Source organism: Streptomyces aurantiacus JA 4570, assembly GCF_000414115.1.
Classification (GTDB): Bacteria; Actinomycetota; Actinomycetes; order Streptomycetales; family Streptomycetaceae; genus Streptomyces; species Streptomyces aurantiacus_A.
Genome location: NZ_AOPZ01000049.1, coordinates 1 through 57,168 on the forward strand (window position 1 = coordinate 1; position 57,168 = coordinate 57,168).

Genomic DNA, 57,168 nt, shown 5'->3' on the forward strand with positions numbered 1-57,168 from the left:
GGAGATCTCCGGCTGGTGCGGGTGGACGACGGGCCGTTCGAGCCGGCGGGTACGTTCGAGCCGACGGGGCCGGGCGCGGAGCGCTGAGAAACCGGCTCGGAGGGTCGCGGTGTGGCCATCGGGGGTTCACCCGATGGCCGTTCCGCCGTGGCGGAATACGGGCGCTCGGCCGGTGAACTCGCCCCGGGGCACGGCTTGTTCACCGTCCCTCGACATTTCCGGGGCAACCGTCGACCGCGCCGCCCGCGTCTCGTCCGGCAAGGGCGTCTCGACGGCGGGGAGCACACCGGTGAAACCCGGTGACGACCGGCCGTCGCGCCCGGGAACCATCGATCCACATTGCTCAGCACTTACGCATGGGAGAAAGACATGGCTGCCTTCGAAGCGCCGGCTTCGCCTCTGGAGCACACCCTCATCGCCACCCTCTTCGACGGGAGCCAGGTCGGCGCCGCCATCGAGGAGTTGCGGCAGGCCGGCCTCGGCGACAAGCTCGACTCCTGGGTGAGCACGGGCGAGAACCTGCCCCTCACCGCCGACGAGCTCACCAAGGCCCTCGGCCCGAGCATCGAGCGGATAGCCCTCGTCATCGGCTCCAGTGCGGACGAGGTCGCGCAGAAGGTCGCCGCGGTCCTGCCGGCCACCGTGGACACGATGAGCCCGAACGGTGAACTGCCCTCCTGACGCGATCGGAACCGAAGGGCCGGGCCGCGAGTTCGTTCGCGGCCCGGCCCCTTCTCGTGTGCGCGTTCGCGGGGTGCGCTCCGGCTCTCGCCGCGCGTCAGCCGCGGGCCGCCTCCTGAAGGCTCTTCGGCCGCAGGTCGGTCCAGTTGGCCTCGACGTGGTCCAGGCAGGACTGGCGGTCGGCGGGGCCGTGGACCACGCTCCAGCCGGCCGGCACCTCGGCGAACTCGGGCCACAGGCTGTGCTGGCCCTCGTCGTTGACCAGCACGGAGAACCGGCCCTCGGGGTCGTCGAACGGGTTGCTCATCTGAGGTTGCTCCTCGGGGCTCAGGGTCAGGGGCGGCTGGTCAGGTAGCCGCCCATGGCGGTGAAGTACTCCGTGGCGGCCAACTCCCGGCCGTCCTCGGTCCGTACGCGCGTGATGGCCAGGCCGTGGTTGCGGCCGGAGCGGGCGTCGGCACCGGCGACGATCGCCACGCCCTCGCCCTCGCGGTAGAAGATGCGGCCGGGCGTGCCGCCGTAGCGGCCCTCGGACACCACCGCGGCCAGGATTTCCAGGCGCTTGCCCTTGTGGAAGGTGTACGCGCTCGGGTACGGCTCCGACTGGGCGCGGACCAGGCGTTCGAGGTCCTCCGCCGGCCAGTTCCAGTCGATGCGGCTGTCCTCGTCCGACCGCTTGTGGAAGAAGCTGGCCTGGGACCGGTCCTGCTTGGTGAACTCGGTCTTCCCGGAGGCGATGAGGTCGAGCGCGCCGATGGTCACCGGGGCGATGAGGTCGACGGTCTTGTGGAAGAGGTCGGTGGCGGTGTCCGTCGGGCCGACCGGGACCGCCTCCTGCCGCACGATGTCGCCGGCGTCGAGCTCGTCGTTCATCATGTGCGCGGTGACGCCCACTTCGGGCTCGCCGTTGATCAGCGCCCAGATCAGCGGGGAGAAGCCGGCGTACTTCGGCAGCAGCGAGTCGTGGATGTTCAGCGTGCCGCGACGCGGCAGGTTGAACAGGTGCGGCGGGATCCAGGTCCGCCAGTTGTTGGCGACGATGATGTCCGGGTCGGCGCTCTTGAGCGCCTCGAACAGCTCGTCGTCGTCGGGCCGGTTGCGCAGGAGGACGGGAATGCCGTTGTCCTCGGCGAGATCGGCGACCGAGTCGCTCCAGATCTTCTCGTAGGCGTGCTCGCTCTTGGGGTGCGTCACGACAAGCACCACGTCGTGCTCGGAATCGAGAAGGGCCTGGAGCGTGCGGTGCCCCCAGGTCTGATAGCCGAACATGACGACCCGCATGGGGTTCCTCCTCAGGGCAGGGATTGACCCGCGTCAGTAAAGCAAGGCTTACCTTAGTTTTCAAACGCGGGTCTACGGTGCCCCGGCGCCCGTCGGCCTCCATGGGCCTGGTTGCCCGCACGAAACGCCACTAGGGTTAACTTAGGCTCACCTAAACTCTGGGGTGCGCCCTTGCGTAACCGATCAAAGGGATAACGTACTTCGCCATGGGCACGACTGCAGTTGAGAGCCCCGCACCCAGGGTTGTCGAGGCCCGTCGGCGCCGGGTTGTGGGTTTGGGCACGCTGGTGGCGATCCTCGTGATCGTGGCGGTGGTGTCGTTGGCCGTCGGTGCGCGGGCGTTGAGTCCCGCCGACGTGTGGCACGGATTGTTCTCGGCGCCGGACTCCGATCAGCGGCTCACCGAGATCCGGCTCATCGTGCAGACCGTGCGGGTGCCCCGGACGGTGCTCGCGATCGTGGCGGGCGTCGCCCTGGGGGTCGGCGGGGCGCTGATCCAGGGCTACACGCGCAACCCCATCGCCGACACGGGCCTGTTGGGCGTGAACGCCGGCGCCTCGTTCGCCGTGGTGTCGGTGATCGCCGTGTTCGGACTCTCCAATCCCTTCCAGTACATCTGGTTCGGCTTCGCGGGGGCCGCGGTCACCGGTGTCGTCGTGTTCGGGCTCGCGAGCATCGGGCGGGGGGCCGGAAACCCCTTGACGCTGGCGCTGGCCGGGCAGGGGATCACGGTCTTCCTCGCCGCGATGACCACGGCGGTCGCGCTGTCGGACAAGGAGTCGCTGAACGCGCTGCGGTTCTGGAACGCCGGTTCCGTGGCGGGTGTCGGATTCGACGTCATCTGGCCGGTGACCGGGTTCATCGCCGTCGGACTCGTATTGGCCGCGTTCACGCTGCCCGCCATCAACCTGCTCAACCTGGGTGACGACGTGGCGCGGGGCCTCGGCGTGAACATCGCGCTGAGCCGGACCATCGGCATCGCCGCCATCACGCTCCTCGCGGGCGCGGCGACGGCGGCCTGCGGCCCCATCGCGTTCCTCGGGCTCATGGTGGCCCACGTGGCCCGCTATCTGACCGGCCCGGACTACCGCTGGCTGGTGCCGTACGCGGGTCTGCTCGGCGCGGTCGTCCTGCTGGTCTGCGACATCGTGGGGCGCCTGGTGGTGCGGCCGGGCGAGTTGGACGCGGGCGTCGTCGTCGCCCTCCTCGGCGCCCCGTTCTTCGCGGGACTGGTGTGGCGCGGAAAGTTCAAGAGCGCATGAGCGGGACACGGCAGCGCACGAACGGGACACAAGAGCGCATGAACGGGACAAACGTGAAGTCATCGGTGGCGCCCGGTGTGCGCCTCGGCCGGGTGTCGTTCGTCTGGCGGCCCTGGATCGTCGGCGTGACGCTGCTGCTCGCGGCGGCGGCCTTTCTGGTCTTCTGCCTGTCCATCTCCGTCGGGGACTTCCCCATCGGCCTGTCCCAGGTGATCGCCACCCTCTTCGGCCGGGGCGAGCAGGTCGACCAGTTCATCATCATGGACCTGCGCATGCCGCGCGCCATGGCCGGGCTCGTCGTGGGCGTCGCGCTCGGCGTGTCCGGGGCGATCACCCAGTCCATCGCGCGCAATCCGCTGGCCAGCCCGGACGTCCTGGGGATCACTCACGGCGCAAGCGCGGTCGCGGTGTTCCTGGTGACGGTGTCGGGCGGGGCCAGCGCGGCGATCATGGGCTCCGTGGGCCTGTCCGCGGCGGCGCTCGCGGGCGGGCTCGGCACGGGCCTCCTTGTGTACTTCCTGGCGTGGCGGCGCGGGATCGACGGCTTCCGGCTGATCCTCATCGGCATCTCGGTGAGCGCAGTGATGGAGGCGATCACCACCTGGCTGCTGGTCACGGCCGACATCAGGGATGTGGCCCGCGCCCAGGCGTGGTTGGTCGGCTCGCTCGAGGACCGGTCGTGGGACGAGGTCAAGATCGCGCTGTGGTGCACGCTCGCCCTCCTGGCCGTCGTGTCCTGCGTCGCGTTTCAGTTCAAACCGATGCATTTCGGCGACGAGGTGGCCGCGGGTCTGGGCGTCCGCTTCCAGATGGTGCGGGCGGTGCTGCTGCTCTGCGCGGTCCTGCTGGCCGGTGTGGCGGTGAGCGCGGCGGGCCCTGTCCCGTTCGTTGCGCTGGTGGCGCCGCAGGTGGCGATGCGCCTCGCGAGGTGCCCGACGCCCCCGATGATGGCCTCCGGCATGGTCGGGGCGCTGCTGCTGATCGGCTCGGACCTGGTCGCGCGCACGGCCCTGCCGATCACGCTCCCCGTCGGCGTGGTCACCGCCGCGATCGGCGGCCCCTTCCTCGTCTATCTGCTGGTACGGGCGAACCTCAGGCAAGGGACAGCCTGAGATAGCTGGTACAAAGGTGAGGCAAACCTTAATAGGCGAGGGGGGCTTGTGGTCGCTCAGCACATAACCGAGATCGAGACCGGCGTGGTCGACGACGCCGCACGGCTGGCAGCCAGGGGCGTCACCGTCGGGTACGGCGCCCGGACCGTCATCGACGATCTCGACGTGGCGATCCCGCCCGGGGTGATCACCACGATCATCGGCCCCAACGGCTGCGGGAAGTCGACTCTCCTGCGCACCCTGACGCGGCTGCTCCGGCCGACCAAGGGCACGGTCGTCCTGGACGGCGAGGACATCGTCAAGCTCAAGACCAAGGACGTGGCGAAGAAACTCGGCCTGCTGCCGCAGGCGCCGGTCGCGCCGGAGGGCCTCACCGTGGCCGACCTGGTCGCCAGGGGCCGCCACCCGCACCAGAGTTGGCTGCGCCAGTGGTCGTCGGACGACGCCGACGTCGTGGAGCGCGCCCTCGCCATGACCGGGGTGTCCGATCTCGCGGACCGGCCGGTCGACGCGCTGTCCGGCGGGCAGCGCCAGCGCGTGTGGATCTCGATGACGCTGGCCCAGGGCACCGACCTGCTGCTCCTGGACGAGCCCACGACGTATCTGGACCTGGCGCACGCGGTCGACGTGCTCGACCTCGTGGACGACCTGCACGAGTCGGGGTGCACCGTGGTCATGGTGCTGCACGACCTCAATCTGGCCACGCGCTACAGCGACAACCTCGTCGTGATGGCGGAGGGGTCGGTGCTCGCGCAGGGGCACCCGCGTGATGTGATCACCGCCGAGCTGCTGTACGAGGCGTTCGGCCTGCGCGCCAGGGTGATTGACGACCCGGTGGGCGACCGGCCGCTGATCGTGCCGATCGGCCGCACGCACGTTCAGCTCGACCTGGCTCCGGCGCCGACAAGTTGAGACTTAGGCTAGGCTAACCTCATCTTGGCGAGATAAAGTTTGCCTGCCCTAAGCAGGGGCGAAAACCGGACAGCGTGAAGGCAAGGGATCTTGGATGCGACTCCATCGAACGACGCTCATGCGGCCCTGGCGGCGGGTGGCGGCCATAGCGTCCGCCACGGCCCTCGGCGTCGGCCTCCTCGCGGGATGCGGCGGTTCGGACTCGTCGGACAAGAAGAGTGACGACGCCGCCCCGGCCGCCGCGGGCAACTTCCCGGTCACCGTGGAGCACGCGTTCGGGTCGACGAAGATATCCAAGGCCCCCAAGCGGGTCGTCACCGTCGGCTACACCGACGACCAGGCCGTCCTGGCGTTCGGCGTCAAGCCGGTCGGCATGACCGACCAGTACCCGAACCCGTCCGGGAAGAGCCCCGACATCAACACCCAGTGGCCCTGGGTGAAGGACAAGTGGGGCGACACCAAGCCCGAGGTCGTCATGAAGAACGGCGACACCGGCCCCAACTACGAGAAGATCGCCGCCCTGCGGCCGGATCTGATCATCGCGGTCTACTCCGAGATCGACAAGGGCGGCTACGAGAAGCTCTCCAAGATCGCCCCGACGGTGGGCCGCACCAAGGCCGAGAAGGAGCCCTTCAGCGCTCCGTGGCAGGACAACGCGGTGCACATCGGCAAGGCGCTCGGCCAGGAGGCCAAGGGCAAGAAGCTGGTGCAGGGCATCCAGGCCAAGCTCGACAAGGCCAAGAAGGACCACCCGGAGTTCGCCAAGCAGACCGCCGTCCCGCTGTCCTGGTACAAGGACTCGATCGCGCCGTTCACCACCACCGACGTACGCGGACGGCTCGTCACGGGCATCGGCTTCAAGGGCCAGAAGAAGATCGACGAGGTCGCGGACGGCAAGTTCTTCACCGTGCTCTCGCCCGAGCGCATCGACCTCGTCGACGTCGACCACCTCTTCGTCATCAACGACAAGGCCGACCAGGAAGCGCTGAAGAAGTTCAAGCTCTTCACCAACCTGAAGGCGGTCAAGAAGGGCAACGTGTCCTACCTGCTCGACAGCGAGGGCCCGGCGGTCGGCGCGGCGATGTCCCAGGGCACGCTGCTGTCCCTGCCGTACGCGATCGACGAGCTCGTCAAGTCGGTCGACTAGGTGTGAGCACGACGGAGACACGCCCCGCCCCGGCCAACCTGCGCACGGCGTCCGGACGCGAGGCCACCCGATGGGTCGCGGCACACTGCCGCGAGATGCCCTGGCTGACCGCGGCCACCGTGCTCAGCACGGTGGCCGGGGCGGCGCTCCAGGTCCTCCCGGTCCTCCTGCTCGGCCGCGTGGTCGACGGAGTCGTCGAGGGGGAATCCCGCTCGATCCTGGTCACCGTCGGGGTGTTGATGGCCGCCGCCGCGCTGCTCGGCGCGGCGGCCACCGCGGTGTCGACCTATCTGATCGGGCGGCTCGGCGCGGATCTGCTCGCCCAGCTGCGGGAAGCCGCCGTCCGCGCGGTGCTCGGAATGCCGAGCCAACGCATCGAACAGGTCGGCCGGGGAGACGTGCTGTCGCGCGTCGGTGACGACGTGGCCGTGCTGTCCAAGGGCATCCGCACCGCCATCCCCACGGTGTTCTCGGCGGGCGTCCTGGTCTTCATCGCCACGGTCGGCATGTTCGGCCTCGACTGGCGGCTCGGCCTCGCGGGCGCCGGCGCGCTGCCCGCGTACGCACTGGCCCTGCGCTGGTATCTGCCGAGGTCCGCCCCGCTCTACCGCAAGCAGCGGGTGGCCCAGGCCGACCGCGCGCAGGCGCTGATCAGCGGCCTCAACGGGATCGACACGGTCCGGGCCTACCGCCTGGAGGACACCTTCCGCGAGAAGGTCACCGACGAGTCCTGGCGGGTGCGCAACTACGGCATCGACGTGTTCCGGTTCTTCGGCCGGTTCGTCGGCCGGGAGAACCGCGCCGAGTTCATCGGGCTCGTCCTCATCCTCGTGGTGGGATACGCCCTGTTGGAGGCCGACGCGGCCAGCCTGGGCGAGGTGTCGGCGGCCCCGCTGATGTTCCACCGGCTGTTCACGCCCCTCGGCGCCATCATGTTCACCTTCGACGAGGCGCAGAAGTCCGGCGCGAGCCTGACCCGCCTGGTCGGCGTCCTCGGCGAGGACGCCGAGGACCGGCTCGTCGGCGACACCAAGGTCGCGCCGGCGGACTCCGCCCCGTACGCGGTGACCGTGGAGGGCCTGACCTTCAGCTACCCCGACACCGAGGAACCGGTCCTGAGGGACGTCGACTTGACGATCCCGGCGGGCGGCTCGCTCGCCCTGGTGGGCGCGACCGGAGCGGGCAAGACGACGCTGGCCGCGCTCATCGCCGGCATCGGCACCCCGCAGGCCGGATCGGTGCGCGTCGGCTCGACCGACCTCGCCGACCTGGACGAGGCCGGGGCGCGGGCCCTGGTGAGCATCCTGACGCAGGAGACCCACGTGTTCTCCGGCACGCTCGCCGAGGACCTGCGGCTCGCCGCGCCGGGAGCGAGTGACGCCGAGCTGATGGACGCGCTGCGCACGGTCCGCGCCGACGGCTGGGTCGAGGCCCTGCCCGACGGGCTGGACACCATGGTCGGCGAGGGCGGCGAACGCCTGGACGTCACCAAGGTCGCCCATATCGCCCTGGCCCGGCTCGTGTTGGGGCGGGCGCCGGTGGTGGTGCTCGACGAGTCGACCGCCGAGGCCGGCAGCGAGGGCGCCGCCGAGCTGGAGCGGGCCGTGCTCGCCGCCTGCGCGGGCCGGACCACGCTGTTCGTGGCGCACCGGCTGACACAGGCGATGGCGGCCGACCGGATCGCCGTGCTCGACGCGGGCCGCGTCGTGGAGCAAGGCACCCACGACGAGTTGGTGGCGCTCGGCGGCCGGTACGCACGACTGTGGCGAGCCTGGCGAGAAGGTAGTTAGGTAAACCTTAGTAAGGTGGGACTAACTTAGGTCCTTGGAAGGAAATGCTGAGTCTCCGATGATGGAATCGCCCGCTCGTCCCGTACTGCTCTCTCCCGCGCGCCTGGCCGACGTACGCCGGCGAGCGGGCGCCTCCTCCGGCTACTCGGACAGGACCATCACCGAAGCCTGCGCCATCGGCCTCTCGTACTGGGCGACGGGCCAGAGCCCCGACGGCATCGACCTCACCCCCGGCACGTTGTTCGCCGACGTGCTCGGGTGGGTCGACAACGGCGGTACGGGGCCGGGCGGTTGGGAGATCGGCGCGGACGACCGGAGCATCACCGTTCCCGCGGGCGTCGAGCCGGCCGACGCGCAGCTCGCCCTCGACGACCTGGCCGACTTCCCGGACCGGCCCCTCGGCACGATCGGCCCGTCCACCGTGGCGGCGAGGCTCGAGCAGCTCGCCGAGTGGAACGACACCGAGGCCGACCGGGTCCGCCCGACCATCGTGGAGATGTTCCGCGAGCAGGCCCGCACCAGGCCCGACGCCGTCGCCATCGTCGACGAGCGCCGGTCGCTGACCTACCGTCAGGCAGCGGAGCTCTCCAGCCAGTTGGCCCACCACCTGATCGCACGCGGCCTCACCGCCGAACAGGTCGTCGGCATCTCGCTCGGCCGCAGCGCCGAGATGGTCATCGGGCTGCTCGGCGTGCTCCAGGCCGGCGGCGCGTTCGTGCCGCTCGACCCGCAGTGGCCCGCCGCGCGCCGCGCCGTCGTCATCGACGACGCCCGCGTCGTGCTGCAACTCAACGACACCGGCGCGCACGACCCGAGCGAACCGGAAGCCGTCGCCGTCGACCTCGACGACTGGCAGTTCGGCGCCCTGCCGGCCGAAGGAACCGGGATCACCCCGCCCGGCGATGCCCTGGCGTACGTCATCTTCACTTCGGGTTCGACCGGGCGGCCCAAGGGCGCGATGATCCGTCACGAGGCGATCAGCGAGCGCCTGTTGTGGCAGGTCGACGAGATCCTGGGCTTCGGCCACGACGACGCGTCGCTGTTCAAGGCGCCGCTGTCCTTCGACATCTCCATCAACGAGATCTTCCTGCCGCTGGTGAGCGGCGGCCGGCTGGTGGTGCTTCGGCCCGGCGGCGAACGCGACCCGCACCACCTGCTGAGCGTGATCGCCGAACAGCGCGTCACCTTCACGTACCTGGTGTCGTCCATGCTGGACGTGCTGCTCGAAATCGCGGGCGACTCCGGGCGGTTGGACAGCCTGCGGCACGTGTGGTGCGGCGGCGAGGTGCTGACCCCGGAGCTGTACGAGCGGTTCCGCACCAAGCTCGACATCCCCATGTACCACGGCTACGGCCCCGCCGAGACGACGATCGGCGTCTCGCACGTCATCTACCGCGGCGCCGCGGAACGCCTGTCGACGTCGATCGGCAAGGCCAACCCCAACACCCAGCTGTACGTCCTCGACGACGAGCTGCGCCCGGTGCCGGTGGGCGTCGGCGGCGAGCTGTACGTGGGCGGGTTCCTGCTGGGGCGCGGGTACGTCAACGCGCCCGGACTGACGGCGTCCCGGTTTGTGGCGAATCCTTTCGCCAACGACGGCTCCCGGCTGTACCGGACCGGCGACCTCGCCCGGTTCGCCCCCGACGGATCCCTGGACTTCCTCGGCCGCGCCGACAACCAGATCAAGATCCGCGGCATGCGCCTGGAGATCGAGGACGTCGAGGCCGGTCTCGCCGAGCACCCGGACGTACGCCACACCTGTGTCGTCGCCAAGAAGAACGCGGCGGGCGGCACCTACCTCGTGGGGTACGTCATCCCGGCCGCCGGGAGCGAGGACCTCCAGGCGGACCAGGTCAAGGCGTGGGCCGCGGAGCACATGGTCGAGTACATGGTGCCCGCCCACCTCGTCGTGATGACGGAGTTCCCGCTCACCGCGAACGGCAAGCTCGACCGGAACGCCCTGCCGGAGCCCGTGATCGCCACGGGCGCGCTCGTCGCACCCGCCACCGAGAACGAGCGCGTGGTCTGCGCGACGGTCGCGGCACTCCTGCAACTCGACGAGGTCGGCGCCGACCAGGACTTCTTCCAGCTCGGCGGCGACAGCATCCTCGCGATATCCCTCCTCAGCGCGCTGCGCGACGCGGGACTGTATGTCACGGCACGCCAGATCTTCACCACCAGCGTCCTGGGAGCCCTCGCGGCCGTCGCGAGCCGCGAGGACGTCGCCACCGTGGACCACGCCGACGCCGCCACCGGCACCGTCGTCGGATCGCCCGTCGTGCAGTGGCTCGGCGAGACCACGGACGCCATCGACGGCTTCGTCCAGTCCGTCGTCCTGAACACCCCGGCGGACCTGACCGCCGACGCCCTCGACGAGATCCTCACCGCCCTGCTCGGGCGGCACGACATGCTGCGCGCCAAGCTGGTGCGCGAAGGCCGCTGGAGCTTCGACATCCCGGAGGCCCGCGAGGACGCGGCGGTGGTCTGGCAGGAGAGCGACCGGCCGCTCGACGAGTGCGTCGCGCTCGCCACCGACGGCCTCGACCCGGCGGACGGCGCGATGCTGCGCGCCGTGTGGCGCCGCGAGGCACGGCAGCTGGTCGTGGTCGCCCACCACGTGGTGATCGACGGCGTGTCCTGGCGGGTCCTGATGGACGACCTGGCCACGGCGTGGCGGCAGTTCACCGCGGGCGAGCCGATCGAGCTGCCCCCGGTGGGCACGTCGTTCCGGCGCTGGACGCAGCTCCTCGGCCGCGCGGAGTGCGACGCGGACCGCGCGTACTTCCAGCGGCCGCTGCCCGGAGCGGACCAGCCGGTGGGCAGGCGCGCCCTGTCCGAGGCCGACACCGTCGCGCACGAGCGGATACGCACCGTCTCGGTCGGCCCCGAGGTCACGGCCGCCCTGCTCGGCGAGATCCCCGCGAAGTTCCACGCGGGCGTCAACGACGTCCTCCTGACCGCTCTCGCCGTCACCCTCGCCCGGTGGCGCCGCGACCTCGGCCAGGACCAGACGTTCGCGCACATCGAGCTCGAAGGCCACGGCCGCGAGGGGCAGTTCGTGGCGGGCGCCGCCGGCTTCGAGCCGGACCTCTCCCGGACCGTGGGCTGGTTCACCACCCTGTTCCCGGTGACCGTCGACCCCGGCGCCGCGGCCGCCTTCACCGCACCCGCGTACCTGGCCGCCGCGCTCAAGGCGGTCAAGGAAGACCTCGCCCGGGTCCCGAGCAACGGCGTCTCCTACGGCGCCCTGCGCTACCTCGCCGACACCGAGTTCGACGCGCCCGCACCGCAGGTGCTCTTCAACTATCTGGGCCGCTTCGACGCGGGCTCCTCCGGTGACTGGCAACTCGCGGGCGCCACCGGGCAGTTGGGCGAGAAGCGCGACCCGAGGATGCGCCTGCCGCGTGCCCTGGAGTTCAACGCGATCGCCGAACCCGCGTCGACCGGCCCGACCGGCTCACCCGGCTCGACCGGCGGCGAGTACGAACTGGTCACCACCATCTCCTGGCCCGACGGAATGTTCACCGACGCGGACATCACGACGATCGGCGCGTACTTCCGCGAGACCCTGGCCGCGCTGGCCGCGCTCGACCAGGGCGGCCACACCCCCAGCGACTTCCCGCTCGTCCCGCTCACGCAGGCCGACGTCGACGCCCTGGACGGCCCGGCGCTGCGGGACATCCTGCCGCTGACCCCGCTGCAGGAGGGCCTGTACTTCCACTCGGTCTTCGACGACGACTCGGCGGGCGCCTACGTCGAGCAGCAACTCCTCACGCTGGACGGCGAGGTGGACGCCGAGCGGCTCGCGGCGGCGGCCACCAGGCTGCTCACGCTGTACCCGAACCTGGCCGCACGGTTCGTGGCCCTCGCCGACGGCCGCGTGGTCTCCGTCCTCGACAGCGGGGTGGAAGCGCCCTTCACCACCCTCGACCGCCCCGGCATCACCGACGCCGAGATCCGCGAGTACGCCGAGAGCGACCGGCGCGCCGGGTTCGACCTGGCCACCGGACCGCTGATGCGCTGCACCCTGATCCGCGCGGGCTCCGGCCGCGACGTCCTGGTGCAGACCGTGCACCACATCATCGCCGACGGCTGGTCGGTGCCGCCGATGCTGCGCGCCCTCCTCGCCGAGTACCACGCGCCGGGCACCGTGTATCCGATCGGCGGCTTCTCCGACTACGTACGCTGGCTCGGCGAACGCGACGACGAGGAGAGCGACCGGGTCTGGGGCGAGGAGCTCGCCGAGCTGCCCGGCTCCTCGCTGGTCGCCGAGGGACACACCCCGTCCGACCGGTTCGCCGACATCGCCGTGGAACCGGCGGACGACATCGACGCGGCCGTCCGGTCGGCCGGTGTGCCGCTGAGCGTGGCCGTGCACAGCGCCTGGGCCGTGACGCTGGGCGGCGTCCTGGGCGCCGACGACGTCGTGTTCGGCTCCACGGTGTCCGGGCGCGACGCGGAGGTGCCCGGCATCGAGGACATGGTGGGCCTTTTCATCAACACCATTCCCGTACGGGCCCGTTGGGCCGCCGACAGCACGGCGCGCGACCTGCTCGCCGCGGTGCGGGCGCACCAGAGCGCGGTCCTTCCGCACCAGCATGTCTCGCTGGCCCGCATCGGCCGCCAGACCGGCGCCGGTTCCCTGTTCGACACCCTGGTGGTGTTCGACGTCGCGACCGACGTGGCCGCGCTGCGCGGACCCGGCCACGACCTGACCATCTCCGACATCGTCAACGAGGGCGCCCCGCACTACCCGCTGACCCTCGTGGTGGAGCGCGCACTCGACGGCCGTCCTCCCCGCGGCGGAGCCGCAAATCTACGCTTCAACCTGATCTACGACGGCGAGCTGCTGCGCGAGACGAGCGCCCAGGCGATCCTGGACACGTTCGCCCAGACCCTCACCGGCCTGCTCGCCCGCCCGGACGCCCTGGTCGCCGACCTGACGCCCCGGACGGGCCGGAGCCCCGCGCGGATCGAGCCGACGACTCTGGGCGCCCTCTTCGACGCCGCCGCGCGCCGCGACCCGGCCGCCACCGCCGTCACCCAGTGCGCTCTCGACGGCGGTACCCGGTCCCTGACGTACGGCGAACTGGCGGACGCCAAGAACGAGTTGGCCTCGGCCCTGCGCGCGGCGGGCGTCGGCCCGGGCAAGCGCGTCGCCGTCGCCGCCCCGCGCTCCCTCGAACAGGTCGTCGCCCTGGTCGCCATCGTCAGCGCGGGCGGCGCGTACGTGCCCCTTGACCTGGCGTACCCCGATGAGCGCCTGGAGTACATCCTCGCCGACGCCGCCCCGCAGGTCGTCCTCGTGGACGGCGAGCAGCGCGACCGGTTCACCGAACTCCTCGCGAAGGCAGGGGTGTCGGCCCGCGTGCTGGTGCAGGGGGACGAGCTGCCGCCCGCCACCACCGCGGTCACGTCCGGGGCCGACTGGCACGACCCCGCGTACGTGATCTACACCTCCGGGTCGACCGGCCGCCCCAAGGGCGTCGTCGTCCCGCACTCCAGCGTGGTGACGCTGCTCGCCAACACCCGGCCCGACATGGACTTCGGACCCGACGACGTGTGGGTCCAGTTCCACTCGTACTCCTTCGACTTCGCGGTCTGGGAGCTGTGGGGCGCGCTGGCGCACGGCGGCGAGCTGCTGCTGCCGGAGTACGGCCTCACCCGCTCCCCGGTCGACTTCCACCGCCTGGTCCGCGAGCGCGGGGTGACCGTGCTCAACCAGACCCCGTCGGCGTTCTACCAGTTCATCGAGGCCGACCGGCACGCCGGTGAGTCGGTCACCGCGCTGCGCCGGATCATCTTCGGCGGCGAGGCGCTCGATCTCGGGCGGCTGCGCGGCTGGGTCGAGCGGCACGGCACCGGCACGCCCGAGCTCGTCAACATGTACGGCATCACCGAGACCACCGTGCACGTCACCCACCGGGTGCTGACCGACGCCGACTTCGCCTTCGGCGACGACGCCAGCCCGATCGGCGGCCCCATCCCCGGCCTGACCACCTACCTGCTCGACGACCGGCTCCGGCCGGTCCCGCCGGGCCGTGTGGGTGCCATCTACGTCGCCGGAGACCAGGTGTCGCTCGGCTACCTGGGCAGGCCCGGCCTCACCGCGGGCCGGTTCGTGGCCGACCCGTTCGCGGCCGACGGCTCCCGCATGTACCACACGGGCGACCTCGCCCGCCGGACGCTCGACGGCGAGCTGGAGTTCGCCGGGCGCGCCGACGACCAGGTCCAACTCAAGGGATTCCGGATCGAGTTGGGCGAGGTCGAGGCCGCGGTCCGGGAACTCGACGGCGTGATCGACGTGGCCGTCACGGTGGCGGACACCGGGGACCACCTCGTCGCGCATGTCGTGGGCGAGGCGCCGGACGACTTCGCAGCCCTCCTGTCCACGACGCTGCCCGTGCACATGGTGCCGGGCCGGGTGCTCCGGGCCGACGCCCTGCCCCTGACGGTCAACGGCAAACTGGACCGCAAGGCACTGGCTGCCCGTGCAGCACAGGACGACGTGCAGGCGGACCGCCTTAGGGGCGCGGGGCTGTATCGATATGCGGCTCCGCCGCGGGGCGCGACAAGCCCCCACCGGCCCGCAGGTGAATCACCGCTAGAGGCCCTCGTCGGCATCTTCGCGGACGTACTGCCCGGCGCAGCCGTGGATCCCGACACAGACTTCTTCACCGCCGGAGGCGACAGCATCGTCGCCATCACCCTCATCAACCGAGCCAGGGCCCACGGCCTGACCATCGCCCCCCGGGACGTGTTCCTCCACAGGACACCGCGCGGCCTCGCCGAGCACCTTGCCGAGCGCACCCCGCAGGCCGTGACGGCACCCGCTCCCGTCCGCCACGAGGACGGCCCGGTCACGCCGACCCCGATCATCCTGCGCCAGCGCGAACTGGGCGGCTCGCTCGCCCGGTTCGCCCAGGCCAGGACGCTGACGGCACCCGAGGGCACCGGATTCGCCGACGCCGAGCGCGCCGCGAACGCCGTCGTGGCCGCGCACCCGGCACTGCGGCTGCGGCTGCGCGTCGAGCACGGCGCCTGGGCGCTGCGCACCGAACCCGCAGGCGCGGTCACCGTCGCCCGCCCGGACGCGACGGACGCGACCGACGCGACGGCCGTGGCGAACGAGGCCGCAGGACGGCTCGACCCCGAGTCCGGGGACGTCATCGCGTTCTCGTGGCTGGAGGCGAGCCGGACCCTGGTCGTCACCGTGCACCACATCGCCGTCGACGCGGTGTCCTGGCTGGTCCTCCTCGACGACCTGACCACGGCCATGAGCGGGGCGAGCCTGGCGGCGCCGACCACGTCGTACGCCGAGTACGCCGAGGCGCTGACGCTCGACGCCGCCGAGGGCATCGACGACCTCGGGCACTGGATCACCACCCTCGAAGCCCCGGCGCTGCTGCCGGCGGCCGAGGGGCGGCGCGAGACCACCGTGGCGCTCGCACCCGACGTGAGCGACCGGGTCACCCGCACCGCGCCCGCCGCACTCGGCGTCGGCCTCACCGAATTGCTGTGCGGCGCGCTGCGCGCCGCCCTGACCCACATCCAGCCCTCGCCCACCGATCTCGCGGTCGAGCTGGAGCGGCACGGCCGGGTCCCGGCCCGTGAACACCACGACTACACCCGCACGGTCGGCTGGTTCACCTCCATCGCGCCCGTGCGGCTCACGGCGCACACCGACCCCGTCGCGGCGGCGCGCGAGATCGCCGAACGCCAGCCGGACGAGCGCGCCCACGTCGCGTACGGACAGCTCCGGTACCTCAACCCGCAGACGGCGCCGCTGCTCGGCGGCGGAGGCGTCCGCCCGCAGGTGCTGTTCAACTACCTCGGCCGGGGCAGCGAGTCCCAGGCGCCGCACCTCGCCGCCGGCGACCAGGGCAGCCCGTACGCCGTCGAGGTCAACGCGTGGGCCGACGCGGCGACCGGCAGCCTGCACGCCACCTTCACCCTGGCCGACGGCATCCCCGACGAGATCACCGAGCACTGGCTCGGCGCCCTGGAGGCCGTCGCGGACGCCTCCGCGACGGCCGAGCGCACGGCACCGGTCACCCCGCTCCAGCGCGGCCTGTTCTTCCAGGCCCAGATGGCCGGGCAGGCCGGACACTACGTCGCGCAGAGCTACTTCACCTTCGACCGGCGCCTGGACACCGACGCGCTCGCCGAGGCCATGGCGTACGTGATCACGCGGCACCCGGTCGTGGGCGCGGGCTTCGCCGGCGACGACGACGGGAACCCGGTCCAGGTCCTCAAGGCGGACCGGCGCGTCGACGTCCGCACCGTCGAACTGGCCACGGACGCCGAGGTCGAGGCGCTGCGCGTCCGGGACCGCGACGCGGGCTTCGACCCGGGCGAGCCGCCGCTGATCCGGCTGACCGTGGTGCGGCTGCCCGACGGCCGCGACGGCCTGCTGCTGAGCTACCACCTGCTGCTGTGGGACGGCTGGTCCCGCGAGATCGTGCTGCGCGACCTGTTCGACGCGTACGAGGCCGTCGTCGCGGGCGAGCCGCTCGACGCGGCCCCGGCCACGCCGAGCTTCGAGGACTACGCCCGGGCGCTCGACGCCAAGGACGCAGCCGTATCGGAACGTTTCTGGGCGGACCACCTGGCCGCGCTCCCGGGCCCGACGCTGCTCGCCGGGCCGACGCCGTCCCTCTCGGACGCGTTGCCGGAGCCGCTCGTCCAGGTGCTGTCCGCCGAACACTCGGACCTGCTGCGCGAAGCCGCCAAGGCGCACGGCGTCACCCTCAACTCGGTCCTGACCGGCGCGTTCGGCCTCCTGCTCGGCGCGCACACCGGCCGCAGCGACGCCGTGTTCGGCGTGACCGTCTCCGGCCGCGACGGCGAGGGTCTCTCCGACATCGTCGGCGTGCTCCTGAACACCGTGCCCATGTGGACGCGGGCGCGGCCGGACGACACGGTCGGCGACTACCTGTCGGCCGTGCAGGCGGCCAGGGTCGAGGCGATGGAGCACGAGCACCTCGGGCTCGGCGAGATCCAGCGGGCCAGTGGCCACGACACCCTGTTCGACAACCTGTTCGTGCTACAGAACTTCCTGGACATGGACGCGTTCGCCGAGATGAACTCCCGGCACGGCATCACCTCGGTGCGGGCCGACGACTCCACGCACTACCCGTTCACCTGGGTCGTCACCCCGGGCGAGCGGCTCACGGTCAAGCTGGAGCACCGCCACGGCGACACCGCGAGCGCCCGCGGTCTCCTCGACGACTACGTACGCGTGCTGGAGGACCTGGCCCGCTCGACCGGGCGGGTCGGCGCGCTGCCGGGCCCCGGGCGGCGGCCCGAGGCCGCCGAGCGCACGGACGTCGGCACCGACACCGTCGTCGACCGGTTCGACCAGGCGGCCGACCGCGACCCGCAGCGGGTGGCGCTCGTCGCCCACGGCGCGACGATGACCTTCGCCGAACTCCGGGACCGCAGCCGCGCGGTGGCGGGCGTGCTCGCCGGCCGCGGCATCGGCCCCGAGACCAATGTGGGTCTCGCGATCCCGCGTTCCCTCGACTCGATCGTGGCGCTGTTCGCCGTGCTGCGCGTCGGCGCCGCCTACGTACCGCTGGAACTGGACCACCCCGACGAGCGGATCGCCGCGATCGTCGCGGACGCGCGGCCGGACGTGATCCTCACCGTGAGCGCCGTGTCGCCCCGGCTGACCGGCGACCTCGTCGACACCGGAGATCTGATCGAGCTGGACCGCCCGCTGCCGGCGGCCGAGCCGTTCGTGACGTTCGCGCCGGACGATCCGGACCGCCTGCGCCACCCCGCGTACACGATCTACACCTCCGGATCGACCGGAAAGCCCAAGGGCGTGGTGACCGAATACGCCGGGCTCACCAACATGCTGATCAACCACCAGCGCCGGATCTTCGAACCGGTCCTGGCCGACCACGGCCACCGGACCTTCCGGATCGCCCACACCGTGTCGTTCGCGTTCGACATGTCGTGGGAGGAGCTGCTGTGGCTCGCCGACGGCCACGAGGTGCACATCTGCGACGAGGAGCTGCGCCGGGACGCGCCGGGCCTGGTCGCCTACTGCCTGGAGCACGGGATCGACGTCATCAACGTGACCCCGACCTACGCCCAGCAGCTGGTGGCCGAGGGCCTGCTCGACAAGCCGGAACGGCGCCCTGCCCTGGTCCTGCTCGGCGGCGAGGCCGTCACCCCGACGCTGTGGCGGCGGCTGGCCGAGACCGAGGGGACCGTCGGCTACAACCTGTACGGGCCCACCGAGTACACCATCAACACCCTGGGCGTGGGCACCTTCGAGTGCCAGGACCCGGTGGTGGGCGTGGCCATCGACAACACCGACGTGTACGTCCTCGACCCCTGGCTGCGGCCGCTGCCGGACGGTGTTCCCGGTGAGCTGTACGTGGCGGGCGTCGGCATCGCGCGCGGCTATCTCGGGCAGCCCGCGCAGACGGCGCACCGGTTCGTGGCGTGCCCGTTCGGGGCGCCCGGCGAGCGCATGTACCGCACCGGGGACCTGGTGATCCGGCGGCCCGACGGCAACCTGATGTACCTGGGCCGCACCGACCAGCAGGTCAAGATCCGCGGCCACCGGGTCGAACTCGGCGAGGTCGAGGCCGCGTTCGCGGCGCACCCCGCCGTGCGGTTCGTCGCCGCGGTCGCCCAGCCCGACCCGCAGGTCGACGGGGCGTACCGGCTCGCCGCCTACCTCGTGCTCGACGGCTCCGACCTGGCTGCCGTCGCCGCCGAAGTGGGCGCCGGACTGCCGGACTTCCTGCGCCCGACGCACTACGCCCAGGTCGACAGCATCCCGCTCACGGTGAACGGGAAGGCTGACACCAAGGCGCTGCCGGAGGCCAAGCCGCTCGGCGCGCTGACCACGGCGGGGGAGCGCGGTCCCGAGACCGAGACCGAGACCCTCGTGTGCGAGTTCTACGCCGAGGCACTGGACCTGGATGATGACGAGGTGAGCGCGGTGAGCGACTTCGTGTCCCTGGGAGGGCACTCCATGCTGGCGGTGCGGCTGATCGGGCTGCTCCGCCGGGAGTTCGGTCCCGTCATCACGATCCGTGACCTGTTCACCCTGCGAACCCCGGAAGCGATTGCCCGCCACCTCGATGAGAACTGACACGCAGCGGCCCCGACCGGGGTCCGACATCCTCCGCACCGCACTGCGGCGCAACCGCGGCGCCATGGCCTGGGGCACCGTCCTGATGGGCCTGTACCAGGCGGGCGAGACGGCGTTCCCCATCGCGCTCGGCCTGATCGTCGAGCACACGATGCGGGACGACCGGAACCTCGGCTCGCTCGCCCTGTCCATCGGCGCCCTCGCCGTGATCATCACGACCGTTTCGCTGTCGTGGCGGTTCGGGATGCGCATCCTGCAGAAGGCCAACACGACCGAGGCGCACCGCTGGCGGGTGAAGGTCGCGGGCTGCGGGCTCCAGCCGGTGGCCAGGGACGTCGACCTGAAGTCCGGCGAGGTCCTGACCATCGCCACCGAGGACGCCGACCAGACCGCCGACATCGTCGAAGTCGTGCCGATGCTGATCAGCTCGATGGTCGCGGTCGTGGTCGCGGCGGTCGCGCTCGGCCTGGCCGACCTGCGGCTCGGCGCCCTCGTGATGGTGGGAACCGTCGCGATCCTGTCGGTCCTCAGCGTGATGTCCAGGCGGATCGGCTCCAGCACCCGCGAGCAGCAGGCCCGGGTGGCACGGGCGGGCGCGAAGGTCGCCGACCTGATCACCGGCCTGCGCCCGCTGCACGGCTTCGGCGGCAACCACGCGGCGTTCGGGTCCTACCGGAAGGTCAGCGCGGAGGCGCGGCGCCAGTCGGTCACCGTCGCCAAGGTGAACGGTGTGTACGCGGGCACCGCGCTGGCCCTCAACGCGGTCCTCGCCGCCGCCGTGACCCTGACGGCGGGATGGCTGGCCTTCAACGGCCAGATCACCATCGGCGAACTCGTCATGGCCGTGGGCCTCGCGCAGTTCATCATGGAACCGCTCAAGCTGTTCTCGGAGATGCCCAAGTACGTGATGGTGGCGCGCGCGTCGGCCGAGCGGATGGCGCTGGTGCTGACCGCGCCGCCGGTGACGACCCCGGGCACGGAGCGCCCGGCGGCGGGCGGAGACCTGGACATCGACGGGGTGTCCTACGGCACCCTGCGCAAGCTGAACTTCAAGGTGCCCGCGGGCGAGTTCGTGGCGATCACGGCCTACCAGCCGCGCGCGGCGGCCGACCTCGCCTCGATCCTGGCGGCAACGGTCCCGCCGCACGCGTACGACGGCGTCGTGCGGGTCAGCGGGCAGGAGATCGGGGACCTGTCGATGGAGGCGGTCCGCGAGCACATGCTGGTGAATCCGTACGACGGGGAGATCTTCGCGGGCTCGCTGCGCACGAACATCGATCCGTCGGGCACCAGCGCGACGGTCGCCGAGGCCGTCGAGGCGTCCATGCTCACCGACGTCGTCGCCCTGCACCGCGAGGGTCTCGACTACGGCGTCCGCGACCGCGGCGCGAACCTCTCCGGCGGGCAGCGCCAACGGCTCTCCCTGGCCCGCGCCCTGGCCGCCGACACCGACGTCCTGGTCCTGCACGACCCGACGACGGCCGTGGACGCGGTCACCGAACAGCTCATCGCGCGCAACGTCGCGAAGCTGCGCCGGGGCCGCACCACCCTCGTCATCACCAGCAGCCCGGCCCTCCTGGACGCCGCGGACCGCGTCCTCGTCCTGGACGACGGCGCCGTCGTGGCCGAGGACACCCACCGGAACCTGCTGGCCGGCGACGAGGCTTACTGCCTGGCGGTGGCGCGGTGACCTGACGTGGCAGTGCCCCGCGCCCCAAAGGGGCGCGGGGCGTGTCGATTTGCGGCTCCGCCGCGTGGGCGCGACCAGCCCCCACCGGCCCGCAGGTCATTCACTGCGTACTCCCAGCGGAGCGCCCAGTGCCCAGGCGACATCCCTCAGCAGAGCCTCCCGCCACCCGGCCCGATCATGGCCGGAGGCCGACCGCGAGACCCGCACCGCCGCACCGGCCTGCTCGGCCAAAGCCTCGACCGGCTCACAGTGGGGCAGCATCCGGGGCTCGTGTGCCCCCACGTCGAACGCGACCCGAAGTCCGGACAGATCGGGGCGTTCGCCACGAAGTCGCGCGGCGATTGTCCCGCCGACCGGACCGTCCAGGAGGTCCGCCCGGTCCAGCGCGCCGGGCGCCCACCAGAACGACCCCGACTGGCAGGCGACGCGGGACACCAGCTCCGGGAACTCGAGCGCCGCGTACAGCGCGCTCAGCCCGCCGAGGCTCTGCCCGGCGACCACGAGCCGGTCCGGCTCGGCGGGGACGTCGGACTCCGCCACCAGCGGCAGGAGTTCGTCGCGGACCGCCTCCCACAGCTCGGGCCTGCACGTGAACTCGGCTTCCCTGTCCTTGGCCGGGAGGAAGACGAGGGTGACCGGGGGCATGTCACCGGCGGCGACGGCCGCGTCGAACGCGGTCATGGCCGGGTGCAGATAGAGCCAGTCGTCGCCGTCGAGCAGCAGGACGACGGGCCCGCCGCCGCCCGCCGGGTGGACCCGCACGGTGCGCCGCCCGCCGAGCCGTTCACTGGCCCAGCGGATCCGGGTACGCGGGACGGGCAGGACGTCGTCGGGGCCGACGAGGGGCCAGTGCGGCTGGGCCGGGGCGTCGGGCGTCGCCGCGATGGACCGGTCACCGCCCGCTCCGGCCGGGTTGAGCGGGTCGGCGTACGCCGCGTCGCCGGAGCGGAACTGATAGGTCACCCGCAGCTTCGCGGGCAGGCGCACCTCGGCGTACCAGCAGTCCGTTTCGTCGGCGCGACGCAGTTCGACTGGCTCCGACCAGCTCTCGAAGTCGATACTCGCCGGGGACCCGCGCCACAGGAACAGGGTCCTCCAGCCGCCGTCGCCCGCCGGTATGGACACGGGAGTGCCCGCGGTCTCCGCGGCCGCCCAGAAATCGTCGGTGCCGGGCTCGCCGGGCAGCCCGAACTCGGCGAAGCCGCTGTCCGTCAAGACCCGCATGAACGTCTCCTTTTGAGAGGGAAGGGGAAGGGGAAAGGCCGGGTTCATCAGAATGAGGCGTGCCCCATCCAACCTCGGGCTTCCTGGCTGGACTTTGAGAATTAGGTAAGGCTAGCCTAACCATGATGTTGTGTCGGGGTGACCTGGCGACGAGCCGCTCTTCGACCGCCGAACCGAGAAAGGAAAGCCTTGTTCACGGCTACGCCGCGCCCTGCCCCGCAGCAACAGGCGCACGCGCACGCGCTTCTCGCGCCGGCGGACTCAGTGTGCTCCGCCCGCCCGGGCGAAGTGCGCACCGCCCGCCCGGAGGACGCCGCGGCACTCGTCGGCCTGTCGCTCCCCTTCGTGCGCTCGGGGGCGCTGCGGGAACGACCGCTCGCGCTGTACGCCGACCACGCCGCCGACTTCCTCGTGGCACAGGCTCCCGACGGCACCCTGGAGGGCTGCGTGGGCCTGCGCGCACATCCCGCGGCCGCGGGGGAGGCCGGCGTCGTGTACAACTTCTGCGTGGCCGCGCACCGGCAGGGAGACGGACTGGGGGCGGAGCTCCTGCGCGCCGTCCTGGCCACGGCGCGCGCCCGCTCGCTCGACGCCCTGTTCACGGCGACGACCGGCAGTGGCGGCCTGTTCCTCCGGTACGGATTCGAGCTCACGACCGCGCGCCTCGCGCCGCCGTCCTGGGCGGCGTCCCTGGACCCTCGACGCAACGCGCGGATCCTCACGAGGACCGTGTAGCGGATCCTCACGGGGACTGTGCGGGGCACGAAGGCCCGGGCACCACGGTCGTGCCGGGGCTGCTCTCACCGAGGACGCCGCGCAACACCGCGTGCGGCACGCGCCCGTCGAGGACGTGCGCCCTGCGCACACCGCCGCGGACGGCCCGCAGGCAGCCCTCCATCTTCGGCAGCATCCCGCTCGCCAGCTCCGGCAGCAGCTCGTCCAGCGCGTCGGCCGTCAGGCGGTCGATCACGTCCGTGCTGTGCGGCCAATTCGCGTACAGCCCCTCGACGTCGGTGAGCATCACGAGGCGCTCGGCGTCCAGGGCCACCGCCAGGGCCGACGCCGCGAGGTCGGCGTTGACGTTGTAGACCTGCCCGTCCTCGCCGCGCGCCACGGGGGAGACCACCGGGATGTGCCCCTGCTCCAGGAGCGCGCGCACCATGCCCGGGTTCACGTCCACGATGTCCCCGACGAGACCGATGTCCACCGGCCGGCCGTCCACCCAGGCCGGCCGCCGCACGGCGGTCATCGTGTGGGCGTCCTCGCCGGTCATGCCGACGGCGAACGGCCCGTGGCTGTTGATGTGGCCGACCAACTCCCGTTGGACCGTGCCCGTCAGCACCATGCGGGCCACTTCCATGGTCTCCGGCGTGGTCACCCGCAGGCCCGCTTCGAAGCGGCTCTCCAGGCCGAGGCGGTCGAGCATCGCGCTGATCTGCGGCCCGCCGCCATGGACGACGACCGGGCGCAGGCCCGCGTGCCACAGCTCCACGACGTCCTGGGCGAACGTCCGCTGCAGGTCCGCGTCCACCATGGCGTTGCCGCCGAACTTCACGACGACCACGCTGTCCCGGAGCTCCTCCGGCCAGGGAAGAGTGAGGTGGGGTTCGCCGGATTCCTCGATCTCGCCGGATTCCCCGTTCTGGGCGGACATCCCGCTCGCGGGGAATCCCCGGGCAGCGGTCACGCTCACGAAGCCACTCCATTCATGGGCAGGCCCGCCCATGGAGGGCGGGCCGGGGGTGGAAAGGTGCCGGGTCAGCCGGATTTCCTTAGCTTAGCCTAGCCTAAGTTCCGATCCCGGCTGTGGTGGTCGTCCGCGTACCGCGCCCTTCTCGAGGGGCGTGCGGCGCCTTATGGGCGCGCCGTCAAGTACCCGCCCATCGTGCGGAAGTAGTCCGTCGCCGCGTACTCCGACCCGTCCTCGGTCCGCACCCGCTTGACCGCGAGGCCGCGGCAGCGGCCCGAGCGCGCGTCGGCGCCGGCCACGATGACGATCGCGTCGCCCTCGCGGATGAAGACGCGCCCGGGGGTGCCGCCGTAGTGGCCCGCCGACACCGTCGCCTCCAGGATCCGCAGCCGCTTGCCGCGGTGGTACGTGAAGGCGTTGGGGTACGGGTCGCACTGGGCGCGCACGAACCGGTCCAGGTCCTCCGCCGGCCAGGTCCAGTCGACACGGCTGTCCTCGATGGCGCGCTTGTGGAAGAAGCTGGCCTTCGAGCGGTCCTGGGGCGTCCACTGCGCCGTGCCCGAGTCGATCAGGTCGAGGGAGTCCCGCACGATCGGCGTGATGAGGTCGACCGTCTTGTGGAACAGGTCCTTCGCCGTGTCGGCGGGCCCGACGGCCACGGAGCGTTGGAGCAGTATGTCGCCCATGTCCAGATCGGCGTCCATGCGGTGGGCGGTGACGCCGACTTCGGGCTCGCCGTTGATGAGCGCCCAGATCAGCGGCGAGAAGCCGGCGTAGGCGGGCAGCAGCGAGTCGTGTACGTTCAGAGTCCCGTGCCGCGGAAGATCGAAGATCTCCGGGGGTAGCCAGGTGCGCCAGTTGTTGGCGACGATCAGGTCCGGCTCCGCGGACTTGAGCGCTTCGAGCAGCGCGTCGTCGCCGGGGCGGTTGCGCAGCAGCACCGGTACGCCGTGCTGTTCGGCGAGATCGGCCACCGAGTCGTTCCAGATCTTCTCGTACGCGTGGTCGCTCTTGGGGTGCGTGACGACGAGGACCACTTCGTGCCCGGAATCCAGCAGGGCCCGCAGCGTGCGGTGGCCCCACGTCTGGTAGCCGAACATGGCGACCCGCATGTGAATCCTCCTCAGACGTTGCAAGGTAAGGCTAACCTTATCTAACATGTGCCTGCTTAGGGAGGCGATGACGCGGGTGAACACTCTGCACAGCGGGCCGGATTCGACGTACGACGGCACGGAATCGACACATGAAGGGCCGGAAGTGACGTACGACGTCCTGGGGATCGGTTTCGGACCGTCCAACCTCGCTCTCGCGATCGCGGTCGAGGAACACAATGCGAAGGCCGCCGCGGGAGAGCGGATACGCGCGGGATTCCTGGAGAAGCAGTCGAGCTTCGGCTGGCACCGGGGCATGCTGATCGACGACGCCACGATGCAGGTGTCGTTCCTGAAGGACCTGGTCACGATGCGGGACCCGACCAGCAGCTACAGCTTCCTGTGCTATCTGCGGGAGCGGGACAGGCTGGTGGACTTCCTCAACCAGAAGACGCTCTTCCCGCTGCGCATCGAGTTCCACGACTACCTCGAGTGGGCCGCCGCGCGCGTGGCCGGGCTCGTCGAGTACTCCGCCGAGGTCCTCTCCGTGCAGCCGGTGACCGAGGACGGGGAGATCGTCTTCTTCGACGTGGTCAGCCGCGACCCGGCGAACCCGGAGGCGACCATCGTGCGCCGGACCCGCAGCCTGTGCGTGGCGACCGGCATGGAGCCGCGCATGCCGTCCAACGCGGTCCGCTCCGAACGGGTCTTCCACAACAGCGAGTTGATCCCGCGCGTCGCCGACGTCCTCGACAAGGGCACCCCGGTGCGCCGCGCGGTCGTGCTCGGCGCAGGCCAGAGCGCCGCCGAGAGCGTGGACTACCTCCACCGGAACTTCCCCGAGGCCGAGATCTGCTCGGTGTTCGCCAAGTACGGCTACACGCCCGCCGACGACAGCCCGTTCGCCAACCGGATCTTCGACCCGGAGGCCGTGGACATCTTCTACAAGTCGCCGCCGGAGGTGAAGCAGTCCCTGGTCGACTACCACCGCAGCACCAACTACTCGGTCGTCGACATGGACCTCATCGAGTCGCTCTCGCGGACCATGTACCAGGAGAAGGTCCAGGGGCGGCAGCGCATGCGCATGCTGAACGTCTCCCGCATCCGTGACATCGACGCGCACGACGACGGCCTGGACATCGGCATCGAGTTCCTGCCCACCGCCGAACGCGACACCCTCAGCGCCGACCTGCTGGTGTGCGCGACGGGCTACCACCCGCGCGGCATCGACGAACGCCTCGGCGAACTCGGCAAGCTGTGCCGCCGCGACGACGAGGACGCCCTCGTGGTCGGCCGCGATCACCGCGTCGCCACCCACGCGAACGTCGCCGCCGACATCTACCTCCAGGGCGGCACGGAGCACACCCACGGCCTGACGTCGACGCTGCTGTCGAACACGGCGGTACGGGCGGGGGAGATCTACGCTTCCCTGCTCGAGCGCCGACGCGGCCAGGAGGCGCTGAGCCGCTAGGCGCTGAGCCGCTACGCGCTTCGCTGGATGTTGCCGCACCCGGGCCGTCGTACGCCTGCGGGCCCGTTGTGGCTGGTCGCGCCCACGCGGCGGAGCCGCACATCTACACAGCCCCGCGCCCCTTCAGGGCGCCACCGAACCGTAGGCGACTTCACCCCCCTCTCCTCTCCGGGCGAGAGGGGGGTTTGCCGTGCGCGGTCGGCGGCTAGCGCAGCACCACGCAACCCCGTGCCCGCAGCGCCGCCAGGGTCTCCTCGCTGCCCCGGACGTCGTTCCAGCGCAGGTCCAGCTTCTCCAGGGACGGCAACTCCGCCAGCCAGGGCGGCAGTTCGCGCAACTGGTTGGCCCGCAGGTCGAGGCGCCGCAGGAGCGGCAGGCCGCGCAGCGCTTCCGGCACCTGCACGAACGCGTTGTCCCTCAGCTCCAGTTCGCGCAGCTCGACGAGGCGGTCCAGGGCGCCGGGGAGGGCCGTGAGGCGGTTGCCGCGCAGCCACAGTTCGCGCAGGGAGCGCAGGGCGCCGAGTGTGGTGGGGAGTTCGGTGAGGTCGTTGTGCTGGGCGCGCAGTTCGACGAGGGACACCATGCGGCCCAGGGTGTGCGGCAGGGCGGTCAGCTGGTTCTCGCCCACGTTCAGGTACGTGAGCTGCGTGAGGCCGCCCAGCTCTTCGGGCAGCGCGGTGAGGCGGTTGTCGTGCAGGTACAGGAAGTCGCTCAGCGCGGGCAGGGCGCCCAGCTCCGGCGGGACGGACGTGAGCTGGTTGTGGCCGAGGTCCAGCACCCGGAGGGCGGTGAGCGCGGCGACCCGCGCGGGCAGGTGCGTGAGCGCGTTGTCGGCGAGGAGCAGGACCTCCAGGCGGGGATGGCGCCAGACCTCTTCGGGTATCTCGTCGAGTCCGGCGCGCCAGTGGTCGAGTACGGTCCCGTGGGTCATCGCGAGCCTCTCCGCTCCTCGGCCCGGCGAGGTTCCCCGGCGGGTTCCCGGCGGCGCGGGCGGCGACGTGGGCGGCGGCCGGGCGACTCGGGCGCTAATGGTTGGCGCGGAACCTATCATTAGCCCCATGTCCGCGCCGCACTCCACCCACCTCGCCCTCGCCCTCGTCGCGACCATCCGCCACGACGGACACGGCGGCGTCGCCGACGATCTCGACACGCCGGACGCCCTCACCGCCTGGGTGCGCGCCCACGCCGCGGCACTGCCCGGAGGCATCGGCGCCCGGCGCTACCGGGCCGACGAGAGCGCACTCGAAGCAGTACGGGGGGTGCGCGCCGCCGTCCGTGCGCTGTTCGCGCGAGCGGTGCGTCCAGGAGCACCGAGCCCCGCCGACGCGCGGCGCCCGCTGCCCCTCGGCGAGGCCGTGGCCCGGCTCAACGCAGCCGCCGCCCGGGTGCCCACCGTGCCCGTGCTGAGCTGGCCGCGCGACGGCGACCCCGTCGTACGCGACGCACCGACCGTGCCGAGCGGACGCGCCGGCGCCGCCGCACGCGGGGAACTCCTGACCGCCGCCCTCGCCCGCGCCACGCTCGCCTTCCTCGCCGGCCCCGACCGGCAGCGCCTTCGCGCCTGCCACGCGCCGCGCTGCGTGCGCTACTTCCTGAAGGACCACCCCCGCCAGGAGTGGTGCAAACCCTCCTGCGGCAACCGCGCCCGCGTGGCCCGCCACCACGAGCGCGGCCGGAGCACGGCCTGAGCCCCGGCCGGGGCGCGACCCGGCCGCGGAGCCGAGCCGCGATGGGCGTGAACCGCACCCTCACCGGCCCTTTCGCGGTCCCGGCCCGCCCTTGTCCCGGTGCCGTCCCGCCCCTGTCCCGGCGCCGCCCCCGCGCCGGGATCACCGCGCCGGACACGTACCATGGCCGCATGTCCTTCCTCCGCCGCCGCAGCTCCGCCACACCCGCGGGCCCGGACTTCGACGTCCTGGCCATGGACCCGGGTGACTGGCCCGGCAACCTCGGTGCCGGCCTGCTGCCCGCGCCCGACGGCAGCTGCCAAGGCGTCTTCCTGCGCTACGACCTGTTCGGTGGCCGCGGCCCCGCGATGATCATCGGCAATCTGCCGGAGGGCTCCCCGGCCCGCGAGCTCGGCGACGGCGAGGCGCCCTTCGAGGTGGCCCAGCTCCTGCTCGCGCTGGAGAACGACGAGGAGGTCACCGTCGTCTCCAGCGAGGACGTGCCGGTGATGCAGGGCGACAACCTCCTGATCGTGCGCCGCCTGCGGCTGTCCGAAAGCCGCATCTCCTGCGTGCAGTTCGACCGCAGCGACAACGTCCTGGTGACCATCGCGGCCTGGGACCGTCCCATCACGGACGATCTGTACGCACTCCTCAAGCCGCTGCCCGCGGAGCTGTTCCAGCAGGGCTGACGTCGGCCCCGGCGGGGGCCTTTCCCTGAAGTCCAAGCGCCTGCCCACTCCGTCCAAGGAGTGGGTTTGTCATGTGTCTTGTCAGGCCAGTCATCGGACTTTTAACGTGGCCGCTCATGAGACGACAGTCCAGCAGACGGCAGACCGGGCGCTCGGGGATCACGCGGAGAACCACCATGCAGTCGGCTCTGGGCGCGGGCGCCGCGCTGGCCTTGGGCGGTCCGGCGCTCGACGGCCGAGCTGCCGGGCAGGGCCCCGACGGTCCTCAAGGGCCGATCGAGTCATCCGATGACCTGCGGCTCTGGTACCGGACCCCGGCCGCCGACTGGGAGCGGGAGGCGCTGCCCGTCGGCAGCGGCGCCCTCGGCGCCACGGTCTTCGGCACCCTCGCCTCCGAGCGGCTCCAGCTCAACGAGAAGACGCTGTGGACCGGCGGCCCCGGCGCCAAGGACGGCTACGACTCCGGCAACTGGCGCACGCCCCGGCCCGATGCCCTGGCCGCCGTCCAGCGGGACCTCGACGAGCACGGCCGGCTCACCCCGGACGCCGTCGCCGCCCAGCTCGGCCAGGCCCGGCGCGGCTACGGCGCCCACCAGACCCTCGGAGACCTGCGCATCGACGTGCCGGGCGCCCCGGACGCCCCCACCTCCGCGTATCGCCGCTCCCTGAACCTGCGCGACGCCGTCGCGGACGTCACGTACACCCATCAAGGCGCCCGCCACACCAGGGAGTTCTTCGCCTCCCACCCCGACGGCGTGATCGTCGGACGCCTCGGCGCCGACCGCCCCGGAGCCGTCACCTGCACGCTGCGGTACACCTCGCCCCGTGCCGACTTCACCGCCGCGGCCGACCGGGACCGCGTCACCGTACGAGGTGAACTCGCCGACAACGGCCTCAAGTTCGAGCTGCAGCTCCGCGTGCGGCACACCGGCGGGACGCTGGCCGCGCACGCCGACGGCACCCTTACCGTCACCGGCGCCGACCATGTGTGGTTCGTGCTCGCCGCCGCCACCGACTACGCCGACACCTACCCGCGCTACCGCGGCGACGACCCGCACCCCGCCGTGACACGGACCGTGGACGCCGCCCTCGCCCGCGGCCACCGGGCCCTGCGCGCGCGTCATGTGCGCGACCACCGGGCCCTGTTCGACCGCGTCGCCCTCGACCTCCGCCACCAGGCGCCGCCCGACCTCCCCACCGACCAGCTCCTCAAGACGTACGGCAGCGGCACACCCGCCGCCGACCGGGCTCTCGAAGTGCTGTTCTTCCAGTACGGCCGCTACCTCCTCGTCGCCTCCTCCCGCCCCGGATCGCTGCCCGCCAACCTCCAGGGCGTGTGGAACCACAGCACCTCCCCGCCGTGGTCCGCCGACTACCACGTCAACATCAATCTCCAGATGAACTACTGGCCGGCCGAGGCCGCGAACCTCGCCGAGACCACGGCCCCGTACGACCGGTTCGTCGAGGCGCTGCGCGCGCCCGGGCGGCGCACCGCCCGCGAGATGTTCGGCTCGCCCGGCTGGGTGGTGCACAACGAGACCAACCCCTACGGCTTCACCGGCGTCCACGACTGGTCGACCGCCTTCTGGTTCCCCGAGGCCGCCGCCTGGCTGACCGCGCAGCTCTACGAGCACTACCGCTTCGGCGGGTCCACGCACTACCTGCGGCACACCGCCTACCCGGTGCTGAAGGAGGCCGCCGAGTTCTGGCTCGGCCAACTGCGCACCGACCCGCGTGACGGCACCCTCGTCGTCACCCCCAGCTACTCACCGGAGCACGGCGACTTCACCGCGGGCGCCGCCATGTCCCAGCAGATCGTGCACGACCTGCTCACCAACACCCTGGAGGCCGCCCGCGTCCTCGGCGACGACCCCTCCTTCCGTACCCGCCTCGAGAAGACCCTGGGCCGTCTCGACCCCGGGCTGCGCGTCGGATCCTGGGGGCAGCTCCAGGAGTGGAAGGCCGACCTCGACGACCCCGGCGACGACCACCGGCACGTCTCCCACCTCTACGCCCTGCACCCGGGGCGGCAGATCGAACCCGGCAGCGAGTGGGCCGAAGCGGCCAAGGTGACCCTGAACGCGCGCGGCGACGGCGGCACCGGCTGGTCCAAGGCATGGAAGATCAACTTCTGGGCGCGGCTTCGCGACGGCGACCACGCGCACAAGATGCTCGGCGAACAGCTCAAGTCCTCCACGCTGCCCAACCTCTGGGACACCCACCCGCCGTTCCAGATCGACGGCAACTTCGGCGCCACGTCCGGCATCGTCGAGATGCTCCTGCAGAGCCAGCACGACAGCATCGACGTGCTGCCCGCCCTGCCCGCGGCCTGGCCGGACGGCTCGGTGCGGGGGTTGCGGGCGCGCGGTGGCGCCACCGTCGATGTCGACTGGGCGGGCGGCCGCGCGACCCGCGTCGTTGTGCACGCCTCCCGGGCCGGGGAACTTACGCTGCGCTGTGGGCTGTTGGAGGGTGGGGAGCGCACCTTCAATGCGGTGGCCGGGCGCCGCTATCTCTTCCGCTGAGCGTTTCGCTGCGGTGCTGAAGCTGCGGGCCGGTGGGGGCTGGTCGCGCAGTTCCCCGCGCCCCTTCGGGGCGCTGCCGAACCGCAGCCGGGATGCCGCGTACGACGCCGGGCCCGGGCCTGCCCCCACGCAGGTCCGGGCCCGGCGGTTTCCGGTGGCCCCTGACGGGGCTGTCACGGTCCGGATCGCACCACCTTCACGTCGGCGGCGCGCACGAACGCCACCCGGTGGCCGAACTGGATCTCGTAGTACACGTCCTTGCCGCGCACCACGCGATGCGGGGCGAGGTCGAACGTCGGCGCGTAGAAGTACTCGCCGGGGAGCTTGTCGCCGACCGCGTACTTCTGGCCCGCGAGCAGCTTGTACGGCAGCGGGGAGACGGCCTGCACCGGCACCCCGGCCGGGTACGCCTCCTTCTCCGGATAGGCGCGGCCGTACACCGGGACCTCCGCGGAACCGTCCTTCGGGGTCACGACCCAGCCGCGCGCGTCGACGGCCGTCGGCTGCTTCTTCGGGTTCTTGAACCATGCCTTCTGGCCGAGGTACCAGACGGCCGTCCAGTCGCCCTTGCGCTCGGCGACCGCGTACTGCTGGCCCGTCGAAAGCCGCGACCCCATGTCGTTCACACCGATCGTCGAGGGCTCACCGCCCGGGCGCAGGCCGATGTCCTTGATGAGCGGGGCGTCCTCGCGCGGCTCGGTGTAGACGCGCACCGCGCTCGAACCGTGCGGCGTGCACGTCTCGCCCGGCTTCGCGCAGCCCGTGAACACCGGCTTGTTCTCGGTGAACTTGGGCGCCACGGTCACCAGGCCGCCCGACGGGCCCGCGGTGCGGTGGAACGGCTTGCCGAGCAGCGTGAAGTAGTGCTGCCAGTCCCAGTAGGGGCCGGGGTCGGTGTGCATGCCGCGGATGGTCGCGGCCGTGGTGCCGGGCACGGTGTCGTGGCCGAGGATGTGCTGGCGGTCCAGCGGGATGTCGTACCGCTTGGCGAGGTACTTCACCAGGCGCGCCGACGAGCGGTACATCGCCTCCGTGTACCAGGTGTCGGGCGCCGTTAGGAAGCCCTCGTGCTCCAGGCCGACCGACTTGGCGTTGACGTACCAGTTGCCCGCGTGCCAGCCGACGTCCTTGGTGCGTACGTGCTGGGCGACATGGCCGTCGGAGGAGCGCAGCGTGTAGTGCCACGACACGTACGTCGGGTCCTGCACCATCTTGAGGACGCCCTCCCAGGTGCCCTCGGTGTCGTGCACGACGATGTACTTGATGCCCTGGCTCCTGGGGCGGTCGGCCTTGTCGTGGTTGCCGTAGTCGCCGTCGCCGAACTCCTCGTACGGCGCCGGGATCCACTCGCAGGCGAGCGTCTTCGGGCAGTCCGTCTCGGCTGCCCTGGCCTTGCGCAGGCCCATGGTGCGCAACTGCGCGGCGTCCGGGGCCAGTCCGGGCCGGGCGGTGAGCGCGACCTGCTGGCCGGCGTCGGTCGTGCGCCGCTGACCGTCGCGGATCACGGCGAACACGTCGTTGGCGTACGTGGCCGCGCTCGCCTGGTCGTCGGCTCCCGAGAACCGGGCGATCGCTCCGTACCAGTCGGCCGGGTCGTCGCTGAGCGGCTTGCCGAGCTGCTTCTGCGCGGCGGCGAGCAGGGCCGCGCCGCCGCGGACGTTGGCGGCCGGGTCCTCGCGGAGCCGGTCGGCGGGCAGCCCGCTGAGCGCTGCCGCGCGCTTCAACGTCTTGAAACGGGCGGGCAGTTGGGACTCGGTCGGCGGCTCGCCCTTCGGCAGCAGGGTGCGCCGCGAGGTGTCGCCGCGCGGGTCCTCCTTGCCGTGGCTGTGGTGCGGGGCGGTGGCGAGGGCGGTGCGGGCGTCGGTGAGGTGCATGGGGCCGTAGCCCCCGGTGACGCTCGGGGCGCCGCCGTGCGCGTCCCAGCGGGACTGCAGGTAGGAGACGCCGAGCAGCACGCTCTGCGGCACGTCGTACTCGGCGGCGGCCGCGGTGAAGGCGCTCTGCAGCCTTCCGGTCGACCCGGATGACCCGGACGACGGGGACGGTGCGGCGGGGGTGGACGACGACGGCGCGGCGCCGATCAGCGGGACCAGCAGGGCGGCCGACGCGAGGGCGCCCGCCACCCTCACGGTGCGTCTGCGCGCGGGCGGGGCGGGGGCGGTGACGGATCCTCGCAAGACAGCCTCCTGGGACTTCCGGGCCGGTGAAGCGTGGCGGGGCGTGCGGGGCCGGGCGTGCGTCAGTGGTACCGGCTCTCCGACGATCCGTCAATCATGCCCAGGAGAAGGGATTTCCCATGTCAACGCCGGTCTGGTGGGTTTTCGCCACGGGCGGTGTCATCGCCTGCGGCGCGTCAGTGGAGTGGACCAATGCGCGGGTACGACAGCACCCCGCGCGTTCGGGCGCGGGGTGCGGGTGACCGGGGGTGATGTGTCGACGACTACACGCCGGAGGCGGGGGTGCCGGAGGCGGCGGCGGGCTTCGTCGCGCGTACGACGGCCGAGTGCATTCCGTCGGCGACGGCGTGCGTGGGGGTGATCTCGACGCCGGTGAACCCGGCGGCTTCGAGGCCCCGCCGGTACTCGGAGAAGGAGAGCGCCCCGGCGATGCAGCCCACGTAGTCGCCGCGCTCGGCCCGCTGCGCGGGGGAGAGCGTGTCGTCGGCGACGACGTCGAGCACGCCGACGCGGCCGCCGGGGGCCAGCACGCGGAACGCCTCCGCGAACACCGCGGGCTTGTCGGTCGACAGATTGATGACGCAGTTGGAGATCACGACGTCGATCGTGGCCGCGGGCAGCGGGACGGCCTCGATGGTGCCCTTCAGGAACTCGACGTTCGTCGCACCCGCCTTCTTCTGGTTGGCCAGGGCGAGGGCGAGCATCTCGTCGGTCATGTCGAGCCCGTACGCCTTGCCGGTCGGCCCGACCCGCCGGGCCGACAGCAGGACGTCGATGCCACCGCCGGAGCCGAGGTCGAGCACGCGCTCGCCTTCACGCAGCTCCGCGACGGCCGTGGGGTTGCCGCAGCCCAGGGAGGCGGCGACGGCTTCGGCGGGGAGGGAGTCGCGGTCGGTTGCGGCGTAGAGGGCGGAGCCGAAGTTCTCGTCGATGTCGACTGCGGCAGGAGGGGCGGTGGCGCAGTCGTCGCCGCAGCAGGCGGCGGTGCCGCCTTCGGTCACCTGGATGGCCGCTGCGGCATAGCTGCGGCGGACGCTTTCGCGGAGGTCGGGGGACTGGTCGGTCATGGCTGCTGCGCTCCTGGAGGAAGGGCGGACTGTGCACCGGCATTGATCGCTGTATCGACGTCTGTCGATGTCTATCGATGCAAGAGTGCGCCTTGAATCGACGTCTGTCAACATAGAGGAATGTCGAATCAGGGTCGCGCCTACGGACTGTCGCGGCAGACGGGGGCGGCCCCGGGCGTGTTCGACTGCTGCACGGCTGACGAAGTGCGCGGGCGGCCATGCGATCATGGCGTGCCATGACCACAGGCGGGGGCTTTGCCGAGGACGATGCCGGAGCGGACGGATGGGACGACATACCTGGTGACACGGCGCTCACCATCAGGATTCCCGAGGCCGACCCGCTGGTCAGGGCCGGATTCCCCGCCCATGTGACCGTGCTCTACCCGTTCCTGCACGAGAGCCGCATCGACGCCCCGCTCGACCGCGAACTCCGCGCTCTCCTCGCCGGGCACGACGCCTTCACCCTGACGTTCGCCGAATTCGGCCGCTATCCGGGCGTGCTCTACCTCGACCCCTGGCCGCGCGAACCCGTCGAGGCGCTCACCAAGGACCTCACCCTGCGCTGGCCCGAAGTGGTGCCCTATCGGGGGATCTTCGGCGCCGGCCTCGAACCGCACCTGACCGTCGCCAACAGCGAGGGCCCCGAAACCCAAGCGGCCGCGTACGACGAGCTGGAGGCCGAACTCGCCCCCTCGCTGCCGCTGGTCTGCCGAGTGGAGGCGGTCGAGCTGATCGTGTGGGACGGCGCGGGATGGCGGGGCCGGGCCGCGTACCGGCTCGGCGGACCGGACCGCTGAGTCCGGCTCACTCCGGGGCCGGCGCGCGCCCGGTGCGCAGCATGCGCAGGACGGCTCGCTCGGCGGGGCCCCGGGTCGCCGGGATCCCGTACGTGCCCGCCGCCCCGAGGCGCGGCAGGACGGCGGCCACGGTGACGCCCTCCTCGTACAACTCGACGACTCTGGGGTTGATGTAGGAGGCGCGGCAGACTGCGGGAGTGTTGCCGAGGTACGCGGCGACCTCACGGACGGACCGGCTGATGGCGCGGCGCCGGGCGGTCTCGCTGTGTGCGACGCCCTGGGACACGGCGAGTGCCACGGCGGCCATGACCGTGGCGTGCCAGGTCCTGAAGTCCTTGGCGGTGATCTCCAGGCCGGCCAACTCCTTCAGATAGGCGTTGACGTCCGCGCCGCTGACCTCATGCCAGTCGGGACGCTCCCAGTAGACGAACAGCCGGTCCCCGCCACTGCGGCGGCGTGCCAGGGCGCTGACGCTGCGGCACGTCGGGGGATCGGCGACCGCTTGGACCTGCTCCTTGCCCTGTTTGGAGGGGTACGTGAACACCACCTCGCCGCGTTGGCACCGGGTGTGTTCGCGCAGCAGGGTGGTGAGGCCGTACGTGTCGTTGAGTTCGGCGTAGCGGTCGCTTCCGACACGGAAGAACCCCAGGTCGAGGAGGCGTACGGCGGTGGCGAGTACGCGCTGCCGGGTGAGTCCGCGGTCACCGAGGTGCGCCTCCACCGCGGTTCTCACCTTCGGCAGGCGGTCCGCGACGTCCAGCACGTGCTCGTGCTTGGCCTGCTCCTGCTCGGCGCGGAACTGCGGGTGGTACAGGTACTGGCGGCGTCCGGCGGCATCGGTGCCGACGGCCTGCAGGTGACCGTTCGCCTTGGCGCAGATCCAGACGTCCCGCCACGCCGGCGGGATCACCAGCGCCTTGACGCGGTCCAGCTCATCGGGGTCTCGCACGGGCCGGCCGTGCGGATCGAGGTAGCGGAAACCTCGCCCGTGCCGTTTGCGGAGGTAGCCCGGCTCGGTGGGACGGCTGTGGTAGAGGCGCAAGCGAACCTCCTGGACCTCGCAGGCGGGCCGTCGGCGGCGCGCCTCATCCGGCCGCGTTGTCGACGCGCAGCCGCACCTGCTCCTCCAGGCGCTGGAGGCTGGTGTCCAGCGCGGCGTCGACGGCCTCCTTGCCCGGGTCGTGGCTCGCGTCGAAGAAGGACAGGTGCACCGTCACCTCGCTGGTTCCGCCGTCCATACCGGCGACCTGGAGCCAGCCGGTGTAGCTGCCCTGGTCACGGGTGCCCCATTCGAGCCGCATCTGATCGCGCTGGGCGCGCAGCAGGGCGGAGGTGTCCTCGTCGGTGCGGTCCTCGTGCACGGTGACCGCGGGCAGGTCCCCGGCCCGCACGTGCAGGGCGTCCGGCAGCCAGGTGTCCAGTTGGTCGACGTTGGCGGCCTGGTCGAAGACGTGCTCGGGCTGTGCGGGCATCGTGCGTGAACGCTCGTACTCGGTCATGGCGATTCCGTCCTCGGGTGAGGGCTGTACGGCGGTACGAGTACCCGCCGTACCTGAACATGAGCCTCTTGGGGGACGCGCGGTGACGGGCCCGTCCCTGGGCGGCCTCAGCGGCCGAGCGCCTGCTTGAGTTCCTTCTTGTTCATCGACGAGCGGCCTTCGATGTTCTTCTTCTTGGCCTCCTCGTACAACTGGTCGCGGGTGGGTCCCTGCGCGCCGCTGTGCGAGCGTTCGCCGCCGCGCTCGTACGCCGACTTCTTGTCACGCGTCGACGTCTTGCTGGCGGTCTTGGATTCGCCCGACCGGGCGCGTTCCTTGTTGACCGTCCGGGCGGCGATTTCCTTCGCGCGCTTGGTGGACGCTCCACGGTCCTCCGCGCTTTCCTTGATGTGCTCGTACTGGCGCTCACGCTTCTTGCTGGATCCAGCGGGCATGGGGCAGAACCTCTCTTCGTGTCTCGTCTTTGTGCCTTCGGCGCGCACCGAGCGGCCGCGCGGCTCAGTCCCCGCGGCCGGGGTCGGCCGGCAGCTGCTCGTCGGGCACCACGTGCATCGCGGCCTCCTCGGCTCCCGCCGCGCCCCCGTCGATGCCCTTGTCCTCGGCGAGGAGTTCCTTGGTGGTGTCCGTGCGGGAGCCGTCGTCCGGCGCCACCAGCCGCCCGGCGCGGTCCGTGCCGGCCTCGGGATCGACGGGCTCCCCCGTGCCGCCGGCCACGTCGCCGACGCCGTCGCCCTCGGGTGGCCCGACGTCGGGATTCTCCTCGCGCAGCCGTTCGTCGAGCGTCCCGCCCGCCCGTTGCTCCGCCGCCGTGGTGCCGGTCCTGGTGACGCCCAGAGGTTTCTCCGGGGGCGAATAGCCCTCGTCGAGCATGTCGTCGTACGTACGCTCGCCCACCGCGTTCTGCAGGTCCAGGGGCGCGGCGTCCTCTTGTTCCTCGTTGTCGCCTGTGGGCTGATAGGCGTCGTCTGCCATGTTCTCTTCGCTCATGTCTCCCTCATGCTTCGGTGGTCCTCGCCCGGCTATCCCAGACCGCCGCCCCCGAAGCTGCTGCCGCGGCCTTTCCTGTGGTCGTCGGGATCCTGGGACGGGCTGAGGTGCGTGCTCGATTCGCCATAGCCCTCTTTGAGCTCATGGGGGGTGAGCCAACCGCCGTCGTGGGGTACTTCGTCCGGGTCCCGGTACTCCCGGACCTCTCTCACGGGGCCGCCCTCAGGCAGGTGCGGCTGTTCTTCCGGACGCGGCCGCCTGGCCTCACGTGCTTGAATGCGGCGGCCCCAGATAAAGGCACCGATAAGAACCCCGACCACGGCGAGGCCGGCAATCCACATCAGCAGGTGCGAGCCGGACGAGGCTGCCAGTTCCCATTCCATGGTCTTCATGTGAGTGTTGTACCCGCCCCCGTCCGAAATATGGCCGACCATTTAGTACCTCCTGTGTGACCCGGCAGGGCCCGGTGTTTTGTGCTATGCGCCTTGTGCTGTGTGCCGAGTACTAATGGGCTTCGGAATAGATATTCGTGATCGTGCGATGTTGTGGGCTGTCCGGTGGTGTCCGGGAAATCGCCGGGCAGCCCTCGGTGATTCCGGTATGGCCGTTTCACCCGAGTACCCCGCCGCATGCCTCACATGCCCGGGTGTGCCGATACCCGCACCGCGAGGATCCGTCGGCGGTCCGCCTCAGCCGAGATAGCGGGAGGCCACCCGCAGGTCGGAGACGAGGCCCGCGAATGCCTCGTCCCGGTCCTTCGCCCGGAGAACCGCCGAGGGGTGCACGGTGGCGAGCAACCGGCGGCCGTCGTCGTCGCTGTCGTGTTTTTCCTCGGCGGTGAGCGGCAGGTCCGCCCCGGGCGTCAGGGAGAGCAGGGCGCCCCGCGACTCGGTCACTTTGAAGGAACTGCCCAACAGGGATTTTCCGGCCGTCGCGCCGAGTGCGACGACCAGTTCTGGATCCACTCGTTTGATCTCGGCCGCGAGCCAGGGGCGGCAGGCAGTCAGTTCCCCGAGGCTCGGCGCCTTGTGAATACGGCGTTTACGGCCTTCGGTGACGGGCGCGAACTTGAAATGCTTGACGGCGTTGGTGAAGTACGCCTGCTCGTCCTCAATTCCGGCTTCGCCGAGTGCCGAGCGCAGCAGGCGCCCGGCCGGCCCCACGAACGGCTCGCCGGCCCGGTCCTCCTGATCGCCGGGCTGTTCCCCGACCAGCATGAGGCGCGCACGAGCGGGACCGGCGCCGAACACGGTCTGCGTGGCGTCCGCGTACAGCGGGCAGCCGCGGCAGTCGGCGGCGGCACGGCGCAGGGCCGGGAGCCCGCCCCGCGCGGGTACGTACGGAAGAGCCCCGTCGGATGACTGCTTGTCCGATCCCGGCATGGCGCCTCCTTCGCAACGGCTGCTCAGCACGCTCCGCGGTACCCGCTGAGCGGGGCGGCATGCCGGTGGACCACTCGGGCCGACACCCCGCCACGCCCGGTTGGGTCAGCCGAGTGAGTCCTCGGGGTGCGCCTGGGTCTGAAGCCGCCAGAACTCGCCCGGGCAGCCCGCCGGAAACGGCGGGAACCGGTGCCCCTTCACATCGGTGCTCCAGTGGTGCTCGCCGCCACAGTCGCATTCGTAGATCCCGCTCGATGGCACGATCTCACCGGGGTGCCACGCCGTCTTCTCCTCGCTCATGTCTCCAGGTCTACGACGACCTTCCGCACTCCGCGACCCGGGGGCACCGCCGCGCCTCAGTACCCGCTCCCCGCCACCACCCGGTCCACCTCCCGCGGCGACAGCGCGTGTTCCACCGCCAGGATGGCCGCGCCGATCGCCGCGGCGTTCTCGCCGGTGCGGCTCGGCTCGATGCGCAGGACATGGGTGGCCAGGGGGTGCGAGCGGCGGTAGACCGCCTCGCGGACGCCGGCGAGGAGCTGGTCGTGGACCGCGGCGAGCGCCCCGCCCACCACCACCGTGTCGGGGTTGAAGAAGTTCACCAGGCCCGCCAGGACCTCGCCCACCGCGCGGCCCGCCTCACGCACCATGCGGACGGCGTCGCGGTGGCCGGATTTCACCAGGCGTACGACATCGCTGCCCGACGTCGCCTCCAGGCCGAGGGCCGACAGGCGGCGGGCGAGCGCCGCGCCGCCCGCGATCGCCTCCAGGCAGCCGGAGTTGCCGCAGCGGCAGGGCTCCTCCAGGTCACCGACGCGGATGTGGCCGATGTCGCCCGCGCTGCCCTGCGCGCCCCGGTGCAGGCGGCCGTCCGCGACGATGCCGCAGCCGATGCCCGTGCCGACCTTGATGTACAGGAGATAGCGGGTGTCCGGAAACGCGCGGCGCTGCTCGGCGAGCGCCATCACGTTCACGTCGTTGTCGACCAGCGCGCGCACCCCGAAGCGGTCGGCGAAGAACTCCGGGATCGGGTACTGGTGCCACCCCGGCATGATGGGCGGGTCCACGGGTCGGCCGGTGGAGAACTCGACGGGGCCGGGCACGCCGACGCCGATCGACTGCAGCGTCGCCGGGGTGCGCCCGGACTCGTCGAGCAGCGCGTGCAGGGTGCGCTCCACGTGCCGGAGCACCGACTGCGGGCCGTCCGCGATCGACAGCGGATCCTCCCGCAGGGCCAGGGTCTCGCCGCCGATGTCCATCAGGGCGACCCGGCAGTGCGAAGCGCCCAAGTCCACGCCCGCGACGGCGTGTTCGCGGGTCCGCAGCCGCAGCTTGCGCGGCGGCCGCCCGCCCGTGGAGCTGCCGTCGGCCTCCTCCGTCACGAAGCCGTGCGCGATGAGCGCGTCCACCCGCTGCGAGACCGTCGAGCGCGCGAGCCCCGTGAGGCGCGCGAGATCCGCCCGGGTCGCCGCGGATCCCGCTCGCAGCAGGGCGAGTACGTCCCCGGGGGAGGAGGCCGCCGGCACGGGTGGCGCGTCCGCGCACGGAGCGGACGTGAACGCGGACGCGGACGGAACGGATGCGGGGTGATCCGGCGCTCCAGGCATGGCAGTCACCCTAGGGACGAGTTTCGCTGCTCACAAGGCCGATGCTGTTCGATCGTCGACGTAAGTCACCGTCAAATGCCGTGCAAACAAACGTGCTTGAGCCCTTGACAGGTCAAAGCCTTCTCACCACATTGCTCTGCAGGCCGCTGCCGAAGGAGCTGAGGGTGCAGGCGATGCATGCGAAGCAGGCGACGCACACGATGTTGGCGATGCACGGCGTGTCCAAGAGCTTCCTCGGCGTGCGCGTCCTGCACGGGGTCTCGCTCGACCTCGCCGCCGGCGAGGTGCACGCCCTGGTCGGGGAGAACGGCGCGGGCAAGTCGACGCTCATGAAGATCCTCGCGGGCGAACACGTCCCGGACGCGGGCACCATCACGCTCGACGGAAGGAACCACAGCTTCAGCCATCCCGCGCAGGCCCAGGCCGCCGGAATCGGCATCATCCACCAGGAGTTCGCCCTCCTGGAGCACCGCACGGTCGCCGAGAACGTCTTCCTCGGCCGAGAGCCCACCCGCTACGGCCTCGTCGACCGCCGCGCGATGGAGGAGCAGGCCGCCCAACTCCTCACCGAATTAGGTGAGTTGGACATCGGCCCGCGGTCGTACGTGCGTGACCTGTCCGTGGCCCGCCAGCAGACCGTCGAGATCGTCAAGGCGCTGGCCTCCGAAGTCCGCGTCCTGGTGATGGACGAGCCGACCGCGCCGCTCGCCGACCACGAGGCCGGACTGCTGCACGCACTCGTACGCCGCCTGGCCGCACGCGGCCTCGGCATCCTGTACATCTCGCACCGGCTGCGCGAGGTCTTCGAGCTGTCGCAGCGCGTCACCGTCCTCAAGGACGGCCGCCACGTGACCACGGTGCGTACGAAGGACACCAGCGCCGACGGGATCGTACGCGCCATGGTGGGCCGCGAGCTGAGCGCCTACTACCCGCCGCGCGCCCGCCCCGAGGAGGTCGGCGAGACGCGCCTGACCGTGCGCGGCGGCGGCAACGCCCGGCTGCGCGGCATCGACCTGACGCTGCGCGCGGGCGAGGTGACGGGCATCGCGGGCCTCCAGGGATCGGGGCGTACGTCCCTGGCGCGGGCCCTGTTCGGCGCCGCGCCGTTCACCACCGGCACGATGACCGTCGGCGGCGCGCCGCTGCGGCCCGGCACGCCCCGCCAGGCCATCCGCGCCGGGATCGCGCTCGTCACCGAGGACCGCAAGGCCGAGGGCCTCGCCCTGCGCCAGTCCGTGCGCGACAACACCCTCCTGGTCACGCGCGCCGTCCCGGACCGCGAACGGCCGCCCGCCGCCCGGGAGTTGACGGCGCTCCTGGGGAAGGTCCGGCTGCACGCGCGCGGCGAGGACCAGGAGGCCCGCTACCTCTCCGGCGGCAACCAGCAGAAGGTCGTCATCGCCAAGTGGCTCGCCGCCCGCCCCCGCGTCCTGCTCTTCGACGAACCGACCCGCGGCGTCGACGTCGGCGCCAAGGCCGCCATCCACACGCTGGTGCGCGACCTCGCCAAAGAAGGTCTCGCCGTGCTCATCGTCTCCTCCGAACTGCCCGAGCTCATCGGCATGAGCGACCGGATCCTCGTCATGGCCGAGGGGCGGATCGCCGGTGAGCTGCCCGCCGGGGCCTCGGAGGAGGACGTCATGCGCCTCGCGACCACGTCCGACGGGCCCGAGCCGCCACGCGGGACCGACCCGCCACCCCCGCCCGCCCCGGCGGCGCGCGAAGGCTCCGCCCCCATAGCGCAGGAAGGAGCGGCATGACCGGCGCCGCCGTCGCCCCCAAGCCCGACCGGGCCCCCGCGAAGACCCGCGCCCCGCTCCGCCGCTCCCGGCTCGCCGACCCGGCCGTCGGCGTCTGGCTCGCGGCCGCCGCCCGCCGCCGTCACCGGCATCGGCTGGATCGTGGTGGCCGCGCGCGGCGGCGACTTCCTCACGCTCACCAACGTCGTCGGCATCCTGCAGAACAGCGTGGCCCTCGGCCTCGTCGCCGTCGGCCAGACCGCCGTCATCCTCACCGGCTCCCTCGACCTGTCGGTGGCGTACCTCATCAGCCTCGGCACCCTGGTCGCGGCCACCACCATGGAGGACGGCTCCGTCGTCACCGGAGTGCTCGCGGTCCTCGCGCTGTCCGCGGCCGTCGGGCTCGCCAACGGGCTCATCGTCACCGGCCTGAAGGTCAACGCGTTCATCGCGACCCTCGGCACCGCCTTCATCCTGCGCGGCTGGATCGAGGAGAACTACACCGGCCCGGCCGGCCAGGTCCCCGCCTCCTTCCAGCACCTCGGCTACGACCGCGTCGGACCGATCCCGGTCTCCCTCTTCCTGCTCCTCGCCGTCGCCGCCGCGCTCTGGGTCGTCACCCGGCGCACCCGCTTCGGCCATCACCTGTACGCCACCGGCGGCGACGAACACGCCGCCCGCCTGTCCGGCGTCCGCACCCGCCGCACCGTGATCGCCGCGCACGTCCTGTGTTCGCTGTGCGTCGGCGCGGCCGCCCTGTTCCTCGCCTCCCGCCTGGGCGCCGGAGCGCCGTGGGCCGGCACCGAGGCCCGCTACGACCTGGAGTCCATCGCGGCCGTCGTGCTCGGCGGCACCGTCCTCGCGGGCGGGCGCGGGGGAGTGGCCGGCACCCTCGGCGGCGTCCTCGTGCTCGCCGTCCTGGACTCCGTGTTCAACCAGCTCGGCGTCGACCCCTTCTTCAAGAACGTCGTACGCGGCGTCGTCATCATCGCCGCCGTCGCCCTCTACGCCCGGCGCGGCGCCAGGAGGTCCGCATGAGCACCGGTACGGGTACGGCGACGGACGCGACGGAGAGCCGGACGGTGCCGGTGGCGGCCGCCGCGTACAAGACGATCGCCCGCAACCTGGGCGCGGGCGCGCCCGTCTACGCCCTCTTGATCGTGCTGCTCGCCGCGCTCGCCGTGACCGACCCCGGCTTCTACGAACCCGACCGCTTCCTCGCCTTCGTCAAGCGCGCGGCGCCGCTGGTGATCCTCGCCGCCGGGCAGTACCTGGTCATCGTGTGCGGCGAGTTCGACCTGTCCGTCGGCGCGATCGTCACCGCCGGGGTCGTCGCGGCCGCCGAGGTCTACGGCACCTACCCGGACGCCCCCTGGCTCCTCATGACCGCCGGACTGCTGCTCGCGGGCGCCGTGGCGGGGCTCGTGAACGGGCTGATCACCACCCGGCTCCGGGTGCCGTCGTTCATCACCACGCTCGGCATGATGCTGATCCTCGAAGGCGCCGTCTTCTACTGGACCGGCGGCTCCCCGCACGGCCAACTGCCGCAGGACTTCCGCCAGTTGGGACGCGGTACGGCGATGGGCTGGCTGCCGTGGGCCGTGCTCGCCTGCCTGGTCGCCGGTGTCCTTGTGGTGCTCCTCATGCGCTCCGACTTCGGCCGTACGCTCATCGCCACCGGAGACAGCGACCGCACCGCCCGGCTGGCCGGGGTGCGGGTGCACCGGGTGCGCGTCCTGGCGTTCGTGCTCTCCGGTGTCGCCGCCGCGCTGGCCGCCGTCCTCGTCGGCGGCTTCTCCGGGGTGTCCGCGCAGGCGGGCCGCGGCTACGAGTTCGAGGCGATCACCGCCGTCGTGCTGGGCGGCGTGGCGCTCGGCGGCGGGCGCGGCAGCGTCGTCGCGGCGATGGCGGGTGCCTTCTCGCTCCAGGCGCTGTTCACGTTCCTCAACCTCCGAGGCGTGTCGGGGGCGTTGGAGTCCACCGTCCAGGGCGTCATCGTCATCGCCGCCGTCGGGATCGGGGCCGCCGACTTCTCCCGGCTGCGCCGCCGCCGTGCTCAGCCACCGGCCACCTCATCCGGCACCTCATCGGGAGGGACACAGTCATGACCCGCACCCGCAGAACCCCGCCGCACCCCCGCCGCGCCGCCCCCGCAGCCGTCCTCGTCACCGCCCTGTTCGCCGTGCTCGCCGCCTGCTCCAGCGACGCCCCGGCCGACGGCCCCGCCGCCTCCGGGCAGAGCGCCGAGCAGAAGAACGAAAGCGGCGACAAGCCGTCCAAGTTCTTCGACAAGACCGAGTACGAACGGCAGTTGAAGCTCGGCGAGCAGACTCCGCAGGGCCCGGCCGCCAAGCCGTGGGAGCAGATGCTCCAGCCCGCGATGGCCGACACCGCCCAGTACAAGAAGAAGGGCTCCGCCGAGGACGTCCACCTGTGCTTCTCCAACGCCGGAGTCTTCAACCCCTGGCGCCAGGTCGGCCTCAAGACGATGAAGGCCGAGGTCGAACTGCACGACGAGATCGCCGACTTCACCGTCCTGGACGCCCAGGGCAAGGACGACAAGCAGATCTCCGACATCCAGGAGCTCGCGGGGAACAAGGACTGCGACGCGCTGATCGTCTCGCCCAACACCACCGCCACCCTCACGCCCGCCGTGAAGGACGCCTGCGGCAAGCTGCCCGTCATCGTCTTCGACCGGGGCGTGCAGACGGACTGCGCCGTCACGTTCATCAACCCCATCGGCGGCTACGGCTACGGCGCGGTCGCCGCCGACTTCCTCGTCGACGAGGTCGAGCCCGAGGGCAAGATCCTCGCGCTGCGCATCTCGCCCGGCGTCGACGTCCTGGAGACCCGCTGGTCCGCCGCGAAGCTCGCCTTCGACAAGAGCGAACTCGACGTCGTGGACGTGAAGTTCACCGACGGCGACCCGGCGAAGACCAAGTCCGTCGTGTCCGACGCGATCTCCCGGCACGGCTCGATCGACGGCGTGTGGATGGACTCCGGCGCCACCGCCGTGGCCGCGGTGGAGGCATTCGAGGACTCGGGCGCCGACGTGCCGCCGATCACCGGCGAGGACCAGCAGGACTTCCTCCAGGCGTGGAAGGACAAGAAACTCACCGCGATCGCGCCCACCTACCCGACCTTCCAGTGGCGCACGCCCATCATCGCCGCCCTGCGGATCCTCAAGGGCGAGCAGGTCCCCAAGGAGTGGAAGCTGCCGCAGCCCACCGTCACCGAGGCCAACCTCGACGACTACCTCCAGGACGGCATGCCGCCGCTGCACTACGCGATGTGCGGCTGCCAGAAGATGCCCGGGTTCCCCGGGAGCTGGGGAGGCAAGAAGTGACGCGGCCCATGAACCAGTCGTCGGGCGCCGGCTGGCCCCTGGGCGCCAACCCCTGGATCTGGCACTCGCCCGTCACCGCCGACGCCCTGGCCGAAGTGCTGCCACGCCTCGCCCGCTGGGGCTTCGACTGCGTCGAGCTCCCGCTGGAGCAGCCCGGCGACTGGGAGGCCGCGGCCACCGCGAAGCTCCTCGACGCCACCGGCCCGGCGCCCGCCGCCGTCATCGCCGTCATGGCGCCCGGCCGCGACCTCGTGCGCGCCGACCCGGCGGCGGTGCGCGCCACCCAGGACTACCTCCGCCACTGCGTGGACGCCGCCCACGCGGTGGGCGCCCCGGTGGTCGCGGGCCCGGTCTACGCCGCCGTGGGCCGCACCTGGCGGATGGACCCCGCCGAGCGCACGTCCGCGTACGAGGAGTGGCGCGAGCACATCGCCCCGGTCGTCGAGCACGCCGCACAGGCCGCCGTGCGCATCGCCGTCGAACCGCTCAACCGCTACGAGACGAGCCTGCTCAACACCGTCGCGCAGACCCTCGACGCCCTCGAAGGGCTGCCCGGGGACAGCATCGGCATCGCGCTCGACACGTACCACCAGAACATCGAGGAGCGCTCCCTGCCCGCGGCCGTCGAGGCGGCCGGGCACCGGATCGGCCACGTCCAGGTGTGCGCCAACGACCGCGGCACCCCGGGGGCCGACCACCTCGACTGGGCCGGTTTCCTCCGTGCCCTGCGCGCGGTCGGCTACCGGGGCGCGCTGTGCGTCGAGTCGTTCACCGCGCACAACGACGCCATCGCGGTCGCCGCCTCCGTGTGGCGGCCGCTCGCCCCGAGCCAGGACGCGCTCGCGGCCGACGGCCTGAGCTTCCTGCGCCGCGCCGTCGCGGCCCTCTGATCCGGGCCTTCGGGCCCGCGAACCTCCGGCATCCGGCACCCGCACCTTCCGTCCACACAGAGAGGACCACCTCATGGGATGTCATGCTCGTGACATCAGAGGCGTACGAAGAGCGCTGATCGCCGTCCTGACGGCGCTGCTCCTTGCCGTGGGCTTCCTGCCCGCCGCGGGGGCCACCGCCACCGGAGCCACCGCCGCCGACCAGGCACCGGCCTTCCGTGCCCTGCTGTTCACCAAGGCCGTCGGCTACGTCCACGACTCCATCCCGGCCGGCATCCAGATGGTCAAGGAACAGGCCGCGGCCCACAACTTCGAGGTCGTCCAGACCGACGACTCGACCGTCTTCGACGACGCCAGGCTCAAGGACTTCGACGTCATCGTCATGCTGCAGAACTCCGGCATGGTCTGGGACACCGACGCCCAGCGCGAGGCCGTGCAGAAGTACGTGCGCGGCGGCAAGGGCATCGTCGCCGTCCACAACACCCTCGACATGGGCATCGAGGACTCCTTCCCGTGGTGGGACGACACCGTCAACGGCGGCGCCCACATGCCCGCCCACTCCCCGGGCGTCCTGAAGGGCACCGCGAAGGTCGCCGACCACGTGCACCCCTCCACCAAGGGCCTTCCCGAGCGCTGGGAGCGCCCCGAGGAGTGGTACAACTTCGACCGGAATCCGCGCGGCGACGTGCACGTCCTGGTCTCCGCCGACGAGACGACGTACAACCCGGGGGGCTCCGCCATGGGGGCCGACCACCCCATCTCCTGGTGCCGCAAGGCCGAGGGCGGCAAGGTGTGGGCCACCGCCATGGGCCACGACAAGGCGTCGTACAGCGAGCCCGCCTTCCGCGACCACGTGCTCGGCGGCATCCAGTGGGCGGCCGGGAACAAGCCCGGTGACTGCGGTGGCACCGTCTGGTCCGGCTACGAGAAGATCGCGCTCGACGAGAACACCGCCGACCCGATGGAGCTCGACGTAGCCAAGGACGGCAAGGTCTTCTACGCCCAGCGCAGCGGCGAGGTGAAGATCTTCGACCCCAAGACGCACGCCACCACCACCGCGGGCAAGGTCGACACCTACACCGGCGGCGAGGACGGCCTGGTCGGCATGGAGCTGGACCCGGCGTTCGCCAAGAACCGCTGGATCTACCTCTATTACGCGCCCGCGAGCGCCAAGGACGACGTGAACCGCCTGTCGCGCTTCACGGTCAAGAAGGACAACACCCTCGACCTCGCGAGCGAGAAGAAGGTGCTCGACGTCCCCGCCTACCGCGACCGCACCTTCCCCGAGCCCGGACACACCGGCGGCGCCGTCGAGTTCGGCCCCGACCGCACCCTGTACCTGGGCGTCGGCGACGACGTGCCGCCGAACCTCGACCCGAACTGGCAGGGCTACGCGCCCCTGGACTGGCGCCCCGGCAAGCAGATGCTCGACGCCGCCCGCACGGCCGGCAACACCAACGACCTGCGCGGCAAGATCCTGCGCGTCAAGCCCAAGGACAAGGGCGGCTACACGATCCCCCAGGGCAACCTCTTCAAGCCCGGCACGGACAAGACCCGCCCCGAGATCTACGCCATGGGCTTCCGCAACCCCTTCCGCTTCACCGTCGACCCGAAGAACGGAAACGTGCACGTCTCGGACTACGGCCCCGACCGCGGCGCCCCCGAGACCGAACGCGGCCCCGAGGGCCTGGTCGAGTACAACGTCATCAAGAAGCCGGGCAACTTCGGCTGGCCGTTCTGCCACGGCAACAACCAGGCGTACGCGCCCTACGACCCCGACACCCAGAAGGCCGGCGCCAAGTTCGACTGCGCGAAGCCGGTGAACCCCTCGCCGAACAACACCGGCCTCAAGGACCTGCCGCCGCTGACGCTCCCCGAGGTCTGGTACGGCTACGGCGCCTCCAAGGAGTTCCCGGAGATGGGCACCGGCGGCTCCGCGCCGATGAGCGGGCCCGTCTACCGCTACGACGCCAAGAACCCCTCCACGACCAAGTTCCCGCAGTACTTCGACGGCGCGAACTTCTTCTACGAGTGGGCGCGCGACTCCGTGAAGGAGATGCGCTTCGACAAGTCCGGCAAGCTCCTGAAGATCAACGACTTCCTGAAGCCGGTGAAGTTCACCAAGCCGATGGACATGACCTTCGGGCCCGACGGTTCGCTGTACGTCCTGGAGTGGGGCAGCGAGTTCGGCGGCGGGAACAACGACTCGGGTCTGTACCGGGTCGACTACGCGCAGGGGCAGCGCATCCCGATCGCCAAGGCCAAGGCGTCCGCCACCAACGGTCCCCTGCCCCTCAAGGCCGACTTCTCCAGCGAGGGCAGCAAGGACCCGGACGGCGACCCGATCACCTACGCCTGGGACTTCAACGGCGACGGCACCTACGACTCCACCGACCCCAGCCCCTCGCACACCTACACCACCAAGGGCGACTTCAACGCCCAGCTGAAGGTCACCGACTCCACCGGCAAGTCCGGCTACGCCAACGTCCCCATCACGGCGGGCAACACCGCGCCGAAGGTGACCGTCGAGACGCCGGTCGACGGCAAGCTCATCACCTTCGGCGACAAGATCCCGTACAAGGTGAAGGTCACCGACCCCGAGGACGGGCAGATCGACTGCTCCAAGGTCTTCGTGAACCCGGCCCTCGGCCATGACGACCACGAGCACCCGACCACCGACATCCCCGGCTGCGAGGGCACCGTCGACACCGGCGACCTGGGCGGCCACCCGGAGGGCGCCGACCTCACCTACGTCCTGAACGCCAAGTACACCGACAAGGGCGCGTCCGGCACGAGCGCCCTGACGGGCTACGGCCGCTCGGTCCTGCAGCCCAGGCACAAGCAGGCCGAGTACCACGACGGCCAGTCCGGCACCCGGATCGTCTCCCAGGCGGGCGCCGAGAACGGCAAACGCATCGGCGACATCAGCGACGGCGACTGGATCGCCTTCGCCCCGATGAGCGTCGAAGGCGTCAGCAAGGTCACGTACCGCATGTCGTCCCCGTACGGAGTGGGCTCCGTCGAACTCCGCGCGGACGCCCCCGACGGCAAGCTCCTGGCCACGACGCCCGTGCTCAACACGGGAGGCTGGGACACCTACCAGAACACCCCGGCGGTGGACATCGAGCCCCTGACCGGAACCCACAAGCTGTACCTGGTCTTCAAGTCACCGCAGAACAATTCCTTCGACGTGGACGCCGTCGCGTTCTCGGCCTCGACGGGCTGATCGCCGCGACTCCCCCTGCTCCGGCCTCTCCGTGACGATGCGGAGGGGCCGGAGCGCGTCACCGCCAGAACTGGGCGAGCACGCCCTCCTTGAACGGGGCGGGGGAGACCGACAGGCCCCCCGAGAACGGATGGTCCATGGTCAGGCACAGCAGCAGGCTCACGCCGATCAGCGCGGCGACCGAGGCGACGAACATCAGCTGGGCGCGCAGGCTCCTGATGCCGTACAGGAAGGTCAGCGGCAGCATGACGAGCGCGCCGCCGTAGATGAGCACGTTGAGGAGCGGTGGCAGGGCCTGCTGCGAGTCGGCGAGCCGGGTGCGGCGTGCTTCCGCGACGTCGCCGAGCGTGGTCACGGAGTGCTCGTAGTAGGTCTTCTCGGCCTCGGTCTTCGGCTCGTACTCCTGGAACACCCGGTAGATCCTGACCACTTCGGGGTTGGTGACGCCCGGGTCGGGCCGGCCCTCGCGCATCAGCGGCCACTGCTTGTCGACGATCGCGTGGACGTACGCCCCGACGGCGTCGGTCACCCTGCGCTCCTGCTCGGGCGGGAACGCGGCGGCGTCCCGCACCACCTGGGCGGTCCGGCTGGCCTCGGCGGCGACGTTCGTCTCCGCGTCGTTGAGGGTCTCCCACTCGGCCACGACGACGAAGGCGAGGATGATGCCGTAGATCGCGGCGTACATGCTCAAGCAGACACCGACCATGTCGTTGTACGTGCCGTCCGCCAGCCTGGCGAATCTGCGGCGCAGCAGCAGCGCGCCGGTCACGGCGACGAGTACGGCACCGCCACCGAGCAGCACGGCGAGCGTGAACGTACTGAAGTTGTTGAGCAGCCAGATCCCCACAGCCCGCACAACGCCGGGGGCCCGCACGAGTTACGCGAACACGAGGATGCGCGGCGCACCCACCGGACCTGCCGCGGGCACACGAAGACCCGCGACGCGTCCCTGCCCCGGCCGCGTCGCGGGTCTTCGCCTCCCTCGTTTCCCCGTCAGCGAGTGCCGACCGCCGCACGCACGGCCCGGCGGGCCATCTGGCAGTCGTCGTGCAGCCGCCGAAGCAGCAGCCGCTGTTCCTCGCCGGACGGCGCGGGCCCGGGGTGGGCCTGGCCCGGTGCCGTCGGGGCCGTGTCGTGCAGCGTGCGCTGCACGGCCGTCTCGCACATCCTGATCTCGCGGGTCAGCACCAGCATCAGGTTCACCAGGAACGCGTCGCGCGCCGCCGGGCCCGCCGCCTGGGCGAGCTGGCTGATGTCGCGGCGCGCCACGGGCGAGTCGCCGAGCACGGACCACAGCGTGGCGAGGTCATAGCCCGGCAGATACCAGCCCGCGTGCTCCCAGTCGACCAGGACCGGGCCGGCCGGCGAGAGCAGCACGTTCGAAAGGAGCGCGTCGCCGTGGCAGAACTGCCAGGTGAGCCCCGGCCCCGACGTGTGTGCGTGCGCTATGCCGTGCAGCAGTTTCTGCAGGTCGCCCATGTCCCGGTCGGTGAGCAGCCCCAGCTCGTGGAAGCGGGAGATCCGCCGGCCGTAGTCCAGCGGCCGACCGAACATCTCCTGCGGCGGCCGCCACTGGTTGAGCCGGCACACCGCGCTCATCGCCGCCCGGATGTCGGCGCGCGGTGGGGCTTCTGCGGGGTGCCGCTGCAGTGCGGCCACCCGGCCGGGCATGCGCTCGATCACCAGCGTGCAGTCGTCCGGGTCGGCCGCGATGAGACGCGGCGCGCGCACGGGCGGACGGTGCCGGACGAACGAGCGGTAGGCCGCTATTTCGTGGCGGATCCGTTCGGCCCACAGGGGCGAGTGGTCGAGCAGGCACTTGGCCACGGCGGTGGCGCGGCCGGTGGTGCCGACCAGGAGCACGGTACGTCCGCTGCGGCGCAACACCTGCACGGGCTGGAATTCCGGACAGATGCGGTGCACCGAGGCGATCGCGGTGCGCAGTTGCGCGCCCTGGGGGCCGGACAGGTCGAGTCTCCCGCTGAGCGGCCCGGCGCCCGTCGCCGGTACGCGGCGCGTCCGGTCGGCGCCGAGCGGAGCGGCCGCGGGCCGCGCCGGCGCCAGATAGGGGCCACCCCCGGGCAGCGGGGCCTCCGCCGCGCGGGCGGAGCCGCGGGAGGAGGGGTGCGGGCGCAGTGGCCGAGGCGGGGCGGACACGGAGGACGATGCTGCGTACATGGGCGATACAGATCCCTTCGTGTGCCTGCGAGTTGCGGCGCCCTCCCGTCCCGGCCGCTGTGGGTGCACCCTGGGGAATGCCTCGAGGCGGCCGGGTCGGGGTGGCGCATTCCTACCTGACACCCGATAGCCCCTGGCACACCATGTGGCGCACCCTGGCGAACCCTGGCGAATAGTCGCTCAGCAACTGACAGAGGGTTACTGTCAATTCAGCCGAGAACCCTGGGGGCTTGACGTGAACGGACAACCCAACACCCGTCTGTCGGATCTCTTCGGCCTGGCGGGCTGGTCCAAGGGCGAACTCGCCAGACTGGTGAACCGGCAGGCGGCGGCGATGGGTCATCCGCAGCTGGCCACCGACACCTCGCGGGTGCGGCGCTGGATCGACATGGGAGAGATCCCGCGCGATCCCGTGCCCAGGGTCCTGGCTGTTCTTTTCACCGAGCGTCTCGGCCGTGTCGTGACCATCGAGGACCTCGGTCTGGTCCGGCACGGGCGCGTAGGCAAACAGCGCGCCGACGGGAGCGTAGAACACCCCGACGGCGTGCCGTGGGCGCCCGAGCGAACCGCCGCGGTCCTCACCGAATTCACGGGAATGGACCTCATGCTCAACCGACGCGGCTTGGTGGGCGCGGGTGCCGCGCTTGCCGCAGGCTCCGCACTCACCAGCGCCATGCACGACTGGCTGCACACCGATCCGACCCTGAAGGCCGACGCCCCCCGCACCGACGACCCCCTGCACGCCGACCCCGCCGGATTCGACCGCTACGAGGCCGCCCCCATCGGGTCCCAGGAGATCGAGGAGCTGGAGCGCTCGGTCGAGGTGTTCCGCGCCTGGGACGCTTCCCGCGGCGGCGGCCTGCAACGCAAGGCCGTGGTGGGCCAGCTGAACGAGGTGGGAGGCATGCTCTCCTACCGCCACCCCGACCATCTGCAGCGGCGCCTGTGGGGCGTCGCCGCCAACCTCGCCGTCCTCGCCGGCTGGATGTCGCACGACGTCGGCCTCGAACCCACCGCCCAGAAGTACTTCGTGATCGCCGCGCACGCGGCCCGCGAGGGCGGCGACCGTCCGCGCGCGGGCGAGGCCCTGTCCCGCGCCGCCCGCCAGATGGTGCACCTGGGCAAGCCCGACGACGCCCTGGATCTGATGAAGCTCGCCAAGTCCGGCTCGGGCGAGCAGACGCTGCCGCGCACACAGGCCATGCTGCACACCATCGAGGCGTGGGCCCAGGCGTCGATGGGCAAGGGGCAGGCGATGCGCCGCACCCTCGGCCGGGCCGAGGACCTGTTCGTCTCCGACAAGGGCGACGTGCCGCCGCCGAGCTGGATGCAGATGTTCGACGAGGCGGATCTGCACGGCATGCAGGCCCTGGCGTACCGCACCCTCGCCGAGCACGAGCCGTCCGCCGCCCAGCTCGCCCAGCGGCACGCCAAGGAGGCCATCGCCCTGCGCCTGAAGGGCCGCGACCGCTCCACGATCTTCGACTACATCTCGCTGGCGTCGGCCTGCTTCATCGCCGACGACCCCGAACAGGCCGACCGGTACGCGCGCCTGGCGCTGGTGTCCATGGGCTCCAACTCCTCGCACCGCACCTGGGACCGGCTGCGCGAGATGTACCGCCTGACCGCGCAGTACTCGGGCTATCCGAAGATCGAGGACCTGCGCGAGGAGATCAAGCACGCCCTGCCCAAGGCGGCGGCCCGGCCCGGGGGAGGCAAATGGGTCCAGGCATAGGAAACGGCCGGTGCGGGCGTCACGAAGTCGGGGCTAGGGCTTCGTCCGCGTACGCGGCCTAGGCGTCGACCCTGGCCACCAGCAGACAGGCGTCGTCCTCGCGGGGGGCAACGCCGAACTCCTCGACAGCGACGCGCACACAGTCCTGTGCCGCCCTCGCCTCGGCGAAGCGCGGTGCCAGGGCGAGCAGCCGGTTCGTCGCGGCCTCTCGGGAACGCCGCGGCACCAGACCGTCCGTGTGCAGCAACAGCAGGTCGCCGGGGCGCAGCCGCTCCTCGGCCTGTTCGTAGCAGGCGCCGGACGTCGCGCCGAGGAGCACACCGTCCGGCGGTGTCAGCGCGCGCCCCGTCCCGTCGCGGAACAGCAGCGGGGCGGGGTGGCCCGCCTGGGCCCAGGTCAGGGTGTGGTCGGCGGCGTCGTACAGACAGCAGACGGCGCTGCCGAGCGCGGGCTGCACGGAGGCGTCGAGGAGCTGGTTGAGCCAGCCCATGAGCCGGCCGGGCCGGGTGCCCGCGACGGCCATGCCGCGCAGCGCGCCGAGCAGCATCGCCATGCCCGACGTCACCGTGACGCCGTGGCCGGTGAGGTCGCCGACGCTCAGCAGGGTGCGGCCGTCGGCCAGTTCGAGCGCGTCGTACCAGTCGCCGCCGATCAGCGCGGTCGACGACGACGGCAGATAGTGGGCGGCGAGGTCCAGGCTCGCGGGGCCGCCGTGCGGGAACCGCAGGGAGCCACGCCACGGCGGCAGCACGGCTTCCTGCAGTTCGACCGCGAGCCGGTGCTCGGTCTGCGCGAGGTGCCGCTGGCGCTGCAGCGAGTCACGGGTCTCGCGCACCACCCGCTGGCTGCGGCGCAGTTCGCTGACGTCCCGGAGCACCGCCCACATGGAGGCGGTGGAGCCGTCGGCGGCGAGCACGGGTTCGCCCATCATGTGCACCTGCCGGGCGCCGCCGTCGGCGCGCACGACCCGGAACTCGCCGTCGATCGGCTTGCCGTCGACCAGGCAGTCCGTGACCATCGCCGTGAGCATCGGCTGGTCGTCGGGGTGGATCAGGGAGGGCAGCTCGTCGAGGGAGAGCGCCGGTGTGGCCGGGTCGCGGCCGAGGATCTGATACAGCTCGGCGGACCAGCTCGCCTCGTCCGTCAGCAGGTTCCACTCCGCGCTGCCGACCCGGCTGAGCAGCGAGCGGCGCCGCGGGTCGGTCCGCGCGGGGGAGGCGGGGGAGGTGGGGGGCCGCGGCGGGCCGTCCCGGAGCTGGGCCAAGTGGCTGTGCAGGTCGTTGAGTTGATGCACCGCGAGGTCGCACAGCGCGCGCTGCCAGCGGCCCGCGGGGTCGCTGTGGTCGGCTACCGCCTCGCGGCGCACGGCGTCGACCTCGCCGCGCAGCCGGCGTGTCTGTGAGATGAGCGCGTCGACCGCGCCGTGCTCGTGCGGCCGGTCGGGGCGGCCTTCGAACACATGGGACGGCATGGGGTGCTCCGTGGGTGATGCGGTGCGACCGGGCTTGCTGTGGGGATCGCCGGTCATGGCTCCTCGACCGGTAGCGGCGTGGCGTTCGTCCTGGCCTTCGTCCGTGGCGTACGTGACTTCCGTACGTGACGTGCGTGCGGCTTCCGTACTGACTTCAGTGACAACTCTTCGACCGCTAACGACTCTGGCACAGCGGGCGGGTGCTCGTAAGGGATTTGGCAACACCCGATGCGGTGGTGCTTATGGCATATGCCCCCGTCCTTCGGGGCCGGTCGAGCGCCAGTACGAGTCGGTGCGCCGTCCGGGCGTCCGTGCGGTGACCTGCGTTCCGCGGGGTGACGCCGGGCCCGGGCTCTCGGCCCGAGCGGGCCCGGCGCGTCATGCCCGGTACACCACCCGGCCCGGCAGTTCCCTGCCGTCGATGCGCGCCCACAGTCGCAGCCCGGCCAGTACCTGGCCCTTGCGGCCGCCCGCGTCCAGCGGGATGTCGTTGCCCCCGGTGCGGCGCCGGGCCTCGCGGTAGGTCGGGGCGAGCACTTCCACGGCGACGTCGGCACCGCTGTCGCGCACCCGGCGGCGCAGTTCGAGCACGGCCCGCTGCGAGGTCTCGGCGAGCTGGGCCCACCAGCTTCCGGGGGCGGCGGGGGGCAGGTGCAGGACGGAGCACAGCGCCTCGTCCACGGCGAGGGCCGCCCGCAGCTCCGCCGCGGAGCCCGGCTCCCGGCAGGCCAGGCGGCCGATGCGCTGGGCGAGTTCGTGCCGGTGGGCGGTCCGGTGTTCGGCCTCGCGCAGCGGCACCACACCGCGGTGGGAGACGTTCTCCAGGCAGTGGTGCAACTGGCCGTCCAGGGCGGCGAGTCCGCCGACCCAGCCGGCCAGGACCACGAAGACTCCCAAGGGCGCGCGCAGGTCGCCCGGGGCAGGCGGCACTCCTTGGCTTCCGCGTACGGCGGTCCCTTCTCCGGCCGGTTCGCCGCCCGCCGCGGCCGCCATCGCCCACGGAGCCGCGGATCCCGCCGGGTCGAGGCGCACCCCTGGGACCCCCAGCCGGGGCAGCGGGGGCAGCAGCACCTGCCCCTCGCCGAGGGTCCGCCACGCCTCCCACCGCGCGCCGCCGGGGTCGCCCCCCGCCACGGGCAACTGCTGTGCGCGGGCCCGCCATTGCGTCGCGTGCGGAGCGGGCAGACGCAGCAGGGTCAGGTGGAACCAGCGCCACAGCGCGGCCGTGCCCGACAGGTCCGGCGCGGGCAGCGGCCCCAAGTGGGCGACGCCGTGCCGGCCGTGGGTCAACTCGGCCGCGAGGGCGGCCAGGTGCGGGTCCGCGGCGGGCGGCGGAGTCGGCGGGCCGGGCGGGGGCGCGGGGGTGCCACTTGCCCCCGGGGTGGTGTCGGACGGGGGGACGTTCGTGGCCGGTGGGGTGGGGGAGCCCCCTGGGGGCGGGCCTGCGGCGGTGTCCCGTGGGCCGGACGCGTCCACGGGTAGCGTTCCCGTGGCGCCGTGGGGCATGCGCGTGCCTGCGGGTGGTGGAGCGACAGGTGCGTCGAGGGCGGCCCCGTCCGCGGCCGGGCGGGGTTCGGCGGCGGGCATCGGTGTGCCCATGGGGGGCGTGTCGGTGGCGCTGTGGGGGGCGGGCGGGCCCGCGTCCGCGTCCGCAGGTGGTGTGGCGGGGGTGGCCGTGCCCGCGGATGGTGCGGCGGGGGGGGCCGTGCCCGGCGG

40 protein-coding genes and 1 pseudogene are annotated in these 57,168 nt (G+C 71.8%); 21 read left to right on the top strand and 20 right to left on the bottom strand.

Going from position 1 to position 57,168, the window contains the following annotated elements:
* The first annotated feature begins 369 nt into the window (after positions 1–369).
* Positions 370–681 carry a YidB family protein gene (locus STRAU_RS06075; protein ID WP_052028976.1) on the top strand — a complete coding sequence of 104 codons (312 nt, stop codon included), beginning with the start codon at positions 370–372 and terminating at the stop codon, positions 679–681.
* A 97-nt stretch (positions 682–778) separates the two neighbouring features.
* On the opposite strand, the gene STRAU_RS06080 is transcribed toward STRAU_RS06075, so the two are convergent.
* Positions 779–988, bottom strand: coding sequence for an MbtH family protein (locus STRAU_RS06080; RefSeq protein ID WP_016639372.1), 210 nt, complete (start codon positions 986–988; stop codon positions 779–781).
* 26 nt (positions 989–1,014) lie between these two features.
* Positions 1,015–1,962, bottom strand: coding sequence for a methionyl-tRNA formyltransferase (locus STRAU_RS06085; RefSeq protein ID WP_016639371.1), 948 nt, complete (start codon positions 1,960–1,962; stop codon positions 1,015–1,017).
* Between the two features lie 206 nt (positions 1,963–2,168).
* Here STRAU_RS06085 and STRAU_RS06090 point away from each other — a divergent pair, with 206 nt between their 5' ends.
* From STRAU_RS06090 to STRAU_RS06120, 7 genes are all read left to right on the top strand, one after another.
* On the top strand, positions 2,169–3,224 hold the full coding sequence (locus tag STRAU_RS06090) for a FecCD family ABC transporter permease (protein ID WP_078620990.1): 1,056 nt from the start codon (positions 2,169–2,171) through the stop codon (positions 3,222–3,224).
* Between the two features lie 38 nt (positions 3,225–3,262).
* On the top strand, positions 3,263–4,336 hold the full coding sequence (locus STRAU_RS06095; protein ID WP_037657806.1) for a FecCD family ABC transporter permease: 1,074 nt from the start codon (positions 3,263–3,265) through the stop codon (positions 4,334–4,336).
* A 48-nt stretch (positions 4,337–4,384) separates the two neighbouring features.
* On the top strand, positions 4,385–5,248 hold the full coding sequence (locus STRAU_RS06100) for an ABC transporter ATP-binding protein (protein WP_016639375.1): 864 nt from the start codon (positions 4,385–4,387) through the stop codon (positions 5,246–5,248).
* Between the two features lie 94 nt (positions 5,249–5,342).
* The gene (locus tag STRAU_RS06105) at positions 5,343–6,395 is read left to right on the top strand and encodes an iron-siderophore ABC transporter substrate-binding protein (RefSeq protein ID WP_037657808.1); all 1,053 of its coding nucleotides are present in this window, start codon (positions 5,343–5,345) and stop codon (positions 6,393–6,395) included.
* Positions 6,396–6,397: 2 nt separating this feature from the next.
* Positions 6,398–8,185 carry an ABC transporter ATP-binding protein gene (locus STRAU_RS06110; protein WP_037657810.1) on the top strand — a complete coding sequence of 596 codons (1,788 nt, stop codon included), beginning with the start codon at positions 6,398–6,400 and terminating at the stop codon, positions 8,183–8,185.
* Between the two features lie 58 nt (positions 8,186–8,243).
* Positions 8,244–19,301 carry a non-ribosomal peptide synthetase gene (locus STRAU_RS06115; protein WP_016639378.1) on the top strand — a complete coding sequence of 3,686 codons (11,058 nt, stop codon included), beginning with the start codon at positions 8,244–8,246 and terminating at the stop codon, positions 19,299–19,301.
* Positions 19,291–20,991 carry an ABC transporter ATP-binding protein gene (locus tag STRAU_RS06120; RefSeq protein WP_037657812.1) on the top strand — a complete coding sequence of 567 codons (1,701 nt, stop codon included), beginning with the start codon at positions 19,291–19,293 and terminating at the stop codon, positions 20,989–20,991. Before STRAU_RS06115 ends, STRAU_RS06120 begins: the two co-directional genes overlap by 11 nt.
* A 96-nt stretch (positions 20,992–21,087) precedes the next feature.
* Here the strand turns inward: STRAU_RS06120 and STRAU_RS06125 are convergent, their stop codons facing one another.
* Positions 21,088–22,215: an alpha/beta hydrolase-fold protein gene (locus STRAU_RS06125; RefSeq protein ID WP_037657813.1), complete on the bottom strand. Its 1,128-nt coding sequence runs from the start codon at positions 22,213–22,215 to the stop codon at positions 21,088–21,090.
* A 288-nt stretch (positions 22,216–22,503) separates the two neighbouring features.
* Here STRAU_RS06125 and STRAU_RS06130 point away from each other — a divergent pair, with 288 nt between their 5' ends.
* Complete coding sequence (locus STRAU_RS06130) at positions 22,504–22,950, top strand: GNAT family N-acetyltransferase (RefSeq protein ID WP_016639381.1); 447 nt, start codon at positions 22,504–22,506, stop codon at positions 22,948–22,950.
* Between the two features lie 7 nt (positions 22,951–22,957).
* On the opposite strand, the gene argB is transcribed toward STRAU_RS06130, so the two are convergent.
* Together argB and STRAU_RS06140 are read right to left on the bottom strand one after the other, a co-directional pair.
* The gene (gene argB / locus STRAU_RS06135; RefSeq protein ID WP_016639382.1) at positions 22,958–23,869 is read right to left on the bottom strand and encodes an acetylglutamate kinase; all 912 of its coding nucleotides are present in this window, start codon (positions 23,867–23,869) and stop codon (positions 22,958–22,960) included.
* 200 nt (positions 23,870–24,069) lie between these two features.
* Positions 24,070–25,017, bottom strand: a complete 948-nt coding sequence (locus STRAU_RS06140) for a methionyl-tRNA formyltransferase (protein ID WP_016639383.1) — start codon at positions 25,015–25,017, stop codon at positions 24,070–24,072.
* A gap of 67 nt (positions 25,018–25,084) precedes the next feature.
* On the opposite strand from STRAU_RS06140, the gene STRAU_RS06145 reads away from it, so the two are divergent.
* Positions 25,085–26,467 carry a lysine N(6)-hydroxylase/L-ornithine N(5)-oxygenase family protein gene (locus STRAU_RS06145; RefSeq protein WP_016639384.1) on the top strand — a complete coding sequence of 461 codons (1,383 nt, stop codon included), beginning with the start codon at positions 25,085–25,087 and terminating at the stop codon, positions 26,465–26,467.
* 205 nt (positions 26,468–26,672) lie between these two features.
* On the opposite strand, the gene STRAU_RS06150 is transcribed toward STRAU_RS06145, so the two are convergent.
* Entirely contained in the window at positions 26,673–27,398 is a 726-nt protein-coding gene (locus STRAU_RS06150; protein WP_016639385.1) for a leucine-rich repeat domain-containing protein, read from the bottom strand.
* Positions 27,399–27,525: 127 nt separating this feature from the next.
* Between STRAU_RS06150 and STRAU_RS06155 the strand changes: the two genes are divergently transcribed.
* From STRAU_RS06155 to STRAU_RS06165, 3 genes are all read left to right on the top strand, one after another.
* Positions 27,526–28,155, top strand: coding sequence for an ABATE domain-containing protein (locus tag STRAU_RS06155; protein ID WP_016639386.1), 630 nt, complete (start codon positions 27,526–27,528; stop codon positions 28,153–28,155).
* A gap of 170 nt (positions 28,156–28,325) precedes the next feature.
* On the top strand, positions 28,326–28,826 hold the full coding sequence (locus tag STRAU_RS06160) for a hypothetical protein (protein WP_016639387.1): 501 nt from the start codon (positions 28,326–28,328) through the stop codon (positions 28,824–28,826).
* 176 nt (positions 28,827–29,002) lie between these two features.
* Positions 29,003–31,351: a glycoside hydrolase family 95 protein gene (locus STRAU_RS06165; protein WP_016639388.1), complete on the top strand. Its 2,349-nt coding sequence runs from the start codon at positions 29,003–29,005 to the stop codon at positions 31,349–31,351.
* Positions 31,352–31,524: 173 nt separating this feature from the next.
* On the opposite strand, the gene STRAU_RS06170 is transcribed toward STRAU_RS06165, so the two are convergent.
* Both STRAU_RS06170 and arsM read right to left on the bottom strand, forming a co-directional pair.
* Entirely contained in the window at positions 31,525–33,528 is a 2,004-nt protein-coding gene (locus STRAU_RS06170; RefSeq protein WP_052028977.1) for an N-acetylmuramoyl-L-alanine amidase, read from the bottom strand.
* 263 nt (positions 33,529–33,791) lie between these two features.
* Positions 33,792–34,595, bottom strand: coding sequence for an arsenite methyltransferase (gene arsM / locus STRAU_RS06175; RefSeq protein WP_016639390.1), 804 nt, complete (start codon positions 34,593–34,595; stop codon positions 33,792–33,794).
* A 236-nt stretch (positions 34,596–34,831) separates the two neighbouring features.
* On the opposite strand from arsM, the gene STRAU_RS06180 reads away from it, so the two are divergent.
* Entirely contained in the window at positions 34,832–35,392 is a 561-nt protein-coding gene (locus STRAU_RS06180) for a 2'-5' RNA ligase family protein (RefSeq protein WP_016639391.1), read from the top strand.
* A gap of 7 nt (positions 35,393–35,399) precedes the next feature.
* Here the strand turns inward: STRAU_RS06180 and STRAU_RS06185 are convergent, their stop codons facing one another.
* The 8 genes from STRAU_RS06185 to STRAU_RS06220 all read right to left on the bottom strand — a co-directional run bounded on the left by STRAU_RS06185 (position 35,400) and on the right by STRAU_RS06220 (position 40,867).
* Entirely contained in the window at positions 35,400–36,434 is a 1,035-nt protein-coding gene (locus STRAU_RS06185; protein WP_016639392.1) for a DNA topoisomerase IB, read from the bottom strand.
* Between the two features lie 43 nt (positions 36,435–36,477).
* A complete protein-coding gene (locus STRAU_RS06190; RefSeq protein ID WP_016639393.1) occupies positions 36,478–36,891 on the bottom strand; it encodes an SRPBCC family protein in 414 nt (137 codons plus the stop codon).
* A 107-nt stretch (positions 36,892–36,998) separates the two neighbouring features.
* Positions 36,999–37,325 (bottom strand): hypothetical protein, encoded by a 327-nt coding sequence (locus STRAU_RS06195; protein ID WP_016639394.1) that lies wholly within the window; start codon positions 37,323–37,325, stop codon positions 36,999–37,001.
* A gap of 64 nt (positions 37,326–37,389) precedes the next feature.
* Complete coding sequence (locus tag STRAU_RS06200; protein ID WP_016639395.1) at positions 37,390–37,878, bottom strand: DUF5709 domain-containing protein; 489 nt, start codon at positions 37,876–37,878, stop codon at positions 37,390–37,392.
* 32 nt (positions 37,879–37,910) lie between these two features.
* Complete coding sequence (locus tag STRAU_RS06205) at positions 37,911–38,270, bottom strand: DUF6479 family protein (RefSeq protein ID WP_037657831.1); 360 nt, start codon at positions 38,268–38,270, stop codon at positions 37,911–37,913.
* A 297-nt stretch (positions 38,271–38,567) separates the two neighbouring features.
* Positions 38,568–39,260: a UdgX family uracil-DNA binding protein gene (locus STRAU_RS06210; protein ID WP_016639396.1), complete on the bottom strand. Its 693-nt coding sequence runs from the start codon at positions 39,258–39,260 to the stop codon at positions 38,568–38,570.
* A gap of 105 nt (positions 39,261–39,365) precedes the next feature.
* Positions 39,366–39,560 carry a hypothetical protein gene (locus STRAU_RS06215; protein ID WP_016639397.1) on the bottom strand — a complete coding sequence of 65 codons (195 nt, stop codon included), beginning with the start codon at positions 39,558–39,560 and terminating at the stop codon, positions 39,366–39,368.
* A 56-nt stretch (positions 39,561–39,616) separates the two neighbouring features.
* A complete protein-coding gene (locus tag STRAU_RS06220; protein ID WP_037657816.1) occupies positions 39,617–40,867 on the bottom strand; it encodes an ROK family transcriptional regulator in 1,251 nt (416 codons plus the stop codon).
* Positions 40,868–41,067: 200 nt separating this feature from the next.
* Between STRAU_RS06220 and STRAU_RS06225 the strand changes: the two genes are divergently transcribed.
* From STRAU_RS06225 to STRAU_RS06250, 6 genes are all read left to right on the top strand, one after another.
* Positions 41,068–42,627 (top strand): sugar ABC transporter ATP-binding protein, encoded by a 1,560-nt coding sequence (locus tag STRAU_RS06225; RefSeq protein ID WP_016639401.1) that lies wholly within the window; start codon positions 41,068–41,070, stop codon positions 42,625–42,627.
* 141 nt (positions 42,628–42,768) lie between these two features.
* Entirely contained in the window at positions 42,769–43,644 is an 876-nt protein-coding gene (locus STRAU_RS06230; protein WP_016639402.1) for an ABC transporter permease, read from the top strand.
* Positions 43,641–44,714: an ABC transporter permease gene (locus STRAU_RS06235; RefSeq protein ID WP_016639403.1), complete on the top strand. Its 1,074-nt coding sequence runs from the start codon at positions 43,641–43,643 to the stop codon at positions 44,712–44,714. The genes STRAU_RS06230 and STRAU_RS06235 overlap by 4 nt, the downstream gene beginning before the upstream one ends.
* Positions 44,711–45,952 (top strand): substrate-binding domain-containing protein, encoded by a 1,242-nt coding sequence (locus STRAU_RS06240; RefSeq protein WP_016639404.1) that lies wholly within the window; start codon positions 44,711–44,713, stop codon positions 45,950–45,952. Before STRAU_RS06235 ends, STRAU_RS06240 begins: the two co-directional genes overlap by 4 nt.
* A gap of 8 nt (positions 45,953–45,960) precedes the next feature.
* Entirely contained in the window at positions 45,961–46,842 is an 882-nt protein-coding gene (locus tag STRAU_RS06245) for a sugar phosphate isomerase/epimerase family protein (protein WP_016639405.1), read from the top strand.
* A 73-nt stretch (positions 46,843–46,915) separates the two neighbouring features.
* The gene (locus tag STRAU_RS06250; protein ID WP_016639406.1) at positions 46,916–50,068 is read left to right on the top strand and encodes a ThuA domain-containing protein; all 3,153 of its coding nucleotides are present in this window, start codon (positions 46,916–46,918) and stop codon (positions 50,066–50,068) included.
* A 58-nt stretch (positions 50,069–50,126) separates the two neighbouring features.
* Here STRAU_RS06250 and STRAU_RS06255 read toward each other — a convergent pair whose 3' ends face one another.
* Both STRAU_RS06255 and STRAU_RS06260 read right to left on the bottom strand, forming a co-directional pair.
* Positions 50,127–50,915 (bottom strand): bestrophin-like domain, encoded by a 789-nt coding sequence (locus tag STRAU_RS06255; RefSeq protein WP_016639407.1) that lies wholly within the window; start codon positions 50,913–50,915, stop codon positions 50,127–50,129.
* Positions 50,916–51,061: 146 nt separating this feature from the next.
* A complete protein-coding gene (locus tag STRAU_RS06260; protein ID WP_016639408.1) occupies positions 51,062–52,246 on the bottom strand; it encodes an aminoglycoside phosphotransferase family protein in 1,185 nt (394 codons plus the stop codon).
* Positions 52,247–52,481: 235 nt separating this feature from the next.
* On the opposite strand from STRAU_RS06260, the gene STRAU_RS06265 reads away from it, so the two are divergent.
* Complete coding sequence (locus STRAU_RS06265; protein WP_016639409.1) at positions 52,482–53,981, top strand: DNA-binding protein NsdB; 1,500 nt, start codon at positions 52,482–52,484, stop codon at positions 53,979–53,981.
* Positions 53,982–54,039: 58 nt separating this feature from the next.
* Here STRAU_RS06265 and STRAU_RS06270 read toward each other — a convergent pair whose 3' ends face one another.
* Positions 54,040–55,452, bottom strand: a complete 1,413-nt coding sequence (locus tag STRAU_RS06270) for a PP2C family protein-serine/threonine phosphatase (protein WP_037657819.1) — start codon at positions 55,450–55,452, stop codon at positions 54,040–54,042.
* 378 nt (positions 55,453–55,830) lie between these two features.
* A pseudogene (locus STRAU_RS06275) lies at positions 55,831–57,168 on the bottom strand (hypothetical protein); the annotation flags it as partial.

Coding starts and splice junctions, on each gene's coding strand:
- STRAU_RS06240 (WP_016639404.1), top strand. CDS start 44,711: ATGACCCGCACCCGCAGAACCCCGCCGCACCCCCGCCGCGCCGCCCCC.
- STRAU_RS06080 (WP_016639372.1), bottom strand. CDS start 988: ATGAGCAACCCGTTCGACGACCCCGAGGGCCGGTTCTCCGTGCTGGTC.
- STRAU_RS06120 (WP_037657812.1), top strand. CDS start 19,291: ATGAGAACTGACACGCAGCGGCCCCGACCGGGGTCCGACATCCTCCGC.
- STRAU_RS06090 (WP_078620990.1), top strand. CDS start 2,169: ATGGGCACGACTGCAGTTGAGAGCCCCGCACCCAGGGTTGTCGAGGCC.
- STRAU_RS06250 (WP_016639406.1), top strand. CDS start 46,916: ATGGGATGTCATGCTCGTGACATCAGAGGCGTACGAAGAGCGCTGATC.
- STRAU_RS06190 (WP_016639393.1), bottom strand. CDS start 36,891: ATGACCGAGTACGAGCGTTCACGCACGATGCCCGCACAGCCCGAGCAC.
- STRAU_RS06085 (WP_016639371.1), bottom strand. CDS start 1,962: ATGCGGGTCGTCATGTTCGGCTATCAGACCTGGGGGCACCGCACGCTC.
- STRAU_RS06205 (WP_037657831.1), bottom strand. CDS start 38,270: ATGAAGACCATGGAATGGGAACTGGCAGCCTCGTCCGGCTCGCACCTG.
- STRAU_RS06225 (WP_016639401.1), top strand. CDS start 41,068: ATGTTGGCGATGCACGGCGTGTCCAAGAGCTTCCTCGGCGTGCGCGTC.
- STRAU_RS06210 (WP_016639396.1), bottom strand. CDS start 39,260: ATGCCGGGATCGGACAAGCAGTCATCCGACGGGGCTCTTCCGTACGTA.
- STRAU_RS06165 (WP_016639388.1), top strand. CDS start 29,003: ATGCAGTCGGCTCTGGGCGCGGGCGCCGCGCTGGCCTTGGGCGGTCCG.
- STRAU_RS06155 (WP_016639386.1), top strand. CDS start 27,526: ATGTCCGCGCCGCACTCCACCCACCTCGCCCTCGCCCTCGTCGCGACC.
- STRAU_RS06075 (WP_052028976.1), top strand. CDS start 370: ATGGCTGCCTTCGAAGCGCCGGCTTCGCCTCTGGAGCACACCCTCATC.
- STRAU_RS06270 (WP_037657819.1), bottom strand. CDS start 55,452: ATGCCGTCCCATGTGTTCGAAGGCCGCCCCGACCGGCCGCACGAGCAC.
- STRAU_RS06115 (WP_016639378.1), top strand. CDS start 8,244: ATGATGGAATCGCCCGCTCGTCCCGTACTGCTCTCTCCCGCGCGCCTG.
- STRAU_RS06200 (WP_016639395.1), bottom strand. CDS start 37,878: ATGAGCGAAGAGAACATGGCAGACGACGCCTATCAGCCCACAGGCGAC.
- STRAU_RS06150 (WP_016639385.1), bottom strand. CDS start 27,398: ATGACCCACGGGACCGTACTCGACCACTGGCGCGCCGGACTCGACGAG.
- arsM (WP_016639390.1), bottom strand. CDS start 34,595: ATGACCGACCAGTCCCCCGACCTCCGCGAAAGCGTCCGCCGCAGCTAT.
- STRAU_RS06260 (WP_016639408.1), bottom strand. CDS start 52,246: ATGTACGCAGCATCGTCCTCCGTGTCCGCCCCGCCTCGGCCACTGCGC.
- STRAU_RS06195 (WP_016639394.1), bottom strand. CDS start 37,325: ATGCCCGCTGGATCCAGCAAGAAGCGTGAGCGCCAGTACGAGCACATC.
- STRAU_RS06145 (WP_016639384.1), top strand. CDS start 25,085: ATGACGCGGGTGAACACTCTGCACAGCGGGCCGGATTCGACGTACGAC.
- STRAU_RS06160 (WP_016639387.1), top strand. CDS start 28,326: ATGTCCTTCCTCCGCCGCCGCAGCTCCGCCACACCCGCGGGCCCGGAC.
- STRAU_RS06125 (WP_037657813.1), bottom strand. CDS start 22,215: ATGCGGGTCTTGACGGACAGCGGCTTCGCCGAGTTCGGGCTGCCCGGC.
- STRAU_RS06245 (WP_016639405.1), top strand. CDS start 45,961: ATGAACCAGTCGTCGGGCGCCGGCTGGCCCCTGGGCGCCAACCCCTGG.
- STRAU_RS06095 (WP_037657806.1), top strand. CDS start 3,263: ATGAACGGGACAAACGTGAAGTCATCGGTGGCGCCCGGTGTGCGCCTC.
- STRAU_RS06235 (WP_016639403.1), top strand. CDS start 43,641: ATGAGCACCGGTACGGGTACGGCGACGGACGCGACGGAGAGCCGGACG.
- STRAU_RS06140 (WP_016639383.1), bottom strand. CDS start 25,017: ATGCGGGTCGCCATGTTCGGCTACCAGACGTGGGGCCACCGCACGCTG.
- STRAU_RS06215 (WP_016639397.1), bottom strand. CDS start 39,560: ATGAGCGAGGAGAAGACGGCGTGGCACCCCGGTGAGATCGTGCCATCG.
- STRAU_RS06220 (WP_037657816.1), bottom strand. CDS start 40,867: ATGCCTGGAGCGCCGGATCACCCCGCATCCGTTCCGTCCGCGTCCGCG.
- argB (WP_016639382.1), bottom strand. CDS start 23,869: ATGTCCGCCCAGAACGGGGAATCCGGCGAGATCGAGGAATCCGGCGAA.
- STRAU_RS06105 (WP_037657808.1), top strand. CDS start 5,343: ATGCGACTCCATCGAACGACGCTCATGCGGCCCTGGCGGCGGGTGGCG.
- STRAU_RS06180 (WP_016639391.1), top strand. CDS start 34,832: ATGACCACAGGCGGGGGCTTTGCCGAGGACGATGCCGGAGCGGACGGA.